Origin of the sequence: Flavobacterium sufflavum (assembly GCF_004016525.1) — a bacterium.
In the GTDB taxonomy this organism is placed as follows: domain Bacteria; phylum Bacteroidota; class Bacteroidia; order Flavobacteriales; family Flavobacteriaceae; genus Flavobacterium; species Flavobacterium sufflavum.
Genome location: NZ_SACJ01000008.1, coordinates 115,344 through 173,014, shown reverse-complemented (window position 1 = coordinate 173,014; position 57,671 = coordinate 115,344). Strand labels below are relative to the sequence as shown.

Annotated in this window: 37 protein-coding genes and 1 tRNA gene (1 of these 38 only partly in view); 15 read left to right on the top strand and 23 right to left on the bottom strand. The window is 32.9% G+C overall.

Annotated elements, in window-relative coordinates; genetic code table 11:
* Window positions 1–181 precede the first annotated feature (181 nt).
* The 9 genes from EOD40_RS13145 to EOD40_RS13105 all read left to right on the top strand — a co-directional run bounded on the left by EOD40_RS13145 (window position 182) and on the right by EOD40_RS13105 (window position 9,099).
* Window positions 182–2,854, top strand: a complete 2,673-nt coding sequence (locus EOD40_RS13145) for a UvrD-helicase domain-containing protein (protein WP_128196254.1) — start codon at window positions 182–184, stop codon at window positions 2,852–2,854.
* Between the two features lie 79 nt (window positions 2,855–2,933).
* Window positions 2,934–3,251 (top strand): hypothetical protein, encoded by a 318-nt coding sequence (locus tag EOD40_RS13140; protein ID WP_128196251.1) that lies wholly within the window; start codon window positions 2,934–2,936, stop codon window positions 3,249–3,251.
* A gap of 112 nt (window positions 3,252–3,363) precedes the next feature.
* Entirely contained in the window at window positions 3,364–3,699 is a 336-nt protein-coding gene (locus EOD40_RS13135) for a hypothetical protein (protein ID WP_128196248.1), read from the top strand.
* Between the two features lie 234 nt (window positions 3,700–3,933).
* On the top strand, window positions 3,934–4,278 hold the full coding sequence (locus EOD40_RS13130; protein WP_128196245.1) for a hypothetical protein: 345 nt from the start codon (window positions 3,934–3,936) through the stop codon (window positions 4,276–4,278).
* Window positions 4,279–4,387: 109 nt separating this feature from the next.
* The gene (locus tag EOD40_RS13125; protein ID WP_128196243.1) at window positions 4,388–5,281 is read left to right on the top strand and encodes an AAA family ATPase; all 894 of its coding nucleotides are present in this window, start codon (window positions 4,388–4,390) and stop codon (window positions 5,279–5,281) included.
* Window positions 5,262–6,257 carry a DUF3871 family protein gene (locus EOD40_RS13120; RefSeq protein ID WP_128196241.1) on the top strand — a complete coding sequence of 332 codons (996 nt, stop codon included), beginning with the start codon at window positions 5,262–5,264 and terminating at the stop codon, window positions 6,255–6,257. Before EOD40_RS13125 ends, EOD40_RS13120 begins: the two co-directional genes overlap by 20 nt.
* A 54-nt stretch (window positions 6,258–6,311) precedes the next feature.
* On the top strand, window positions 6,312–6,560 hold the full coding sequence (locus EOD40_RS13115; RefSeq protein WP_128196239.1) for a hypothetical protein: 249 nt from the start codon (window positions 6,312–6,314) through the stop codon (window positions 6,558–6,560).
* Between the two features lie 430 nt (window positions 6,561–6,990).
* Window positions 6,991–8,427 (top strand): hypothetical protein, encoded by a 1,437-nt coding sequence (locus tag EOD40_RS13110; RefSeq protein ID WP_128196237.1) that lies wholly within the window; start codon window positions 6,991–6,993, stop codon window positions 8,425–8,427.
* 21 nt (window positions 8,428–8,448) lie between these two features.
* On the top strand, window positions 8,449–9,099 hold the full coding sequence (locus EOD40_RS13105) for an NUMOD1 domain-containing DNA-binding protein (protein ID WP_164905482.1): 651 nt from the start codon (window positions 8,449–8,451) through the stop codon (window positions 9,097–9,099).
* Between the two features lie 135 nt (window positions 9,100–9,234).
* Here EOD40_RS13105 and gapS4b read toward each other — a convergent pair whose 3' ends face one another.
* The 7 genes from gapS4b to EOD40_RS13075 all read right to left on the bottom strand — a co-directional run bounded on the left by gapS4b (window position 9,235) and on the right by EOD40_RS13075 (window position 23,605).
* Window positions 9,235–10,335, bottom strand: a complete 1,101-nt coding sequence (gapS4b, locus tag EOD40_RS13100; protein WP_128196233.1) for a GapS4b family protein — start codon at window positions 10,333–10,335, stop codon at window positions 9,235–9,237.
* On the bottom strand, window positions 10,328–11,284 hold the full coding sequence (gapS4a, locus tag EOD40_RS13095; protein WP_128196231.1) for a GapS4a family protein: 957 nt from the start codon (window positions 11,282–11,284) through the stop codon (window positions 10,328–10,330). Before gapS4a ends, gapS4b begins: the two co-directional genes overlap by 8 nt.
* 396 nt (window positions 11,285–11,680) lie before the next feature.
* Window positions 11,681–12,736: an AAA family ATPase gene (locus tag EOD40_RS13090; protein ID WP_128196229.1), complete on the bottom strand. Its 1,056-nt coding sequence runs from the start codon at window positions 12,734–12,736 to the stop codon at window positions 11,681–11,683.
* Window positions 12,737–13,147: 411 nt separating this feature from the next.
* Window positions 13,148–15,148: a RagB/SusD family nutrient uptake outer membrane protein gene (locus tag EOD40_RS13085; RefSeq protein WP_231129630.1), complete on the bottom strand. Its 2,001-nt coding sequence runs from the start codon at window positions 15,146–15,148 to the stop codon at window positions 13,148–13,150.
* A gap of 25 nt (window positions 15,149–15,173) precedes the next feature.
* On the bottom strand, window positions 15,174–18,383 hold the full coding sequence (locus EOD40_RS13080; RefSeq protein ID WP_128196225.1) for a SusC/RagA family TonB-linked outer membrane protein: 3,210 nt from the start codon (window positions 18,381–18,383) through the stop codon (window positions 15,174–15,176).
* A 286-nt stretch (window positions 18,384–18,669) separates the two neighbouring features.
* A complete protein-coding gene (locus tag EOD40_RS17970) occupies window positions 18,670–18,807 on the bottom strand; it encodes a hypothetical protein (RefSeq protein ID WP_164905481.1) in 138 nt (45 codons plus the stop codon).
* A 454-nt stretch (window positions 18,808–19,261) separates the two neighbouring features.
* Window positions 19,262–23,605: a hybrid sensor histidine kinase/response regulator transcription factor gene (locus EOD40_RS13075; protein WP_128196223.1), complete on the bottom strand. Its 4,344-nt coding sequence runs from the start codon at window positions 23,603–23,605 to the stop codon at window positions 19,262–19,264.
* 302 nt (window positions 23,606–23,907) lie between these two features.
* Here EOD40_RS13075 and EOD40_RS13070 point away from each other — a divergent pair, with 302 nt between their 5' ends.
* Window positions 23,908–26,523 carry a beta-glucosidase gene (locus EOD40_RS13070; RefSeq protein ID WP_128196221.1) on the top strand — a complete coding sequence of 872 codons (2,616 nt, stop codon included), beginning with the start codon at window positions 23,908–23,910 and terminating at the stop codon, window positions 26,521–26,523.
* A gap of 91 nt (window positions 26,524–26,614) precedes the next feature.
* Here the strand turns inward: EOD40_RS13070 and EOD40_RS13065 are convergent, their stop codons facing one another.
* The 8 genes from EOD40_RS13065 to EOD40_RS13030 all read right to left on the bottom strand — a co-directional run bounded on the left by EOD40_RS13065 (window position 26,615) and on the right by EOD40_RS13030 (window position 37,369).
* Complete coding sequence (locus EOD40_RS13065) at window positions 26,615–27,601, bottom strand: pectinesterase family protein (RefSeq protein WP_196781447.1); 987 nt, start codon at window positions 27,599–27,601, stop codon at window positions 26,615–26,617.
* Between the two features lie 13 nt (window positions 27,602–27,614).
* Complete coding sequence (locus EOD40_RS13060; RefSeq protein ID WP_128196217.1) at window positions 27,615–28,427, bottom strand: rhamnogalacturonan acetylesterase; 813 nt, start codon at window positions 28,425–28,427, stop codon at window positions 27,615–27,617.
* Window positions 28,428–28,429: 2 nt separating this feature from the next.
* Complete coding sequence (locus EOD40_RS13055) at window positions 28,430–29,419, bottom strand: alpha/beta hydrolase (protein ID WP_128196215.1); 990 nt, start codon at window positions 29,417–29,419, stop codon at window positions 28,430–28,432.
* A 12-nt stretch (window positions 29,420–29,431) separates the two neighbouring features.
* Window positions 29,432–30,394 carry an alpha/beta hydrolase gene (locus EOD40_RS13050; RefSeq protein WP_231129629.1) on the bottom strand — a complete coding sequence of 321 codons (963 nt, stop codon included), beginning with the start codon at window positions 30,392–30,394 and terminating at the stop codon, window positions 29,432–29,434.
* Window positions 30,395–30,547: 153 nt separating this feature from the next.
* Window positions 30,548–32,086: a RagB/SusD family nutrient uptake outer membrane protein gene (locus tag EOD40_RS13045; RefSeq protein WP_128196213.1), complete on the bottom strand. Its 1,539-nt coding sequence runs from the start codon at window positions 32,084–32,086 to the stop codon at window positions 30,548–30,550.
* Between the two features lie 30 nt (window positions 32,087–32,116).
* On the bottom strand, window positions 32,117–35,431 hold the full coding sequence (locus EOD40_RS13040; RefSeq protein WP_196781446.1) for a SusC/RagA family TonB-linked outer membrane protein: 3,315 nt from the start codon (window positions 35,429–35,431) through the stop codon (window positions 32,117–32,119).
* A gap of 99 nt (window positions 35,432–35,530) precedes the next feature.
* Window positions 35,531–36,682, bottom strand: coding sequence for a FecR family protein (locus tag EOD40_RS13035; protein WP_128196211.1), 1,152 nt, complete (start codon window positions 36,680–36,682; stop codon window positions 35,531–35,533).
* 102 nt (window positions 36,683–36,784) lie between these two features.
* A complete protein-coding gene (locus tag EOD40_RS13030) occupies window positions 36,785–37,369 on the bottom strand; it encodes an RNA polymerase sigma factor (protein ID WP_128196209.1) in 585 nt (194 codons plus the stop codon).
* A 269-nt stretch (window positions 37,370–37,638) separates the two neighbouring features.
* On the opposite strand from EOD40_RS13030, the gene EOD40_RS13025 reads away from it, so the two are divergent.
* The 5 genes from EOD40_RS13025 (at window position 37,639) to EOD40_RS13005 (ending at window position 43,437) form a co-directional block, all read left to right on the top strand.
* The gene (locus EOD40_RS13025; protein ID WP_128196208.1) at window positions 37,639–38,658 is read left to right on the top strand and encodes a LacI family DNA-binding transcriptional regulator; all 1,020 of its coding nucleotides are present in this window, start codon (window positions 37,639–37,641) and stop codon (window positions 38,656–38,658) included.
* A 47-nt stretch (window positions 38,659–38,705) separates the two neighbouring features.
* Window positions 38,706–39,695 (top strand): L-glyceraldehyde 3-phosphate reductase, encoded by a 990-nt coding sequence (mgrA, locus tag EOD40_RS13020; RefSeq protein WP_128196206.1) that lies wholly within the window; start codon window positions 38,706–38,708, stop codon window positions 39,693–39,695.
* Between the two features lie 203 nt (window positions 39,696–39,898).
* Window positions 39,899–42,235, top strand: coding sequence for a glycoside hydrolase family 2 TIM barrel-domain containing protein (locus tag EOD40_RS13015; RefSeq protein ID WP_128196204.1), 2,337 nt, complete (start codon window positions 39,899–39,901; stop codon window positions 42,233–42,235).
* Window positions 42,236–42,338: 103 nt separating this feature from the next.
* Window positions 42,339–43,028 (top strand): hypothetical protein, encoded by a 690-nt coding sequence (locus EOD40_RS13010; protein WP_128196202.1) that lies wholly within the window; start codon window positions 42,339–42,341, stop codon window positions 43,026–43,028.
* Window positions 43,029–43,366: 338 nt separating this feature from the next.
* A tRNA-Trp gene (locus tag EOD40_RS13005) sits at window positions 43,367–43,437 on the top strand.
* Window positions 43,438–43,753: 316 nt separating this feature from the next.
* On the opposite strand, the gene EOD40_RS13000 is transcribed toward EOD40_RS13005, so the two are convergent.
* From EOD40_RS13000 to EOD40_RS12965, 8 genes are all read right to left on the bottom strand, one after another.
* Window positions 43,754–44,749, bottom strand: a complete 996-nt coding sequence (locus tag EOD40_RS13000; RefSeq protein ID WP_128196200.1) for an alpha/beta hydrolase — start codon at window positions 44,747–44,749, stop codon at window positions 43,754–43,756.
* 138 nt (window positions 44,750–44,887) lie between these two features.
* On the bottom strand, window positions 44,888–46,357 hold the full coding sequence (locus EOD40_RS12995) for a right-handed parallel beta-helix repeat-containing protein (RefSeq protein ID WP_128196197.1): 1,470 nt from the start codon (window positions 46,355–46,357) through the stop codon (window positions 44,888–44,890).
* Window positions 46,358–46,491: 134 nt separating this feature from the next.
* Window positions 46,492–47,514: a pectinesterase family protein gene (locus EOD40_RS12990; RefSeq protein ID WP_196781445.1), complete on the bottom strand. Its 1,023-nt coding sequence runs from the start codon at window positions 47,512–47,514 to the stop codon at window positions 46,492–46,494.
* A gap of 48 nt (window positions 47,515–47,562) precedes the next feature.
* The gene (pelA, locus tag EOD40_RS12985) at window positions 47,563–49,122 is read right to left on the bottom strand and encodes a pectate lyase (protein WP_128196195.1); all 1,560 of its coding nucleotides are present in this window, start codon (window positions 49,120–49,122) and stop codon (window positions 47,563–47,565) included.
* A 204-nt stretch (window positions 49,123–49,326) separates the two neighbouring features.
* Window positions 49,327–50,940, bottom strand: a complete 1,614-nt coding sequence (locus tag EOD40_RS12980; RefSeq protein ID WP_164905480.1) for a DUF4957 domain-containing protein — start codon at window positions 50,938–50,940, stop codon at window positions 49,327–49,329.
* 28 nt (window positions 50,941–50,968) lie between these two features.
* The gene (locus tag EOD40_RS12975) at window positions 50,969–52,771 is read right to left on the bottom strand and encodes a RagB/SusD family nutrient uptake outer membrane protein (protein ID WP_196781444.1); all 1,803 of its coding nucleotides are present in this window, start codon (window positions 52,769–52,771) and stop codon (window positions 50,969–50,971) included.
* A 51-nt stretch (window positions 52,772–52,822) separates the two neighbouring features.
* Window positions 52,823–56,437 carry a TonB-dependent receptor gene (locus EOD40_RS12970; protein WP_128196192.1) on the bottom strand — a complete coding sequence of 1,205 codons (3,615 nt, stop codon included), beginning with the start codon at window positions 56,435–56,437 and terminating at the stop codon, window positions 52,823–52,825.
* Between the two features lie 166 nt (window positions 56,438–56,603).
* Window positions 56,604–57,671, bottom strand: partial view of a FecR family protein gene (locus EOD40_RS12965; RefSeq protein WP_128196190.1) — the 3' portion only. The gene runs 72 nt beyond the window's last position; the window shows 1,068 of its 1,140 coding nt (coding positions 73–1,140); the start codon falls outside the window, past its right edge; its stop codon occupies window positions 56,604–56,606.

The following is a 57,671-nucleotide window of genomic DNA, read 5'->3' as shown; positions in this document are numbered from 1 at the left end:
AGCCATTACAAGAGATTTAGGTATTGGTTTGATTGAAAAATGGTTTTATAGTTGGAAAACCAGTCATTAATCGAAAATATAGGCTTCCTTAATCCGTTACATAGCCAAGGTTTGTGACCTTGGTGTTCAGATAAGGACGGACATAACAAATCGTAATCAACATTAAAACATAAAATGAAATATGATATTAACTCTATTTATCATTTCTTCTGTAATTATTAGTTTTCTAATTGTTTACAAACAATTAATAGAAAAGAAAAAATATCACAGCACTACTTATCTATCTAACTTACAACATATTTCTTCCTTTTTCAACACAATCCAAAAATTTGATGACTACGTTACTTGGATTCAACGCGACCAAATAAAAACACAGTTTTCTGCTGTTGGGCAATACTTTAAAAACAAATCTAATTTTTACAACAAGGAAGAAAATGTAAAAAAATTTAATGATATTTTTCAGGACTTTGATAACTACATTGTAAACTACAACAACAATTATATCCAAACTCAAAAAGAAAAACTAAACCTATATTTTGACGATATTGAAGGTAAAAAATTAGATGACCAACAAAGAACTGCAATAATAACTGACGAATATTCAAACTTAATAATTGCCGGAGCAGGTTCAGGCAAAACACTAACAATTCTTGGAAAAGTAAAATATCTAATAGAACAGAAAAATGTAAAACCTGAAAACATTTTACTTTTATCATTTACTAAAAAAACGGTCGATGAATTAAATGAACGTCTAAAAGACATTGGACTTAGTACAAGGGCAAATACTTTCCATAAACTTGGTTATGATACGATAAAAAAATACCACACAACTCTTCCATCTGTAACAAACGAAAACACTTTACGAAAAGTAGTCAAAGAGTATCTGGAAAAAGAAATTTTTAACGATGCAGAAGCATTGGAAGCATATATCATATATGTTGCGTGTTATATGAATATCCCAGAAGAACACGAAAGCTTCGATTCGCTTGGTAAGAAATTAGATACTGAAAAAGGTATTGATTTTCACACTTTAAAATCTAAATGCGAACCTGAAGAATTAAATAAAGTGGCAAAAAGATCACTTGACACAATACAAGGTGAAAAAGTAAAAAGTGTTGAAGAACTTACTATAGCAAATTTCTTGTATTTAAACGGTATTGAGTATGAATATGAGAAACCTTATCCTTTTGGGAATACATTGTATCGACCTGATTTTTATCTAAAACATTATGACATTTATTTAGAACATTTTGGCGTTGATGAAAATAATGGTGCAAAATGGCTTACGCCATTTAATGAAAAAAAATATGTAGAGGAAATGGAGTTAAAAAGAGAAACTCACAAAATTAACAATACCAAACTTTTAGAAACATACTCCTACTACAATCGCAACAATATTTTGTTTGATAAACTAAAAGAATTGTTGAAAAACGAAAATGTAATTTTCAAACCAAGAGACACCAAAAGTATTTTCACAAAAGTTACAGACAACGACAAGAATTTTGGAAAAGAAATTACAAAACTTATTGAAACATTTATCAATCTTAGCAAATCAAGACAATTAAACTATGATTCAATTACAAACTTGTTTTTAGACAAAAACAAAGCAAGAAGTGAATTTATGCTTGAAAGACAAGAGGTTTTCTTAAAATTTTCAATTCAAATTCTAAAAAAATACAACTATACACTTAAGGAGTTAAGTGAAATTGATTTCAATGATATGATAAACGAGGCAACTGATCTCATAAGAAAAAACAAACCTCAATACACTTATCAACATATTATCATTGACGAATATCAAGACATCTCTTATTCACGATTTAATTTAATCAAAGAGATTCGAGAATCATCAGGTGCGAGACTAATCTGTGTTGGAGATGATTGGCAATCAATTTACCGTTTTGCTGGTAGTGATATTTCGTTGTTTAGCAATTTTGAAAAATATGTTGGTAAACATGAGCAGTTATTTATTGAACAAACATATCGCAATTCACAATCACTTATTGATATAACTTCTAAATATATTCAAAAGAATAAAAAACAAATCCAAAAGAATCCAAAATCTAAAAAAGAACCTTTGGAAAACCCAATCAAGTTTGTTTATTATTCATCAGATAATGCCGAAGATGTTTTCATAAAAGAAATTCAAACCCTAATAGACAAAAATGACAACAAGTCTATTTTGGTTTTAGGACGTCATAGTTTCGATATAAATGAATTTATCAAACTCACACCAAACAGCAAAATAAAGTATAACGAGCGTAACGATAAATTAGAAATAAAAGGCTTTAATAACATCGATGTCAAATACATAACCGTACACAAATCAAAGGGTTTAGAAGCGGACAATGTAATTGTGTTAAACCTAAAAAATCACTTACTTGGTTTTCCGAACAAAATGACAGATGACCCGATGTTGTCCTTATTACTAAGTGATGATGAAGAATATCGTTTTGCAGAAGAACGAAGATTGTTTTATGTGGCACTAACCAGAACGAAAAACAAAGCTGTATTACTTATTCCGACTGAAGTTTCTTTATTTGCTGAAGAATTAATAATAGACAACAACTTTTTATTTACTGAAAACAATAAAAAAGTAAGTAAAACAAATTGTCCATACTGTCAAACAGGGCATCTTATAATTAGACACAACTCAATTAAAAACAGTCAATTTTTAGGTTGTTCACATTATCCTAGTTGTAAACAAACATTTAATAATCTAGAAATTTTAGAGAACACAATACTTTGTCCAAGTTGCAAAAGTGGTTTTATGACAAAAAGAAGTGGAAAATTTAGCACTTTTTTAGGTTGTACAAATTACCCTAAATGCACAAGCACAATAAATATACAATGATAATACCAAAACATTAATATCCTTCATTATTGCTTTTCCTTAAAATTAGATGGGAGACTAACCTAAAAAAATCAATACTATGGCGGAGATACTAAAAGCAAACTGTAAAATTTGCAATTACAAGACAAGTTTTAAATATGGCGGAGGAAAATTCGATTTCCAAACATATAATCCAGTACCAGTGTATGATAAAACTACGGAAGAATTAACAAGTGTAAATTACATGTTAGAAAAGGATAATCCAGATTACATTTTTTACACAGATGAACAGCTAAAAGGAGACAATGAAGGAAAATATATTTTTCAAAATTTCGATTTGAAGTTGAATCAGGTAAATAACTATTGTCCTAAATGCAAGAATTACAGCTTGGATTTTAGGAGTTATATGTTTTGTTAACAAGCAAATTAACTTCATTAAAAAATAAAGTACTTTACCTCCTTTCCCTAAAAAAACAAAATTCTAACCTTTAAACACATATAATAGTTCACGAAACAATAGGAGCCTACCAATGAAAGGATACACCAAAGAAAACATACTAAACAAACTCATTGAATCTTGCTTAACTTTCGATGCAAAGCTTTTTATGCCCTATTTACAATCTGAAATAGTTATTACTGATGCTACAGATAAAAGAAAATTCTATGGTTTTTTTGAAAAGATGCTGATTACCGCTAAGTCTAATTCAGTTGAGCCAATGAATTTTAAAATTGAAATACCAGATTGGGAGGATGAAGAAGATACGAAACATTATAATTTATACGATAGTGTACACAAGCATTCAAGACTGAGTTTAAGAGTAAGAGAATCTGAGAATTCTATTTACATTGAAACGATGCCATTTTAAATTTTTCTTAATCAATACACTCTACTACTACAAGGTTCAACACTATCAAATTGAGCCTTTTTTTATTTCCAAAATTTTTTTTATTTTTTTTTGGGATTGAATAAATGAACTAACAAACAGGTCAACCCTCACTTGCTTCAAATTTTGGGATATACCCGCCCAGTGATATTTGGATATTTAAAAAAGTACAATCCAAATTATTGCTGATTTTAATTCAATTAAATTATTAATACTATGGTAACAATTATTGATTACAAGGCATTCCAAAAAGAAAACGGAGAAAAATTTTATTCACTTGTTGTTCAAGGTGGAGTTGAAGCTGTTAAGAGTAAAGAAAGTGGCAGAACTTATCTTACTGCAAAAACCACAAATCTTGCGTGTACATTTAACGAAATTACATGTAAGTCATTAATTGGTACTCAACTTCCTGGACAGATTAGAAAAGTAGAAGTTGAACCATACGACTACACTGATCGTGAAACAGGCGAGATTGTAGAAATGACTCATCGTTATGAGTATTTATCCGATGAAGACGCTATCATTAATGATAATGTTATTAAACCACAAGAGGTGTACTAAAACAGCTCAAAAACAGACAATATAATTAAGGAACTTCAGCAATGAGGTTCCTTTTTTTTTATCCAAAGAATTTTAAAAACACCTAATTCAAATTTTAAAAAGTAAAATTATGAAATTACAAAAAGCACAAAGACATCAAGTAAAATTAAGAATTGGATTATCAGGTCCGAGTGGGTTTGGTAAAACCTATTCAGCCTTATTAATGGCGTATGGAATGACCAACGACTGGGGGAAAATTGCTTTGATAGACACAGAGAACAACTCTGCAAGTCTTTATTCCCACTTGGGAAATTTCAATGTATTGCCATTAGGCGAACCTTTTACACCTGAACGCTATATTAAAGCCATTCAAGTATGTGAAGAAGCTGATATTTCTGTGATAATCATTGATAGTATCAGCCACGAGTGGCAATCAAAAGGTGGATGTTTAGAAATACACGAACAATTAGGCGGACGTTTTCAGGATTGGAGTAAAGTTACACCACGGCATAACGCCTTTGTAGATGCCATTATTCTATCTAAATGTCACATCATTACTACTAGTAGAAGAAAGGTAGATTATAGCGTCGATAAAGGTTCTGATGGCAAAACCAAAGTGAGTAAACTAGGAATGAAAGAAGTTACTCGCGAAGGGTATGAGTATGAGCTTACAGTAAATTTTGAATTTTTAAATGACAATCATCTCGTTTCTGCTTCCAAAGACCGTACTGGATTATTTGCAGGAAAACCTGAGTTCATCATCAATTCTGCTACAGGAAAACGCTTAATCGAATGGAGCAATGACGGAATTTCTTTAGATGAAATTAAAAATGAAATCAATTCAAGTACAACTGATGAGAGTTTAAAAACAATTTATGCTCAATATCCACATTTAAGCAAGGAACTTTATCCACTAATTGTTGCACGTAAAGAAGCTTTAGAAAGCCTTAACAATCAAATTATCCCAAACGAACAAATTATCCAAGAATCTAATCCACAAGAAAATGAATTTAGTATTAAATAGTCCAATCCATCAAGTAATTGACGAGGAAGAAATCATAGTATTTCCAAAAAGGAACTTTATCGAGGCAAATACGGTACAAGTAGATTTGGATCATCTCAAATCGGAATGTATTATTCCGGTATTTGCTAAAGACAATGAATCAACTATTAGTCATTATGAATTTATTGAAAGCACTAAAGAAGTTGTCGAAGAAATTTTAGATTATAAAGGTGTTTTAAAGCCTGAAATAAGGGTAAGTCATCAAATTAAGGGTAGAATTCCCTCAGCCGTTGGGAAACCTGCAAAAGAACTTTTAGAGCACGAAAAGACATTGTATTATGAACGTATGGCTTTTGTAATTGAAGTTCCAGAAATCAGTGAAATCATCAATGGCAATAAACTAAATTTGACAATTGGTGGTGTTAGAAGCTACAATCAGGAAAATCTTTTTAGTAAAAAATCGATAGAGAAATTTAAAGTCTTCATAGGTTTCCAAAACACAGTTTGCACAAACTTATGCATTTCTACGGATGGACTAAAACAAGATATTCGTGTATCTTCAGTTTTAGAATTAAAAGCTAAAATCTATGAATTGATAAATAGCTATGATAAAAAGAAACATCTCCAACAAATGAACGAGATGAGTTGTTTTTCCATAACTGAACCAGAATTTGCCCACCTAATTGGAAAAATGAAATTATACTCCTTCTTAGATAAAGAAACTAAAGCCAATCTATTTAATCTAAACATCAATGATAATCAAATTAATTCAATTATTAAAGATTATCATTTAGATCCAAACTTTGCAAGATTTGAAAATGGGAATATAAACTTATGGAGATTGTATAACCTGTTTACAGAAGCAGCTAAGAGCGCTTACATTGATACCAATTTTGAAAAGAATGTAAATGCATACGAGTTTATCAATTACCTCGCAAATTCAATTAAAAACGATAAGAGTAACTGGTTCCTTCATAATTATAATCATAGCATTTAGGCTATTAAACAATACCAATTTGTCCTTTTAAAAAATCAAAATTTAATTAAAAAAATGACAAAAAAAGAGTTGGCTGAGCTGTTAAAATACAGTTCTCCAAGAGAAATCTATGTAATTACGTGGAATAACATCCTGAAAAGACTGTTTTGTCCATTTGAAGTACAGGTTGTACAAGACATTGGCAAGCTTAAAACTGGACAATTTGTATTTGTAGATGAAATTAAAGTCACAATTGAGTTAAAAACCGTTTATATAATTAATAATGAAGCCTACTATTACTATCATTTTGATATTCTAGTATAAATAGGCAAAGGAGTTATACTTTTTTGTTATCCAATCTTTTGAAACTGCCTCTCCTACATCAAAAAGCAATTGAAAATGTTAGCATTGCTAGCGGATGATTGTGCAAAACTTGTACTTTCATCCGTTTTTTCTAAATTAAATTTACTTTCTGTAATTATTTTACGCTTTTACCGAAAATAAGTAGGAAAATATTTGGTAAATCAGATATTTATGCTTATCTTTGTGATTGTTACAATTTTGACTTTTAAGTGTGTCAAAATCTTCTAAAAATTTCAAAAAATCTACAAAAATATCCATCACTTAATATTAACTCTTGGTAGCTTAGTCTGACTAAACAGACTCCTTTGATTATCTGAAATCAAAAAAAATATTAAGCAAGAGTATAAGCATATTGTAATTTAAATCAATTTCAAAATTTAAATTATAAACAATGGAAAGACTTTATTATTCTAGTTCTTATCAATCCTATTATTACCCACCTACCCTCAATTATGTTACTACAAGTTTAGAAGCTAATCAAGCCCAAGAAAACACAGTAAATACAGTGGCTAACAACGTTTTTTATTCTGAAAATTTAGATGAAATTCATGCCACTTATCCGCTATTTTTTCAAAATGCTACGACAATAAATATTCCTAAGAATATAAAACGTCATATTGAAAAGAAGATTCCAAAAAGGTATTTAAACAAAATCGACAAAAACAAAAAGTATGCTGTTGAAAATTGCTTGCTATTCAGTAGTAATTTAACGTCAACTCTTTTTTCTGAAGACAGATGGAAATCGCTATCATCAAAAATATTAGATGAGCAATTCAGAAAAGGTAAGGACAACACATTTATCTATAATCATATTGTTCAAGCTTTAAAATATAAATCGAGTACTACTGATTCAGTAATTCAAACTAAGAAAAATAAGTTAGGCACCGACACATATCAAGAGGGAATAACTTGTAAATCATATTCTTTTACAGATACCTTTTCTAACAATAACTTAGTAAAATACACAATTACAAATCCTGAAATTATTGCTAAAAGAGATAAATTCATTTACAGTCAAATTGCAAAAGCTACTGATAATATAATAGCAACTAATTTACTGAAATTATATCCTAGAATAGATTTACCTAATGAAAGTGAATTAAAAATTGAAGCAAATAGATTGATTAAAGGAAAATACAGAACGAAAAAGGGAAAATTACTAACCAAATTAAACAATCACTCCAAAGATTATTTCAAAGACGCCTCACAAAGAAGTTTTGTTGAGGAAAATATTAAATCATTTAAGTTTTACACGGATATCAGCTATATGATACCCATAATAGGTGATTATAAATCTGGAGGAAGAGTGGTTGATTCATTTTCTTTGATGGCAAGTTGGATTAGAAAACTAATTAAGATTGATAATGAACCAATAGTAGAAGTTGATTTTAAAGCATTGCATCCAAATATTGCAATGTCAATTTATAGCGGTTCAAAAAAATTTCTAACACATCAACAAGTTTCTGAAGATAGTGGAATTGATATTAAAAAAGTAAAAATTGAACACCTTTCATTTTTTAATGAAACACTAGCCGGCATGAAACGAAGTCCATTATACCAATTTTATAAAGAATCAGATCATTTAATGATTAAAAATATTGAGATCGAGAAACATAATAGTAAATTCAAACACAGGGTTACTTCAATGAGAATGTTTGCAAAAGAGGTTGAAATCATGAAAGAAAGTATCGGAAGACTAAATACAATGGGGATCTATGTTGGTTATATTTATGATGCTCTATTCTGTAAGGAAAGTGAAAAGGAAATAGTTAAAAAAATAATGAATGAGGTTGTATTAGAACTTGGAGTTTATACTATCGCAGATTAATAAATAGAAAAGAAGATGAAAATGGAAAACACAAATTATATAATATATAAAGCGCAAAATATAATAACAGGAGAATGTTACATTGGTGCCACAACAAAATCTATTGAAGAAAGAAAACAAGATCATTTACAAAAAGCTAATTCAGGAAGCAGTCAAAAATTTCACGATGCAATTACTACTTCTGGCGCAGGTAACTTTGTCTGGGAACAGCTCGATACAGCCTCAAATCCGAACGAATTAGCTGAAAAGGAAACTAAGTACATTTATGATTTTAAAGCGCAAGAGGAAGGCTATAACAGTGATTGTGGCGGAGGCTTTCAAAAGCTAGTGTATCAATACAATGAAAATGGAATTCTTATTGAAACATATAACAATTTAACCGAAATTAAAGAAACATTAGGAATAGACAAACAGAGAATTTCAAGTGCCTGTTTAAATTCCAAGATGTATGATGGCTTTTTCTGGTCTTATAGACAATTAGAAAAGATAATTCCAAAAACAGATTTCCGATTAAAAGCTGTAAATCAATATTCATTAAATCAAGAATTCATTGAAAATTTTAAATCAGCTTCAGAAGCATCAAGAAAAACTGGAATATCCAAAAGTTGCATTACTAAATGTTGTCGAAATGAACGCAAAAGTTCAGGAGGATATATTTGGAATTATTTATAAAAATCAAGACAGCTCAAAAGGCTGTCTTTATTGATTATTCTTAACAAGAATTATAACTAGATATCGATACCACTATTTAGAATTATTTATGGAACCATAAACATTTTAGCTCTTAACTTTAGTAAAAATTCTAATTCATTCAACCTTTTCGTTTTGATAAATTTCATAATTTTTCAACTTATGACTATTTAGAATAGCATTAATTTTTTTTGTAATTGTTGGTGTAGTAACTTTTTCCTTATCGTGCTTATCAATTGATAAATTTGAAATATTAAGCTGAAACTCCGAAATATTCATATTTTTTTTATCCGGAAACTCAAACTCAATAACACAAGTACCATCACAACCTAATTTATCAAATCTATATTTAAACTTTATTGCCTTCAATTGAACGAATTCATGATTCTCTTTTTGAGTTATAAAAATATGATCTTGAAGTTTTTTACCTTTTAAACTCAAATTATTTACATTATTCAAAAATTCTTTTAATTTTTCAGGTAATACTTTAGAAACACTACTGTCGGGTAGTATATCAATATCTGTAATTTCTTCAAATAGCATTGTGTTTTTGAAGTCCTGTGCAAAAGAATAAAAAAAATTAAACCTATTTACATTATTAAAATTACCAAACAATATTCTACTTATTTCTTTACCTCTTTTGAAATAATTTTTCTCTTTTAGTTTTTCCTCATAATCTTCTATTGCAAAATCAATAACTTTTTCAGAATCTTTTGATGTAAATGTTTTAGTTCCAATAAGCCTATCATCGACTTTTTTTAAATTTAATGAAGCTTTGTGATAAGATTCTCTACTTGACCACCCTTTAACATTAGAAGTAGTTTTAATTGTTACATCAAGATTTATCTCATTATTAGTAATAGTCATGTTTGGAGTACCATACACTTCATAATTAGGAGAATAAGTAAGCTTTTCTAATAGAATTTCTTTTATTTTTAAATCTAGACACAAATCTGCTAAATCTATATCCCCATCTATTGGAATAATTACTGATTTAACTTTTTCTTTTTCTTCTTTTTCAGTGTTTTGCTCATTTAAATAATTGAACTCATCCGGAGAAAGTAAAAGGGACATATATATTGGAAACGAAGCGTTTTTATCAGAATTTTGAGTTATTATACCTTTACTTTTTAATAATCTATTAATGTGAGTCGTTGTTAAAAATGAATTAGACAACAAATCTCTTAACTCTGTACCATTTGGAAGTATGTTATTCATTATTTCTAAAATCTATGTTATGTTTGACTACTTTAATTTGACTACTAAAATTTTCATCAATTCCATTTAATGCTAATACTTTCTCAATAATTTGTTCATGCTCAAATTTATTAAAATTGGGGAATGAAAATATTGTTGAATTTGTTGTTTGTAAAGTATTTAAGTTTTTTGCTAAGTTAATTAAACTCATAAAGTTTTCTTCAGAAAAACTATCTTTAATTAACAAGAATAAATACTTATCCCCCTTATCTTCAATCCTTAATGGGATTATATTTGAATTTAAATATAACAATGGTAATTTACTGCCGTAACCTAAATTACTACTCGACAGATTAAAACCAGTTTTAGGATATATAAAGTCTACTTTTTCAAAAGTTTTTTTAATATGCAAAAGATTATTGTAAAGAAATTCAAAAATATCATTATCAACTACTAAAACTTTATCATAAATTTCGTTTTCAAGAGTTGTCAATTTACTACTTATTCTTGCTCTGATATTCCATTCATCATCTTCCTTTTTACCTTTATTTGAAAGCCAAAAAATAATCCCAATATAATCTGTACTTTTAACTCCCTCAGCTATCTTAGATTGGTTGATTGTAGAACTCAATGGATGCTTTTTAAAACAATTTATAGTGAAAACTAACTCTTTAAAATATTCTTGGAATTTAGTATCAAATGATGTTAGTGTCGGATAATGGTCAATTGTATGTTTAATTGAAATGATTCCAACTTCTAAATTATCATCTTTTAAATTATTTTTACCATAAACAATCGCATCAGCTCCATGTGTGATTCTATTACTAGAAGTAGATATAATATGTTTTTTATTGTAAACACATTCAATTTTTTTATTAGTCTGAATATTAGAATATCCAATAATATCTCTTAAAAATTTTTCAACAATTTCTTCTCCGTGTTCACCACTCCTTTTTGATGTTTCTCCCATTCTTTATGTTAATTTAATTATTCTCTACAATTGCTAATTTCTTCCCAATCAAACTGTACAACTTCTAAACCATTGCATCAATAGATTTATCAAATTTGAAATTTCACTCTAATCTTTTTACTGGCTTTTACATTTTTTATATTTAGTAGTGATATTTCAATAAATTCACTCTCATATTGTTATTCTTTTTAAACTTTTTATTTCTAACTACACTTTAGAATTTAAAAAGTGACTTTTAAAAACTTCTCATTTAGAGGAAAGGATTTCTTTGTTTTGAGATTCTTAATATTTAAAAACTACTGAATTTGAAAAAGCTACATCAACATTGATTTATTTTATAAAACTAATAAATTAATTCCGTTAGTAAGAATTATTTGACCCAGAAAGTGTGGTAAGTTACTTCTTTTTGCTGTTGTCTTTAATTATTTCTCCTACAACTGACTTACTGACCTTAAATTCAGTGTTTTTTAACTCTGCTTCAATCTGCCTTACTGATAAACCTTTACTTTTTAGTTCTAGAACTTTATCAATAATTGCGGCATTGTCTTTTTTAACATTTTGAACTTTACTATTTCTTTCTCCAGTTTCTTTAAAAATTAAATCTTTATTCATTTCTAAAACATAACTTTTAGATTTATGAGAACTATCTAAAAAATTAGCTTTCAATACCCATAAATCTTTATAATTATCTTTATAACTATTCGGTCTGAGTTCTATAACAGACCTCATTTTAGCTTCAAATGCTTGTGAGCCTATTATACTGTCTTTACTTGGGCTATTCTTTTGAGTATTCTTACCAATGTGATGCAAAAACAAAATTAAACAACTGTGTTTCTTAGCAAGTTTATCATATTCATTTAAAAACTGCCTTACTTGGGTATTGGCATTAATCTCTTTGGCAAATACATCTGAAAAAGCATCTATAACAATTAGATCACAAGGCTCTTCTTCTAAACTCAATACCAATATATCTAGCAGGTTTTCAGTATCAAAAATGAATTTTAAATTCTTCAATAGTGAAAAATCCAAATTTTCATCTTGTCCTTTTAAAAATTGAATTTGCTTTCTAATAGCAGCACTTACTGAATTAGAATCATCTTCCGTGCTAACATAAATGACCTTATTGCTTTTACAATTTAATTTACAGCCAATAAAAGTTTCGTTTTTTAAAACGATACTTAAGCTCAACTGTCTAAGAAAAGTTGATTTACCACTATCAGAAGTACCTACTAAAGATGCTAATCCAACTTTTTGAAAAAATGGATCTAGTAATTTTGGTACATCGTCAATTTCTAGATTGTACAATTCAAATGCATCATACATCCCTTTGTAACCATCAATAGTTTTATTGGTAGTGGAAGTATTTGTATTAGTGGCAGAAGTCTTTTCTGAAGATCCAAACAAGCTTTTAAATTCATTACTAATATCATCAGGTAAAGGAATAAATTTCATATAAAAACTTTGATAGTAAAAAATTAAAAACACATAACATACATTATGTCCTATGTAATATATTATATAAGGACAGGACAATATAAAATATTATTATTAATTTTAAACAACAAACAACATGAAAAGGTATACTTTTAGGCATACAAAGATTCTGAAACCTTATAAAGTGCCGTTATTGCTAAGTCCATTATCACAGGTTCGAGTCCTGTTCCCGCTACTAGAAAAGCTTCATAGAAATATGAAGCTTTTTTTATGGCTTGTCTTGCCTTAAAAATATGGTTGATAAATTTTATAAAAAAAAAACCTCAAGAGCATTTATACTCTTGAGGTAAAAAATAAAAACCAAACTAATTATTTTTTTAACCAAACTTATATGTTTAGATCTCTCAAGATCTTAAACAGTCCCAATTTTTATTGTAATGGATCAAAAGTTGAAGTACCTCCTGACCATCCTGAAGTTTGTCCTAAATAAAGTGCAGTATTAAGAGCATTAGCAGGTAATCCAAAGAAATAGTATTGATTATACCAAGTAAACGTCCAAGGTATTGTTGCAGATGCTTCTATATTATCTTTAACAACTACTTTTAAGTAATTAGTATAAAAATAATCTACATACTGATCATAAGTTGTAATACCTGCCGGATAAGTCGCCGGATTTCTATCAGCTACCGGAGCAACTCCGTTTACTGGTAAAAATGGATCTGCATTACCTACATAATTAGCTCCATTCTTTTGTGCAATAAAAAACAAGCCTTGACGTCTCATTCCATGTATAGGAGTTTGATTTAAACGAGTACAAGTTCCAAAGTCATCATTAAAAAGCATCCAACGTCTTAAATCCCAAAAACGTTTACTTTCATAGGCAAGTTCTACTTTTCTCTCGTTAATTGCCGCAGCAAAGTGCTGATCTCTGGTGATTACATTATCTAAACCAAAGGTACCTCCATTACTCTCTATACCAGCTCTCTCTCTAACTTTTGCAATCAAAGCTTTACCTTCTGCTAATTTATTAACCCCAATAGCCGATTCTGCTAAATTCAACAAAACCTCTGCAAAACGCATTTCCATATAATCTGTACCGCTATATTGAAAATTAGTTGCATTACTTGCTTTTGGATTAACCCCTTTTCTCACATATACATTAGTATTAACTGTTCCTAAAGTTTCTGTAAAGCCAGTAGGTAATACTGTAGCATTAGCTGGAGCCGTTTTATGCCAATAATAAGTAAACTGTTTAAAATTAGCATCTTCAGCATAAGCCCATGGTGCTCCATTGTAAACAAATGATTTATAAAATCGAGGATCTCTGTTTTTATAAAAAGTTTGTAAACTATATGGATAGGTTGTTGAAACACCTGGTGCTTTACCATCTTTCATTGGGAAAGCGTCCATAATTTGTTTAGTAGCACCTATAGCCCCTGATCCTCCTAAAGTCTTAGAACGACAAGCTTTTTCCCAACCATTATTTCTCAAGACATTAGAAGAAGTGGTATTATTAAAGCCATAAACAATTACTGCCTCAGGATTACCCGCTTCTGCAAACCACATATTTTCCCATGCAGCACCATTAGCAAAACCTCCTGTATTGTATAACCCAAAACCATTTTGTTCTAACAAAGCTTTTGCCTCAGTATTAGCATCATAAGCACGTTGCCAACGACTAACATCATCGGTACGATTAAATTGTGGACTTGCCCAAGTCAATAATACACGTCCTTTCATTGCAGCTGCTGCACCGCTGGTAATTCTTCCCCATTCTGTAGCATCCCATTTCCCTGGCAATAAATTTTTTGCCATATCTAGATCAGCCACAATCTGTTCGATACAAGCTGAAGTAGAACTTCTGGGCGTCTTAATATCCTGATTACCACCAATAGAACTCTGAGCAGTCAAAACCAATGGAACTCCACCGTAAATCCTTACTAAATCAAAATATTGCCAGGCTCTCCAAAAATACATCTGCCCTTTTAATGGGTTTTTATCGGCTTCAGCCATTCCATACTTGTCAATATTGTCTAAAAACAAATTAATTTGTCTCAATCGGGTATAAACCGTATTGGCAATACTTGAATTGATAGGAGGACCTATATAAGTCAGACAGTTTGCATCGGTATTAGTCCCCGGTTTTGCCCAAAACTTATTCCAGTTTACCTCACCAGGCAATTCGTCCGTAGTTTGACAAAAATCATCACTATTTACTGCTAAATCATATGTAAAAACAGCTGTATTATTAGCTGGTAAAATTGATTTATAGATGTAATCCACATAAGCTTTCCCTAAAATTGGTTCCTGATAAACCTGCTCATTAACCCCTGTTAAATCTTCCTTTTCAGCAAGAAAGTCATCACTACAGCTCCCTAAAAACATTGTTAGTAAGGCTCCCAATACTATATTTATTTTTATATTTTTCATTGTCATTAATTTAATTTGTTCTTAATTAGAAAGCCAGATTAAGTCCCAAAGAATACGTTTTTAAAACTGGATAGATGTCATAAGCTCCATTCGGATTTTTATAATTAAAAGGATTATATAAAATGAATGGATTTAAAGCTGTTAGATTTAATCTACAACTACTAATCCCTAATGCTTTAGCATATTTCTCAGGCATTGCATATCCTAAATTAATATTACGCATTTGGATGCTGGTAGCCGAACGTTGCCAGAATCTAGAGGTAGGCGCCAAATTAAGTGCCTCATTATATGGATTCGGCATGGTACCATTAGGATTTAGTACTGGATCAAAAATATCGTTCCAAATAGAAGGTCTATTATCTATACCATCATTGATAGCTGACTTCATTGACTTTCTGGTTTGGCTATCAACCTCGTTCCAACCACCTTCAAAAGAAGCCGTTACAACTGCTGCCAAAGTAATATTTTTATAACCCAATTTTAAAGTTGTACCCATACCATATTTAGTACCTTGTCTTTTTGCTAATTGAATTTGATCCCATTCATCCACAATTCCATCGGCAGGCGCAAATTCACCAGTAGTAGTATTCATTGGACCACGAATATCAGCATACGACAAGGAACCTGGTCTAAGGTCCGCTGCTTTAACCCCCATAACAGATATAATGTTATATTTAGCTACATAAGCATTAATATCCTCTTGTGATTTTAACATCCCAACATAATCATAACCCCATACTCCCTGATCTGAAGGTCCTGGCTTAACTCCCCAAGGTTTTAGAACTTCAATTGGATTAAAGTCCCCAACAATCATGTTGTCATTTCCCCAACCAAAATTCACATCAAGACCATACTTAAAGTCTTTTCCAATTCTATCGTTCCAACCTAAAGCAAATTCATAGCCGTAATTATCTCTTTTTCCATAATTTTCAGAAGCTACTGATCCTCCAACTGTAAATGGAACATTAGCAGTTTTACTCATCAGGATATCTGTTGCAACATTATAATAACTTTCAGCAGTTAAAGACAATCTATTATTTAAAAATTTTGCATCAACACCAAAGTTAGTTTTCAACTCATCTGACCATGTCGCATCTCTGTTAGGCGTTACCTCCATTTTTAGACCGGTAGTAGCATTACCATTCCCTACGACTATACCTTGTCCAACCTGATAGGTAAAACGTTGTCTCCATTGCCAAGGTCTTGTTCCATCACTACCTAACTTACCTATAGAATATCTAAGTTTTAAGAAATCAATAACACGTGACTTAAAAAAGTTTTCTTTCGAAATAACCCAACCTGCTGATAAAGAGTAAAATTTACCCCAATAGTTTTCAGGTGCAAATCGGGTAGAAGCATCACTTCTGAACAAAAATTCTGCTAAATACTTTTCTCCATAAGAATAATTCATACGTCCAACATAACCTAATGAACCAGATTCAGATCCAGAAGTAGCTCCATCTACAGCTCCAAATGCTGTACTAGACTGACCGTTAGTAGTTAACAATGGATCATCTTTATAAAATTCTTCTTTAGTACTAAAAGCCTCCCCTTTTTCAACAGAAAACAAAGCTGAAACAGAATGTTTTCCAAAATCACGATTATACGATAAATTTAAGTTAGATTGCTGCGATTGATTTCTGGAATTCCCCCAACCAATTCTGTTTCCGTTATTATAAGTATTGGCTTTTGAAATAGCCAGATTTGCTGAAGGATCAAAAATATGTCCATTTGTTCCTGTTCCGACAAATTGGTAAATAGTGAATTTAGTCCCCACATAAGCTGATCTGTTATAAGAAACATTTCGAGCATAAGAGGCTCTGGCTGACAATCCTTTTATAAAAGGTACTTTATATTCAACATTCAAATTAACCGATAGATTATTTCCTCTATTAGAAGAGACATTACCCAAACGATTAATTTCACCAAAGTGATATTGGGATTCATTTGCAGTATTTAACCTTTGAACAGGCAAACCATTAATATACTGTGGTAAAAAAGGAGAGGCATTCAACAATCTTCTATAATCGTTTTCCTCATTAGTACCTCCGTTTCTACTGTTTGTACTAGAATCGTCATTAAAATAACCCGAAATTTGAATTCCAGCTTTAAAATTATCCGAAACATTAAAATTTGCTCCTGATCTAAAGTTCCATTTGTCGTATTTAATATTACTCAAATTCCCTCCTTGAGTATAATAAGAACCTCCTGCAAAAAAAGTAGCATTATCAGTACCTCCTGAAACATTCAGGGTATGTTTTTGATTAGAAGATGCCTTCCATTCATCATCTAACTGATCATAATGCAAAGTCTTAAAATAGTCCAATTCATCTTGTGAAAAGAAATACTGAGCAGAATTAACAGGTCTATTATAGCCATTAGGACCATTCATAATGTTATAATACATAGCATAATCGTAAGCACTTAACATCTTTGTTCTATAACTCTCGTCTTCAATACCATAAGAACCTGTATAAGTAAATTTAGCCGGTCCTTTTTTACCTCTTTTTGTAGTTACAATAACAACTCCATTAGCTGATCTGGAACCGTAAATTGCGGCGGCTGCATCTTTAAGGAATGTTAAACTCTCTACCTCTGAAACATCCAGATTATCAAACTGAGTAGAATCGTTTGAACCATCTCCCGCTACCTGTAACACTCCATCAATTACATACAAAGGATTTGTTGTTCCTCCATCTTTTGACAGCGAAACAGATCTTCGCATATTAATAGAGGCTGGCTTTCCTGGTCTGGAATAACCTCCGGAAATACCTACACCCACTACTCTACCAACCAAAGCCGCAGCCAAGTTATTTGTTGGTAGATCTTCTATTTCGGATGTTTTAATTGTTTGTACTGCTCCGGTAAGATGTGATTTTTTCTGAGCACCATACCCTACCACTACTACTTCAGTCAATGAAGCATTATCTTCTTCCATGGTTACATTAATTGTAGAAGCATCGCCAACTTTCTTTTCAACAGACTTCATTCCAATAAATGAGAATTGCAATATACTTCCTTTTGAGACTTGAATTCTATAGCCTCCATCGACATCAGTCAGAACTCCATTTTTTGTCCCTTTTTCAATAACATTGAGGCCTATAACTCCCAGCCCATCTTTATCTACCACCTTTCCAGTGATAATAACCTTATTGTTTGCATTTTGTGCAAAACCAGTCAAGCTCATCATGCTTAACAGTAATACACTAAATACCATTTTAAATGTTTGTTTCATAAATGTGTTTCTTTTTGGTTTAAAAAATTAATTATTTAGTTGGTTGGTTATTTCTATTAAAAATTGATAAATCGAAAATAAAACCCTGAATCATAGTCTATTATTCAGTTCGCATTACGTTTATTATTAACATTCTTAAAAAATGAAAACGTTTACATTTTGTGATGTTTTTCACTTTTAATGTATAATCAAACTAAACACATAAGATGTAAACGTTTACATTTTTTAAAGTGAATAAGCATTTAATTTATTCACTGGCTAATTATACCAAACATATAAACGTTTATTACCCCCTGGCAATCCCATCCCAGTATTTTAGATTAGCTCTTGCAATTTTTTCTTCATCGGACTTTTGGAGAAAAACCGATAAACACATTGGTGCAAATAACGGTACATCAAACTGCTGTTTAATAGTTGGTTTCATTAAGTGTTTTTTTAGTTAATTAAATGGTTAAGTTAGTCCCTGGAGACTTTTAATTTGGTTCGGCGGTGAAATTAGATATAGAGAAAACTAAATAGGGGTAAAAATTGCTTTTCAATAGGGGGGATTTTGCTAATCCAATTTCTGGCAGTCAAAAGCAATCTAAAACGGTAGATAAATTGATAAATTACAAGGGGTATTTCTCTAAACAGCTGTGAAATAAAATCCTGTAAAACAAATAAAATCATTAATTTACAGATACAAATCCCTTATTTCAGGCTGTTCCCACTGATAATAATTACAGTATTGCACAACTAGCACAAAATGCTAAAAAAATAAGTCTGTTTATACTTTATTTCAGAAAAAAAAGGAACAGTAAGCAAGATTATTTTACAACCTTCCTGCTTACTGTCCCTCAAAAATATATTACTATTATATTAAAACTTAAATTGGTACACTAACGATAAAGACGACGATATTCGGCTGGACTATAATTAAATTTTCCTTTAAAGCATTTCCCAAAATATTTCAAATCGTTAAAGCCTACTTCAAAACAAATTTCCTTTATCAACAAATCTTCCTTTTTAATTCTTTCGGCTGCTATGTTCAATCGCATATCCCTAATAAACACAACAGGAGAAATCCCCGTCAAATCTTTCAGCTTATTGAAGAAACTAGCGCGTGACATACACATTAATTTCCCTAATTCATCGACCGTAAAATCAGCATTAGACAAATTATCTTTAACCAATTGAATTACCTGAAACATGAACTTATGATCCTGATTAGAAATTTGTAAAGGTTCATCAATTGGGATTTCAACAATATTACCACTCGAATAAAAAAGTTGCAGTCGATTACGTTGTTCCAAAATATTCTTTACTCTCGCTTTTAAATAACCTACACTAAATGGCTTGCTCAGGTATTCATCAGCACCATATTGCATTCCCACCAATTTTGATTCAATTGAAGTTTTGGCACTAAGCAAAATTACCGGAATATGACTAGTTGCAATGTTATTTCTAAGCAGTCTAAGCATTTCTATACCATCCATTTGAGGCATCATAATATCGCTAATAATAAAATCGGGAGACAAGCTTGCTGCTTTCAAATGTCCTTCCATACCATTCTCGGCTATATGAATAGTATAATCCCCATCTAATATTGAAACTATAAATTCTCTTAATTCGGAATCATCTTCAACAATCAAACCGACTGCCTTATCTTTTTTTATCTCTTCTAATTCCACCGCAGCGACTTCATTTTCAGTCTCGATAATGGAATCGGATTCATCTTCTTCGAGTTCCTGAAATATAATATTCACCTCTTCGTTAAAATGCTCATATCCTTTTTGAAAACAAATCTGGAAAGAACTTCCTTTTGAAGGTTCACTATCAACAATAATGCTTGCCTTATGTTGATCTACCAAATCCTTTACAATTGAAAGTCCAATTCCTGTACTGGGATTATTTGGATTTTCATTATAATTAGAAAAACGTACAAATAATCGCTTTTGTATAGAAGGATTAATTCCCGGTCCATTGTCCTTAACTTTTAATAGCACTTCTTTTTCTGATTCCTCTACAATTACCTCAACAGTATCCCCTTTTCGACAATATTTAAAAGCATTTGAAATTAGATTCACCAAAATTTTGTCAAGGCTTTCTGTGTCGGCCCATATATTTGAATTCGAAATGCTAGTTTTTAATTCCAATCGTATTTTACTTTGCAAGCTTATTTCCCTGAAATTTTCACAAACCTTAGCAGTAAACTCTCCTAAATTAATTTCCTTAACTTCTAATTTTCTATTTTGAATTCTCCTTAAATCTAAAATTTGATTTACCAAATTCAATAACCTATTCGTATTTCTTTCAATTAACTGAAGTTGTGTTTTTACTGAATTTGGCACATCATTATCTAATAGCATTTTTTCCACAGGAGCAGTAATCATAGTAAGAGGAGTACGAATTTCATGTGAAATATCGGTAAAAAAATCCAGCTTCAACTCAGCCATTTGTTCTTGCATTTGTACATCATTACGCAATTTCAAAATGGTTAAAAAGATATGCTGAACCAGCAACAACAAACTAAAAGCCAACAATGCATAACAGAAATAAGCAAAATTGCTGTTCCATAACGATGGAAGAACATTAATCTTTATTCTTCTCTCATTATTTACCCATAAATTATGATGGTTAGTAGACGAAATTACAAGCTCATATTTTCCTTTACCTAAATTTGTATAATTAATTGATTCTCCTCCTTTAATATAATTCCACTGTTTATCTACGCCTTTTAATTTATACCGATAAATAATTCTTTCATTTTTAATATAATCAAGGGCCGAAAATTGAACCCTGAAGAAATTCTGGTCATGTTCTAAGTTAACTTCTTTAAGTAAATCAGAATTCGCAGGAATCTCAGGATTAATTTCGTGCAAATCCTTATTATTAACTACAAATCCAGTTATTGATAAATAAGGCTTAAATTCAATAGGCTTAATAGTTTCAGGCTTGAAACAAATAACACCATTAGAATAGCCAAAAGCAATTTCACCATTTGACAGGCGGCATTTTGTACCTTCAGAAAATATTTCAGCACCAATAAGCGATTTCAGTTCGGGAAATGTTTCTGCACTGTTTTTTTGGAGATCAAACTTTACAATCTGGTTATCTCCCGTAACCCAAATTTTACCTGATTTATCCTTTTGCATTGATAAAATTCCCTGAATAAGAAAAGAGGTTGTCTCGCTGCAAACGGACTTGATCTTTAATTGACCTTGCTTATCTAAATCAGCTAAAATCAATCCTTTTCCATTGGTTCCCAATGCTATTCGATTATCAGAAGTCACTAGAATATCCAAAATATCATTACCTGAAATCTGTAAAAATTCTTTAAATCGTAATTTATTTGCCGGCATATTATTCCCTGAAAAAGAAAACAATTTATCATAAGAAACAAAGAACATTTTATGTTCTTTATTCTCGACAATTAAGCGAACTTTATTGGCAGACTTTATTGGGTAATTTTTTAATTCGTTCCTATAATTAATAAAACGAAATTCATTATTTGATTGCTGAATAATATTTACCCCACCTCCCCACGTAGCAACATAAATCTTGCCTGTTGATGCTTGAAAAATTTTATAAATATCATCAGAACTGACACTATAACGATCCTTTTCACTATACTTATAATGGTTTACTTTATAATTAAACGGTTTTTCGGTTGGCAACAAACAGAACAATCCATTTCCCCGGGTTCCAATCCATATTCGTCCCTTAGTATCCTGCATCATGTTATAAATATCTGCACCCCATCCAGGACTATTTAGTGACAAAGTCCCATCTGCCCCTAACAAACCTATTTTCTTTTTTTTAGAATCAATTAATGTTATTTTATTGGAACGGCTCGCAACCCAAAGAATACCATTTTTGTCTTCCATCAGGCTTCGGACATTATGCTTTTGATCCTCAGATGAACCTAAGTTTAATGTTGAAAAATTATTGTTGCCAAAAGTTATCATGTCTAAGCCTTGCTTGAAAGAACAAAACCACAAATTTCCCAATACATCGAACATTGCTGAATGCATTAGATCAGACACCTCTTCTCTGGATTCCTTCATAAATTTAGCAATAGAAAACAATCTATCCTGACTTTCATCCCAGTAGGCCAAGGGGCCTCTCTTTGATTGAATCCACACATTTCCTTTTGGATCGGTAAGCAGTAATTCTTTTCGTTCTATACTAGTAGCAGCTGGGTAATTTGACTCAACCTCCATATACTTTAACTTTCTGGTAACGAAATCAAATTTATATAGCCCTGATTTTAAAGCCTGAAACCAAAAATGACGTTTACGGCTCAATCCTATATGATTAATACTACCTTCAGGAAAACCGGCTAATGTTTTACTATTATAAACATCTAATTTCCTGATATTAATATCATAACAATAAAAACTCTTAGCATCTGTAAGAATTAACAATTTACCACCAGTTACAAGTTTAATTCGAGTAACATCCTCTTTTATACCAAGCTGATCATCGAAAAAAGTACTTGACTGTTTCGAATAACGTGTAAGCTTACCCTTAGAACCTCCAAACCAAATCTCATTTTTTGTTTCCACAACACAATTAAATGGATAAGACTCTCCAGAGACTTCAGGTCTATTAAAAAAGAAGTATTCAGGTATAACCTCCCCTTTTTTTAACCTACAAATACCTGTGCCCGTCAAAAACCATGTGGTTCCCATCGAATCTTCAAAAACATCCTTAACTTTTTTACCCAAAAGTTTTCGAAGATTAAAATCAACCCTTTTAATTTTTTTATTGGCCTCAAAAGCAATTAAGAAATTTTTATTTTTAGGAAAAAGCCACACCCTCCCTGAAGGCATCACTTTGTATTCCCTAAAAGAAATAGCTGAAGAATGATACACTCCACCTTCCAGCGGATGATGAAAATTCAACTTATAGGTATCGAAATAATAAACATCGTTTTTTTCAGAACTAATCCAAATGCGGCCATTTTTATCAAACTTAAAATTAGACACACGATTCGACATTAGATCTAATGAGTCACTTTCCAGAACCTTAAAATTTAGAAATGAAGTTCCATCATAACGATATAAGCCATTATAGGTTCCCAACCAAATGAATCCTTTTTTATCCTGTTGAATATCTAAAATAAGCGACTGACTTAAATTTACATTATGTGAAAAATGCGTCAAAACTCCAAATGGCTGAGCCGCGCATAGGACATTTACTAAACAAAAAAATGCAACAATTATGTTCTTTATAAACATTTATATTTTTATTAACTTTTAGAGTACACAAAACTATTAAAATTCTAGCTTAAACCTAAAAACACAACCCTCACTAGACAAATCCCCCCCTTTAAATAGCATTTTGTCCCCATTTCAGAAAGTAAATTTAATTTAATATTCGATCACAAGCTTTACAACATACTTCAAATAGCAATTTATCCCAACCTGCGCTGTATTAATTAAGTAGTTTTGTTTTAAATTGTAATTGATCAGGCAAAATTTTATATTTTACATACAATTACTTAAACCATAATTACTAATTATCTAATGACCAAAAATCAATGAGAAAAAAACATTCCTTAGTGCTACTATTTAGTCTACTGGCACTAAATACCTTTGCTCAAAAAGATTTATCCTACAAAAATACCGACTTACCAATTGCCCAGCGTGTTGATGATTTAGTTTCCAGAATGACTATTGATGAGAAAATAAGTCAGTTAATGGATAGCTCGCCCGCCATAAAACGCCTTGATGTTCCCGAATACAATTGGTGGAACGAAGCCTTACACGGAGTTGCCCGTGCCGGATATGCCACAGTTTTTCCACAATCTATTTCAATTGCATCTTCCTGGGATCGCCAATTAATTTTTGATGTAGCCAATGCCATTTCAGATGAAGCACGCGCTAAACATCATGAATATTTAAGAAGAGGGCAACATGGCATGTACCAGGGATTAACTTTTTGGTCTCCTAACATCAATATTTTTCGTGATCCCCGATGGGGGCGTGGCCACGAAACTTATGGTGAAGATCCCTATCTAACCGGACAATTAGGACTTCAATTTGTTAACGGATTACAAGGCTCCAACGGAAAATACCTAAAAGTAATAGCTACTGCTAAACATTATGCCGTACACTCGGGGCCAGAACCTTCCCGTCATCAATTTAATGCCCTAGCCAGTGATCGCGATTTGTTTGAAACCTACCTGCCTGCCTTTCGAACACTGGTAAAAGAAGGACATGTCTATTCAGTAATGGGCGCCTATAATCGTTTTAGAGGAGAATCGGCTAGCGCCAGTCCTTATTTATTCAATATTTTACGAAAAGATTGGGGATTCAATGGCTATATAGTATCCGATTGCGGAGCTGTAACCGATATTTGGAAATGGCACAAAATTACTCCTGATGCCGCTACCGCATCTACTTTAGCTATTAAAGAGGGATTGGATTTAGAATGCGGAAGTAGCTACAAATCCTTAAAAGAAGCCCTTGAACGCAAATTACTAACTGAAAAAGATATTGATATAGCAGTTAAAAGACTATTCACAGCCCGTTTTAAATTAGGGATGTTTGATGCCGACGAACTGGTACCTTATGCGCAAATCCCTTTCTCAGTAAACAACAATGCCGCTCACAATAATCTGGCTCGTATAGCTTCGCAAAAAAGTATTGTTTTATTAAAAAATCAAAACAATAGTCTTCCGCTTTCTAAAGAGATTAAAACTATTGCCGTAATTGGTCCAAATGCCGACGACATCCAGTCTTTATGGGGTAATTACAGCGGAATTCCAAGTAATCCAATTAGTGTTTTACAAGGAATTAAAAACAAAATAGAACCTAATGCAAAAGTACTTTACGCCCAGGGAACCGACTTGGCAAAAGGAGTACCTGCCATGAAAGTGATTCCGTCTATTTGTTTTGAAAACGAAAACGGTACGCAGGGATTAAAAGGGGAATACTATGCTAATTCTCAATGGGAAGGAGTGCCTCTTTTTACGAGAGTTGACGACAATATCGATTTTCATTGGGATATCAACACTCCCGATCCACGTTTAAAAATGGGCAATTACAGCATTAAATGGACAGGATACATTGTTGCTCCAAAAACTGGGGAATACAATATCTCGGAATGGTCAAAACCTTTTATGACTGTAGAAATTGAAACCGGAAAAATATCAGGAGGAAAAAACAGCCATGCACCGAGAATAAGAAGTCAAAAAGTCAAATTAGAAGCCAGTAAAAAGTATAAAATAGAGGTCAAATACCAGAATTACTATGGTGATGCCATAGCTCAATTATTATGGGCAGAACCACAGGAAAACTTACTTCAAGAGGCCACACAAGTAGCCAATAAAGCAGATGCCATAGTTCTTGTACTAGGCTTAAACGAACGTCTGGAAGGAGAAGAAATGAAAGTAGAAGCTCCTGGATTTGCAGGTGGAGACCGCACCAGCCTGGACTTACCATCCAATCAGGAAGAATTAATGAAAGCCATGGTTGCAACGGGAAAGCCGGTAACATTAGTTTTAATCAACGGAAGCGCACTCTCTATCAATTGGGCTAATGAAAATGTTCCTGCCATTCTAACAGCAGGTTATCCGGGACAGCAGGGAGGTAACGCTATTGCCGATGTTATTTTTGGTGATTACAATCCCGCTGGTCGATTGCCTGTTACTTACTACAAATCGGTAGAACAATTACCTGATTTTGAAAACTACGATATGAAAGGTCGTACCTACCGTTATTTTGATAAAAAACCACTATATCCTTTTGGATTTGGTTTAAGTTATACAAAATTTAATTACTCTAACTTACAATTACCAACCAATATTAATGCTGAAAAAGATTTTGAAGTCTCAGTTGATGTCAGCAATACAGGAGAACGAGACGGAGATGAAGTAGTAGAACTTTACCTTAAAGATGAAAAAGCTTCTACTCCACGCCCAATTTGGCAATTAGAAGGTTTTGAACGCATTAATCTTAAAAAAGGAGAGACAAAAACAGTACGTTTTAAAATTTTTCCAAGACAGCTTTCTTTAATTGACAATAAAGGGCAAAGAGTCATAGAACCCGGCTGGTTTACCATAGCCGTGGGAGGAAAACTTCCTGATGATTCTAAGGACATCCAAACTAACCGATTTAAAATCACAACTAAATCATTAATAAAGGATAAATAGATTCTATATCGTGAATAAAAAAACAAGGCTGCTCCAAAAAAATGGGCAGCCTTGTTTTTTCAAGGATATGACAAACAATCAATTATTATGATTACAACTCATACCATTCTTTTTCTGAAGATTTAGAATTACTGCCTAAAATAGTTTTCAAAGTATATCTTTCTGCTTCTGATTTTTTTAATTGATGCGTCCATAGCGCTCTTTCTTTTGGTTTAAAACCTTCGCCTGTACATTCGTATTCCGCAAAAAAAGCTGTTTTTTCATTATCAGTATTCCCCCAATTATCCCATCCTTCAACAGCGATTTGCTTAGGCAATTCACATCTTATAAATACTGATTTTGCCCATGCCCTCCATGGTCGACCAAGGTATAACTTATCTACTTCTTCATTTACAATCACTTTGCAATCCAAGAAGACAAAACCAAATTCTTTGTCTTTTGGTGTATTTGGAGCTGCAATATAAGAATTAGCTTTGCAAAAAAGCGTACAGTTTTTAAACACTGCTGTTGCTGGTCCAAATAGAAAATCAGTGGTTCCCTCGATATAACAATCTACAAAAAATTGTCTTGAATATTCGCCGCCATGATAGATGGTATCTTGATTTCCTAAAAATTTACAATTCTTAAAAACAGCTTTATCAGCATCGACATATAAGGCTACCGCCTGCCCTACGCGACCGGCAGAATTGGCAAACGTAATATTCTCAGCCTTGAATCTATTTCCAGATATTTTAGCTGTGTAAGAATCAAAAGTTCCCATTTTACCCCTCCCCGAATAGTCATTATAGGTTATGATAGTTTTATCTACACTTTCCCCGATAAAAATAACATCGGTATTATTAGCCGACAATTCAATCTTTTCGTTGTAAACTCCATTTTTAATATACAAAGTAATCGGTGCCAAAGGAAATTTTCGCATGGCATCTATGGCATCCTGAATGTATTTATAATCGCCACTGCCGTCTTTAGCAACAACAAATTGATATTTGTATTTTTCAGGATTTGCTGTTTGTGCAAAAAACAATTGGGTAACGAATAGAAAAAACAAAATGTATTTTAGTCTGATTGTATTTTTCATGAAATAATAGAGTTTAATTTTTAATAGTTGCATTTAATTCTTTCATCCCTTCAAAAACCAATCTGGCCACTTCTATTGCTCCTTTGGTTTGAAAATGGGTATTGTCTTTTTGTCCGTCTGGATAAGCTTCATATTTACCTGCCGGGAAGTTCATAAAATAATTTTCAGCCGAAAAAGTTTCTCCTTTTTTAGTAAAAAAATCCATTGATTTTTTATTCAAATCGATGAACATCACGTTCAACTCTTTCGCAACATCTTTCGCAGCCTGATCGTACAGTCCGTGAACGTTTTGCAGTTTTCCATCTTTCCATGGATAGTTTCTGGCCACTGGTGTTAAGATAATTGGAATAGCTCCTTTAGATCTCGTTTGACTTACAAACAATCTCAAAAACTCCTTATACCCTTCGATAGTAACATATCTTTCCGTCATGTTTTCAGCTCCATCATTATGCCCAAATTGCATCAGAACCAAATCATCTTTTTTAAGATTTTCATATACTGCGCGCCATCTCCCTTCCTGGAAAAAAGCTCGTGTACTGCGCCCTCCTCTGGCCCGGTCATCAACTAAAGCACTATGTGTTTTTATTAGTTTATTTACTTTCTGCAAACTATCTTTCACTAAAAATTGCTGAAAAACCTGTCCCCATCCTGTAACAGGATATCGGGTTTTCATATAATCTTTGCCTGGTTCATAATTATTGGCATAATCTGCCATAGTTGAATCACCAATTAAATAGACTGTAACATGGCTTTTCCTAACACTAAAAGCCATAATTGTAAGACTAGCTATCACACAAATGGCTGGAACTATAAATTTTATCTTCATACTTATTTATTAAAAACTTTAATTAAAAAATCATTGATATAATTCGCTGTCGGATCAATCCAGGGATTAAACAACCAGAATGTATGGAGCTGGATATCAAATTTATGAACTTCGGTATATATTCCCCAATCTTTCATCATCCCGATTAACTCATCCTGACCGGCGTGAAATCTTGGAAAACCACTATTAACAAACAAAATTGGACAAGATTTTTCATTAGCCCAAAAGATAGGAGAAGCATCTTTCCAAATTTCCGGTTTTTCATAAAAAGTGCCTCCTAACCATTGTACATCTGGTGAATCAGGACCTCGTTTTAGATTAAGAGACAAAGGTGCCATAAAATCTACAACTCCGTCCAAATCTACGATGGCTTGTATATCACTCGAAAAACCTAAGTTTCCCTGATTTCCTTCCTTGGCTTCAACTCCATTTGTAAGTCCGACTAATAAGGCCAATTGTCCACCTGCGGAACAACCTGAAATTGCGATTTTGTTGGGATCTATTCCGTATTTATCCGCATTGGCACGTACCCATCGTACTGCCGATTTTATATTAAAAACAGCTGCCGGATATTTTGCTTCCTGCAACAATTGGTATTCCACACAAACCGTTACAATTCCTTTGGCTGCCAATTTTTGAGCCAGCGGTACTTGCAATGCTTTATCTCCCGCTCTCCATCCTCCGCCATGAACCATAATTAAGGCTGGATATTTTCCTTTTTTCTTTGGCGAAAAAACATCAAGATGTAAATCTCGGTCTCCAAATGGAGTATTTTTTAATGTGGTATAAACCAAGTTCCGACTTTCATTTACATTTTCCGGCAAAGAATCTTTGGCGGGTTTTATCTGTGGAAAGTTTTTCAGGTATTTTTTATATTCATTTTTTACCGTAAAAGAAGTGTCTTTTGGAATCTTAATGGCTGTTTGTTGTGCTTTTGCATAAAAAGAAACAAAAAGAACCACCCAAAATACATTTTGAAAAAACTGCTTCATAGCATTGAAATATTATTTATTAAAAACTTTAGTTAAAAAATTGTCTATATATTGAATTGTGGGACTAAACCAAGGCTCATACAAACAAAATGAATGCGGCGCTCCTTCGAATTCTTTTACTTCCGAATAGATTCCGTTTTTATCCAAAACTTTAATGTAATCTTCGCGACCAGCATGCATCCACGGCACAGCACTATTGATAAAAAGTGTTGATGGCGTTTGAGCACTTACATAACTCAACGGCGATGCGGCTTCCCACAACTTTAGATTTTCTGCTTTTGAATAACCAAACCAATAAGTTCCAGCCGAAATTCCCTTACTATCGTCTCCCTCACGACCATCTGGATGTACAAAAGATAAGGTTCCATCAATATCCACTACTGCATTGGCATTCGATTTTGCATTTAAATTACATGAAGTTCCTTCAAATAAAGGCATATTTCCCGTTGTCCCCATAAAAGAAGCCATTTCGCCTCCGGCAGAAAAACCTAAAACAGCAATTTGATTAGCATCAAAATTATAAGCTACTGCATTTTCCCGAACCCAACGAATAACTGCTTTAATATCATAAATAGCTGCCGGAAAAAGTGCTTCGGTAGAAAGACGATACTCTGGTGTAAAACACACATACCCCAAACTGGCTAATTTTTGAGCCATTGGATAATGCTGTTCTCTACTTCCGGTACGCCAGCCGCCACCATGAATAATGATGATTGCTGTTCGTTTCGAATTTGTTTTATCCCTATTGTAAAAAGCATCCAAATTCAATTTGCGTTTTCCTATTTCGCAATAACTAATATCACGTTTTTCTTTAACTGAATTAAAATGAAACTCTGTAACAATCATAATTGACGGATGCGTTTTTACATCATATTTATAAGCATTTTTAGTAGAATAAGATGAATCTCTAATTCCAGTTACTCCTTTATAGGATTGACCATAAACTTTGCTTACAAATACTATTGAAACAAACATTAAAACATATTTAAATCTAAACAATACATTGGTAAAAGACTTCATATCCATATTGATTGCACACAAAATTAAATTAAGAAAAAAACCCATGTATTTTAGAAAAATCTAGGAACACATGGGTTTAACCAACTATTTATTAACCAAATTTATTATTTAATTCAAAGGATATCCTGGATTCTGTTCTAGTTTTGGATTTGCAGTTCTCTGTTCCTGTGGAATAGGATATATTCCTCTAAAAGTAGCCGTTTGAGTTGTTTTGAATGCCCATGTTCCTGTGAAATAAGTACCAAAACGAATCATATCTCTTCTGCGATGACCTTCCCAAATCAATTCTCTGGCCCTTTCGTCTTCAATGTTTTTCAAAGTTAAACTTGATAAAAGAGAAGCATTACTTCTACCCCTTACTGTATTCACCAAATTCAATGGAGTATCAGCGATTGTTGTAGTACCTCCTCTAAATAAAGCTTCAGCCTTTATCAATAAAATATCAGCATAACGTATTAAAACCAAATCATTATCAGCATTAAAACCAGACCAGGATGTTCCGATAGGAGTGTATTTTAGCACTTTATAACCTTCATTATCCTCGGCACTGATTAAACTCTGAACTGCAATTATATTTAATTGGGTTCCATTTGGATATTTTAAAGGCGTAACACCATCTAAATAATATTGTGGTCCATACTCAATTAACGACTTACGAACATCCTGATTTTGATATCTGTCAAGAGCTTCCTGATACGTACTGTATCCATTTGCCGGTGTAAAAGGCAAGTTGTACTTTAATTTATCTAATCCATTTTGGGCATATAAGATAAACTGATTATTACCTGCATTCTGTGATGGTGAAATTGAAAAAGAAGAAATTATTTCTTTTGAATTTTGCTCATTTGTTGACTTGAAATTATCAACTACAGCAGTCTCCAAAGAATATTTATTTGTACTGATAATTTTATCACACATGGCAACAGCTTCAGTCCATTTAGGAGTTCCTGTATATACCTGGGCATTCAAATACATGGTTGCCAAAGCGCCATAAATAGCTTCTTTTGTAAACCTTGGATAATAACTTGCTTTGTTTACAGTTGTTATTGAAGGCAAATCTTCTATAGCGGCTAACATTTCTGCCTCGACAAAATTAAATATTTCTGCTCTGGGAGTAGTCCCAGGCAAATTATTAGGGTCTATTCTTGCCACTGTAACTAATGGTACATTACCCCAAAAATCCATAGCATAAAAATAACCATAAGCACGTAATGCTCTTACCTCGGCTATCAAGCCTTTTAAATTTGCGCTATTTGGTGATGCCTGTAAACTTTCTAAAACCGCATTAGCAGTACCTATTTCCTGAAAAATATTTTTCCAGGCTCTTCCACAAGTAGCATTTGTAGGAGCTACGACATGTTTTATTATATCAATATTATTTTGATCAAACCATCCACCGCTGGCTCTTCCAGGCACGATAAACTCATCGGTACCAAATTCAGCAATACGCCAAGGATCACCAATATGAACTACTTGTGATAAAGATTGATATACTCCTACAACAGAAGAAAGCGCTTCTGCTTCGTTATTATAATAAGTTTCAGGGGATAAACTTCCAAACGATTCTTCATCCAAATTAGTACACCCTGGCAAGCAAAGTGAGACAATGAATGAACACAATATTAATTTGATGTTATATATTTTCATGATAATACTATTTATTAATTGAAATTATGCTTAAAATGACACACTTAATCCAATGCTCACTGTTTTAGCTTTAGGATAAGCCAAATAATCCACTCCTATAGGAGCAACTCCGGTACCTGAAACATCTGAATTAACCTCAGGATCTAAACCAGAATATTTTGTAAACAACAATAAATTTTGTCCAGTAATAAATAATCTTGCGTTAGAGATTGAAGGCACATTTTTAAGGTCTAAATCATAGCCTAAAGTAACATTGTCTAATCTCACAAAAGAACCATCTTCAATCCATCTTGAAGAATATTGTTTTGGCTGACTTCTTAAAACACCACTTGTAACTGCTTCCTTGAATACATTTCGACCAGGAAGATTACTTAAATAACCTAAGTTATTAGCTGTCAAATTATAAACATCATTACCAACAGATCCTCTAAAATTAAATCCTAAAGAGAATCTTTTATAGCTCAATGAGTTTGTAATACCAAATGTAAAATCAGGCTGTGCTGAGCCAATAACTTTCATTTCCGGATCAATTATCTCAACACCATTTTCAATCCCTTTAAATTCTCTTCCATAAAAAGTCCCCACAGGTAATCCTGGTTTTATAAGCTGAGCATAAATACCAGCCGTTAAACCTTGTCCTTGCAATGGTGCCACTTGAATATTATCTCCTTTGTATAAGCTGTTAGAAAGACTTAATACTTTATTTCTATTTCTAGTATAGTTAATAGAAGTACTCCAGGTAAAATCAACTTTTTTAATGATATCGGCAGAAATTTCTAACTCAATACCTTTATTCTGAACGCTTCCAACGTTTGCCAATTGTGTACTTACGGCAGTAGGCGAAGGCACTGGAATACGCAACAAAAGATCCGTAGTTTTTTTAACGTAATAATCAACACTTCCGCGAATTCTACCATTCAATAACGAATAATCAATACCAGTATTAAACTGAGCTGTTTGCTCCCATTTTAAATCAGGATTAGCATATTGCAATGGTAAAACAGTAGTGATTCTTTGTCCTCCTACAATATATCCGGCAGAAGTAGCTCCAAGTCTTGTAATTGAATTTAAATTTCCAATTTCTTGATTTCCTGTCACACCATAACTGGTTCTGATTTTTAAATCAGAAATGGTTTTTGACTTAAAAAATTCCATATTAGAAACTCTCCAGGCTAAAGATCCGGAAGGGAATACTCCCCATTGATTTCCTGAACCAAATCTACTTGAACCATCTTTTCTAATAGTTGCGGTAGCAAGAATTTTATCGTCAAAGTTATAATTCACTCTACCATACATCGAAATCAATGTATTACTTCCTTTAAAAGAAGTTACCCCTTGATTAGTACTGGCAGCTTGTAAACTATACCATCTGAATTCATCTGATAAAAATCCTGATACAGCATTACGAATTCCTTCATTTACAAAATATTGGTATGAATAACCCGCAATAGCATCTACACTGTGTTTTCCAAATGAGTTATTATATCTCAAAATAGTTTCCAATAACTTGCTGAAATCCTCTAATTTCTGAACACTGGCATATCCTCCCATTCCTTCTCCCAGTGGATTAGATTTTTTAATATAGGAATTTCTATTGATGGCTTGGTTTGTATATCCTAAATTCACATTTACACTTAAAGGATTAAAAATCTTGTAAGTGGTTGATAAATTCCCCAGAAAACGATTATTGGTAACCTCATCTAAAACATCATTAGAAAAAGAAACCGGATTAATTCTATAAGGAGGAACGTGATTGTAGTTTCCATTAGCATCATAAATTGGATAAGTAGGGTTAAAAACATAGGACTCATAGTTAATACTTGTTCCTGCCTCACTTCCTACAGTGTTTGATACCGGTGAATTATTGGAGAATGTTTGTCCATAATTCACTCTAAAATCAAATGTAAGTTTATCATTAAGTGCTGTGTGGTTAACATTAATTCTTGCATTCGCTCTTTGTAATTTTGAACCAATTAAAACACCTTCTTGATCACCATATCCTAATGAAGCTCTATATGCAGTTTTGTCTGAGCCTCCTGAAAAAGATAAATTGTAATCCTGTGTTTTTGCAGTTCTATAAATTTCGTCTTGCCAATTTGTGTTTCCGCCTAAATCAGAAAAAGTCAAATTCAAATCAGTATTTACTTTTCTATATTCATCAGCAGACAATACATCTAATTTTTTTGAAACTGTCGAAATTCCTCCAGTAACATCAAGACTCACTTTTAAATTACCTGATTTTCCTTTTTTAGTGGTAATAACAATTACACCATTTGCTCCTCTTGATCCATAAATAGCTGTTGAAGAAGCATCTTTCAAAACAGTTACCGACTCAATATCATTTGGATTAATGGTCATCAAAGGATTCGTTGGTTCCTGATCAAAAAAGTCAGTTCCATTTCCTCTGATATTTGCAGAACTCACTCCCGCTGTAGTAGAAATTGGCACACCATCAATAACATACAAAGGATCATTTGTTCCTGTTAACGAAGTTCCTCCACGAATGATTACTGTATTAGAACCTCCTGGTTTACCACTATTCTGAGCAATTACAACCCCAGCCATTTTTCCTTGAATGGCTTGCTGTGCACTCAATTGTGGTCCTTTATTAAAATTTTCTGATTTTACTGAAGAGACAGAACCTGTCAAGTCTTTTTGCTTACTTGAACCATAACCTACTACTACAACTTCTTCTAATTTTGCGGTTTCTGGTAGAAGTTGGAAATTGATTACTGACTGATTATTAAACTTAATTTCTTTGGTTCCATATCCAATAAATGACACAACCAAAACACTCTCATTTGATGGTACTTTTATTAAATACTTCCCATCAAGATCAGTCTGTGTCGCAATTTGAGTTCCCTTAACAAGAATACTGGCTCCCGGAATAGGCTGATTATTCTCATCGGTTACTTTACCCGACACCTTTATTTCCTGGATAACTTTTTCTTCAATGGGCTTTTCTTTCGCTTCAATACTCAGCGCCTCTTTAATGATAATATTCTTATCCGCTGTTATTTCGAAATTCAAATTACGAGATTTAAAAATCGGAGTTAATAATTTCGAAATTTCAATGGTACCTTTTTTCAATTGCACCTTTGGAGTATCTTTAAAAAAGTCGTTAGGGTAAATAAAACTGTAATTGGTTTGCTTTTGAATTATTTTAAAAACTTCTTTGACCGAAACCAATTGATTTTCATCAATAGATATTTTTGCCTGCGAAAAGGAGGTTTCAGTATTGAAACTGAAAACGGTTGTACAAAATAGAATTAAAAATGTTTTCATCATAATCAATAGAAGCCGTTTTTGAAATTCAAAACGACAATTAATAGAATTAATTTTCATAGTTTTGTGGTTGTTAGTTGAACAATTGTTTAATTAATGTATAGGGAGGGAAGTAGTTAGGCAACCGCAAATTATCTAAACTACTGCCCCTCTTTCTTTTTATTTCAGTATCAAAATTTTATTTTTAAATTCATATTTCTTTATAATTCCGGAGTTTTTAATAGACCTTAAAATTTCATCAATATTTCTATCTTTTATTAAAACTCCATTAAATTGCTCTTTTTTGATGGATTCGTTTTCAAAAACAACCTGGATATCATACCATCTCGACAGCACTTTCATAATTTCATCAAGTGGTTTATCTTCAAAGCTGAAAACACCATCTTTCCAACATATTTCGCTATAGACATCTACCTTGGCTATTTTCACTTTATTTGTCTTAAGGTCAAAATTTGCGCGTTGATTTGGAATTAGATTTTGCTTCACATTAGCAAATTGCATTTCAACTTTCCCCTCCACTAAAGTGGTAGAGATACTCGAATCGTCTTTGTATGCTTTTATATTAAATTCGGTACCCACAACGTGAATCTCCTGTTTCTGTTGGAATACTGTAAAACCCGCCCCATTATGGGCTGTACTTGGAGACACATCAAAGTAAGCTTCACCATAAACTAATTCAACACTTCTGGTTTTTCCTTCTGCAAAATTTACCGGAAATTTCAATTTGGTTTCTGAGTTTAACCAAACTTTTGTACCATCAGAAAGAGTGATGGCAAACTGCCCACCTCGTGGAATAGTCAAATAATTATAAACTACTTTTTTTGACGAAGAATTAGATTTATTATACAGTAACTCTTTGCCTGTACTATTTACATTTTTGTTATTATAAACTTTCCCTTTTTCTAAAACAACAGTAGAACCATCTTCTAAAGTTAGCATTGCTTTATCGGTGCCTACTTCAATTTTGTTAGGAACAGCAGCAACAACAACATTTGGTTTTTGCTGATTAAAAATAGCCGTAAATGTTATGAATAGTACTACTGAAGCTGCTACAGCATATTTAAAGAAAGGCTTTTTGTATAACGGAATTACTTTAGTTTCTTTATTTTTATCGAAATCCAATTCCAATCGGATTTTTTCATAAATCCTTTCTTGTACATCTTCTTTGGATCCCAAATGAGCAGGCCAATTTTCTATTTCCTGATTATTTGAAAAAAAATTTAATAGTTTATCTAACTCACTTTTAGTTATAGAACCGTCTATAAGTTTAGTAACTAAGTCTGAAAAATATTGTTGGGGATTTAAACTCATCTGTTCGTTTTTTGTATGCTTATATAACTAAGTCTCCAAAAAAACGATTCACACCTGCTCTATTAGTAAAAATTTTTACTTTTTTTTATGTATATCAAATTTTTACTTTAAAAAAAGTGCGATAAACTCAATACTCACCGCCACTCCAAGCGATTCTTTTAAAACTTTCAAAGCTTTAGAAATATGACCTTCAACGGTGCGTTGTGAAATATTTAACTGCTCAGCAATCTCTTTATTTGACAACATATTTTCTCTACTCAACTTATAAACTTCTCTACACTTATCAGGTAAGGAATCAACAATAGCATCTAAATGATAAATTAATTCCTGATGCATTAATTTGGTTTCAGGATTAGAAGTTTCAATTTTATTTTCAAAATTATCAAACAACTCATCCTTTAGCATTTTTTTATTTTTACTAAAATGGTCATACACTTTGTAAACAGTGCTGGTGTACAAATAACTCTTCAAAGAGGCTTTTATCTGCAACTTCGCCCTTCTTTGCCATAATGAAATAAATACTTCCTGAACAATATCTTCACACACTGACTTATCTTTAACAAGATTATAAGCAGCCATATACATGATTTCCCAATATTCTTTATAAATAATCGTCAAAGCTTCTTCTTCGTTTTCCTGAAGACGCTTAACAAGATCTATGTCATTGTATTTATTTACAAATGCCATTTAAAATATTCTTTAAGGGTTAGTGGGTCAAATCTAAAAATAAATAATTGATTTTCGAATATCTTAAAATTTTAACATAATATTTTATCAAACACAGAGAATAATCCCTACAAACATTGAAGATTTTATAGTTTTAAAAATTATGAAATTAATATTCTCTGCAAAAAACCCAATAAAAACCTCCAATTTATTTTACTCCCGAAAATTTAACTACCTCCTGTCTCACTAATTCAAAATAATATTTTACTTTCGTAAACGATTACGGAAAAATGAAAACAAAAGTTACCATTAGCGATATTGCCAAAGAATTAGGAATTGCTCCTGCGACGGTTTCCCGTGCTTTAACGGATCATCCTGAAATAAGTGCCAGCACCAAGAAAAAGGTCAAAGCCGTTGCCGAACGCATGGACTACAGGCCTAACAAAATGGCCTCTTCGCTACGTTCCGGAAAAACAAAACTCATTGGAGTCTTAATCCCAACAGCCGAACATTTATTTTTCGGCTCAGTTATTCACGGTATCTCCAATTTGGCCAGTCAGCATGGTTATGATGTTTTGATTTATCAATCGAACGAATCGGAAGAATTTGAGAAAAAAGGAATCGATACTTTTATAGGAGCCAGAGTTGACGGAATCCTGGCATCCATTTCTAAAAACACCACTGATTTTTCTCATTTCCAATCGGTTAAAGAAAAAAATATTCCGATTGCTTTTTTTGACCGAACCAATGACGATTTAGAAATATCCTCTGTTTGTATTGATGATTATTTAGGTGCGTTTATGGCGACGGAATCCCTAATAAAATCAGGATACAAAAGGATTTCACATATTTCCGGACCGCAACACATCAAAGCTTTTACAGAAAGAATTCGAGGCTACAAAGCGGCTTTGGAACAATACAACATTCCTTTCGACAATAATTTAATTTACAACGGAGACATCAGCATTGAAGCAGGAAGAAAAGGGGTTCAATATTTTTTAAATTTAGAAAATAAAGCCGAAGCAATTTTCGCTGTAGAAGACTTTACTGCTCTGGGCGCTTTAAAAGAATTAAAAGAAAGAGAAATTCAAGTTCCAAATGAATTTGGAGTCATTGGTTTTTGCAATGATTTATTCGGGGAACACATTACTCCTTCTCTATCAACTGTCGATCAAAAAACAGTACAAATGGGCGAAGAAGCCTTCAACCTTATCTATGAATTGATTTCGAAAAAAGGAGAAAAAACAAACTATCAAAAACGAATATTGACTCCAACATTAATAACAAGAGAGTCTTCGAAAAAGAACTAAAAAAATTTAACAATCACCGTAAACGATTACGTAAAACTGTAAAAAAAATGACATACCAACCAGCAGCAAACCGATACGAAAATATGGAATACCGCCGATGCGGAAACTCAGGATTGAAATTATCAGCATTTTCATTAGGCCTTTGGCACAACTTCGGAGAGAACAGCGATTTTGAAAACAGCAGAAACCTGATAAAAACGGCTTTTGACAATGGAATCACCCATTTTGATTTAGCTAATAATTACGGTCCGCCTCCAGGATCAGCAGAAACTTGTTTAGGAAAAATCTTAAAAAAAGATTTCAAAGACTACAGGGATGAGATGATTATTTCGTCTAAGGCTGGTTATACCATGTGGGACGGTCCTTATGGAGATTGGGGTTCGAAGAAATATTTGATTTCCAGTTTAGACCAGAGTTTAAAAAGAATGGACTTGGAATATGTAGATATTTTTTACCACCACAGACCCGATCCTGAAACACCTTTAGAGGAAACCATGGCTGCTTTGAATTTAATCGTTCAACAAGGAAAAGCTTTGTATGTAGGTATTTCAAACTATCGCCCAGCGGAAGCTGAAAAAGCGTTTAAAATATTAAAAGAAATGGGAACGCCTTGCCTGATTCATCAGCCGAAATATTCAATGTTTGAGCGTTGGGTAGAAGACGGACTTTTGGATTTACTGGGAAAAGAACAAGTAGGTTGCATTCCGTTTTCTCCATTGGCACAAGGATTATTGACCGATAAATATTTAAACGGAATCCCAGCCGATTCAAGAGTAGCTACCAGCGGACAATTCCTAAAAGCCGATCATATAACTCCTGAAAGACTTGAAAAAATTATAGCACTTAACAACATTGCCAAAGAAAGAGGTCAAAAATTAGCCCAAATGGCTTTGGCCTGGATTTTGAGGGATGAGCGAATCACTTCGGTATTAATTGGTTCCAGCAAACCCGAACAAATTGCAGATTCAATTAAAGCCTTGGAAAACACCAATTTCAGCACAGAAGAATTGAAAAAAATCAATTTAATTTTAAAATAACATGACTGTCCGCTAAGCGGACTAAATAAAAAATAGGCCACAGATGTTACTGATTGAACAGATAAAAACGGATTTTTCATAACTCTTTGTAAATCATAATCTGCGATAATCCGTTAGAATCAGTCACATCTGTGTGCCATTCTCTATAATCGGCATAAGAAACGGATAGTCATATAAAACAAATCAACTTAAACCCAACCAAAATGAAGAATCAAAAAAACATAAAAGCTTACAGTCTTTTATTCTTTTTAGCATTTGCAACGACCGTTTTCGCTCAAGGGCGAAAAACCATCAACTTTGACGCCAACTGGCAATTTACAAAGGGAGAAATAGCCGGTGCTGAAAAACCAATTTTCAACGACAAAAGCTGGAGAACGCTGAATGTTCCCCACGACTGGAGTATTGAAGGTCCTTATGACCGTGAAAATCCAACAGCACGTGGCGGTGGTTATTTGCCTGCCGGAATTGGTTGGTATCGCAAAACCTTTAAAGTAGACGCTACCGATGCTAACAAATTATTTTATATCGAATTTGATGGTGTCATGGCTAATAGTGATGTTTGGATCAACGGAAAACATTTAGGAAAACGTCCTTATGGCTACATCAGTTTCAGTTATGATTTGACGCCTTATCTGAACTTTGGAAAAGACAAAACCAATACCATTGCAGTTAGAGCTGACAACACTATCCAACCCGCTTCACGCTATTATACAGGTGCGGGAATTTATCGACACGTACGTTTAATTGCAGTAAATAAAACACATTTCAAACATTGGGGAACACAAATTACAACGCCTAATGCGACTCCCCAAAAAGCCACAGTGAACGTAAAAACCGAAGTAGAAAACAACGCTGCAGCAGGAACTTACAAATTACAAATTGAGGTTGTTGACAATACCGGAAAAGTAGTAAAATCCAGCGAAAGCAAGGAAAATATTGCAGCGAATAAAACAACTGAATTATCAAAAGAGATTGAAATTCTGAATCCTAAGTTATGGGATATTGAAGTACCGAATTTATATACTGTAAATACAAAACTGTACTCAGGAACTACACTGGTTGACAATCAATCTATTACTATTGGTATAAAAAATGCCGAGTTTAGAGCAGAAACCGGTTTTTGGTTGAACAATAAAAATTACAAAATAAAAGGAGTTTGCCTTCATCACGATGGTGGAGCGGTTGGAGCTGCAGTTCCGCTTGGCGTTTGGAAAGAACGTTTGCAAAAATTAAAAGAAGTGGGGGTAAACGGAATTCGTACTTCGCACAATCCTGTAGCTCCCGAATTTCTTGATTTGTGTGATCAGATGGGATTTGTTGTTATGGACGAAACTTTCGATACCTGGATGGCAGCCAAACACAATGGTGAAAAAGGATATAATTTATATTTCAAAGAATGGTGGGAACAAGACACCAAAGACATGATTTTAAGAGACCGAAATCATCCATCAATCGTGATTTATAGTATTGGAAACGAAATCCACGACGATTTGAGCTATCCTGAAGGTTACAAAAAATACAAGATGCAGGAAGATGTGGTAAAAAAATATGACAATACCAGACCAGTAACCATGGCGCTTTTTAGACCCGGAAACTCTAAAGTTTACCTTAGTGGTTTTGCAGAACAAATGGACGTTGTAGGTCAGAATTACCGTGAAAATGAATTGATTGCAGCTCATGAAGCACATCCAAGCTGGAAAGTTATTGGTACCGAAAATACCCATGTCATTAACCAATGGCTGGCTTTAAGAGACAAGCCGTACATGGCAGGACAATTTTTATGGACAGGTTACGATTATCTGGGTGAAGCCGATTGGCCAGAAACGACGAACAATCAAGGTTTGTTTGACAGAGCCGGGAATTGGAAACAACAATCTTTGCAAAGAGACAGCTGGTGGTCAGCAAAACCTGTAGTGCATATTGTTAGAAAATCAGATAATGCGGGTGCTGGTTTTTGGGTTTCTGATTGGACCCCGAGCGACTTTGACACTTATGATAATGCCAAAGTAAATGTGTACAGTAACTGCGAGGAAGTAGAACTTTTCCTGAACGATAAATCATTAGGTTCTTTGAAAAAACCAGCTGACGATTCGCCAAGAGAATGGAATGTAACTTTTGAAGAAGGAACGATAAAAGCTATTGGAAAAAACAACGGAAAAGTGGTAACTCAGGAAGAACATACTTCTGCCGGAAAACCTGCTAAAATTATTTTAACGCAAAGCAAAGGCACAGTTGCTAACAACTGGGACGACGTTACTTTTATTACCGCAACTATTGTGGACGAAAAAGGAATTAGATGCGCCTATGCGGATAATCTAATCCAGTTCTCTATTACCGATTCTGGTAAAATTATTGCCGTTGACAATGGAAACATCATCAACCACGATGGTTACCAAGGTCAGGCAACAAGAGCCTATCAAGGAAAAGCCATTGCAATTATTAAAGCCGCAAAAGACAGCGGTAACATTTCAATAAAAGCAGATGTTGATGGTTTAACACAAGGAGCAACAACAATTACTATTGTTTCTGAAAAGAAATAATTAAATTAAAAACCAAAAATAACAAAGCCGCAAGAAGAAATTCCTGCGGCTTTTTTTGTAAAAAAAAGTGTATGTTTGGAGAAACTAAAATTACTATCAATAAATGATAAATTTATACAAAACAATCAAGGAAAATTTAGCTTTAATTGCGGTTATACCTACATTAATAGGTGGATTGTCTCAAGTATTCTTTTTAGCTAAATTATCACCAAATTTAATTAAGTTCTTTTCTGTAACGCAGTTGATTTCTGATGGACTTTTTGTTTTATTGTTTTTAATATTAAGTGTATTTACTGTTTTACCATTAGCGATTACTAATAATTTATACTTTCCAACAAATGAAGAAAAGAAAATTGAGAATTTTAATATTAATTGGTTATATATAATAATTGCATTTTTAACGTTTATGATTATTATATTAGTAAATAATCAAATATTTAATATTAAAACAATAGTGCATTTTATTATATATTTATTATCAATCTATATTATTTACACCCCTTTTTATTATTTCACTAAAGATTATTTCAGAAAACAATTAGGTAAATATTTTTTAATAAACGTTTTTTTCATTATAAACTTCTTTTTTTGTCTAAAATCATTTTATGTATTCAATAGCAATTATAATAATATACAAAATTTTAAAAATTTAGTTTCAGAAATTGAAAAAAAAGAATGTTACCAAAAAACACCTTCAATTCTATATTTTAATGATAAGTTTGTATTTATAGAAGTTGAATCTAAAGGAAAAAAGAACATCGTAATAAAAAAGACTGAAGATTTATTTGAATAAAAAAAGCTAGTTTTTATCAAAAGAAACGAAATGAAACTCCGCCCTCTTGGGCGTTTTTTTTTTAGAAATAGAAAAGCAACTTAGTTTAGACTGCAATGCCAAAAAAAAATTAAACACTATTTGGAAGCATTGCAAAGACGTGTCTTTTTATATTAAAGAACATCAATCAATTTAAATCTATTTATTTTGAAAACATCTGTAGCACAGATAAATAAACATTTAATAAAAACACATTAGAAAAAGAAACTAAAATTTCACTACAATAGTTCCATTCCTGATTAGTTTTTTCTTCAAATAAACCTATATTTGCGCCCTCAAGGCAGTTCGCTGCTTATTCTACGGGCGTAGTTCAAGGGTAGAATAGCGGTCTCCAAAACCGTTGATGGGGGTTCGAATCCCTCCGCCCGTGCAAACACAAAATCTCAAAATAACAAAGCCGCAAGAAGAAATTCTTGCGGCTTTTTTTGCCTTATTTTATTATGCGAAAAAACACTACTAATGACATTTTTTACTAAATGAAAAAAATTAGATTATCAATTTTCTTTTTTGCTTGATCAAAAAAGAAACAAAAAAATCAAGTCTTGCGCTTCCTCGTCGGTCAAATTAGTTTTCGAATGCTAAAAGAAAAGAACTCGCTAACGCTCAAACAGCTTTTCTTTTTACGCATTCTTCAAACATTTGACACTCGACTGCGGAAGCTAAGGACAAGAATTAAAACTTACTTTTTATTTCTTAAAAACTTTTTTCAAAAAACCATCGATATATTGAATCGTTGGATCAAACCAAGGATTGAAAAGACAAAAAGAATGTGGCGAATTTTCGAATTCATGCACTTCCGAATAGATTCCGTTTGCATCCAAAACCTTCCTGTAATCATCACGCCCGGCGTGCATTCGGGCTACCGAACTATTGATAAATAAGGTTGGCGGTGTACTGGCACTTACATAACTCAAAGGCGAAGCCGCTTCCCACAATTTAGGATTTTCTTTTTTAGAATAGCCAAACCAATAGGTTCCTGCAGAAATATTCTTGCTGTCATCGCCTTCACCTCCTTCAGGATGTACAAAAGACAAAGTACCATCTATATCCACAACTGCATTCACTTGGGATTGCGAATTTGAATTGGTCATCACACCTTCAAAAAGCGGCATATTCCCGGTTGTTCCCATAAATGCCGCCATTTCTCCACCAGCAGAAAATCCAAGTGAGACAATCTGATTTGGATCTACATTATACTTTGCTGCATTTTTCCGAACCCAACGTATAGCAGCTTTCACATCATAAATGGCTGCAGGAAAAAGTGCTTCGGTAGAAAGTCTGTACTCAGGAGTAAAACAGACATAGCCCAAACTCGCTAACTTTTGAGCCATCGGATGATGCTGTTGTCTGTTGCCTGAACGCCAACCACCACCGTGAATGATAATGATGGCTGTTTGTTTTTTCTTGGCATTTTTATCAAAAAAAACATCCAATTTCATTTTTCGTTTACCATAGCTACAATAAACAACATCATTTTTTTGCTTTACAAAATCAAAATGCATTTCGGGAACCATCCTACAATTAGGGTAATATTTCAATGTCTTTTTAAAAGCACTCGCTGTTGCATAAGAAGTATCTCTTACATTGGTTATCCCTTTTAAATATTGGGCATTTAATGACGAAACAAATCCTATAAAACAACAAATAAATAGTATTTTAAAATTGATAATATTATTTTGCATATATCTAGTTCTTACAATGATTAATTTAATTCCTTTAAAAGGATCTTTATTAAAAAAGAAAATTACAACTAAAATGAATATAAAAAAAGCATTAATAAACAATCGCTTATTAATGCTTTTACTCAAAAACAAATTAAATTACTTCAACTCAAATGCACCTAAATCAGGAGCAACTCCTAAATATGGAATCCCATCAATTGCAATTCCTTTATCAATTAAGTCACTAGTTGCTGCAAGTTTCATAAAAGTAACATCCGGCAAACTACCATCAGCTTTACGGGCTTGAATTAATTGGCTTATATCAACACTTTCAAAATCAGTAGCATCGGTTACTAAACTATTTTGCCAACCATTATTAGTAACATCTAAAACATCTGCTTTAACGCTACCATAAGCTCCAATTGCACATGAATTTTTAACAGTAAGTTTTGCTAATGGGTTTGTACTACTAAAATTATAATTGTTTCCATTACTGTATGCTGAACAATTGTAAATAGCCACGTTCCCACGATTACTGTTATGGTCAAAACCATCGGCTACATTTCCGGCGGCAATACAATTTTTATAAATTCCGTTATGCTTTAACAATTTATCATCACTTCCTCCTGTTTTAAATCCATTACCATCACCAGCCCCTTTGCTTCCATTTTTCATATAACCGTTTTTAATAGTCCAGCAGTTAGTATAAGTTGTTGTAACATCATCGGCACCACGAAGGTATCCATCCCAGCCATCATCAAGATTTTGCCATGCTCTACACCCAATAAATTTATTCCCTGTACCAACATTTAATTTACAGGCAAAACCATCGGCATTTTCTAAGGTAGAATCTGCATTGAAATAAGAATCACAATTTAAAATCGTGTTGTTTGAAGCCCCGTTATCCAATTGTAATCCTGAATCTGAACATTCAGAAAATGAACAAAATTCTATCGTATTATTACTCCCTTTAATCTCCATACCGTTGTCTCCTGCCTTATAAACATCGATGGCTTTAATACGAATATAATTTCCTGCGACTACAATCCCCTGATTAGAAGAACCTTCTCCCATTGCAGAAAAATCAAGTTTCGCACGAGTACCATCCGTTTGACCTAAGATAGTAATTTCATTGCCCGAAGTCCCCGAAGCAGTTAAGTTAATTCTAGTATTCATAACATAGGTTCCCCCATTAAGAAAAACAGTTTCTCCAGCCTTAACTTTAGACAAAGCGGCAAGCAATTCGGTCGCAGTTGAAACAGTATAAGTATATGTTGGTACCGAAGCAAAAGAAGAAACGACTATCGTTTTTGTGGCTTTGATTGTATTTTTATCCGATGCTGTAGCCGTAATAGTTACCGTTCCGTTTTTAAGAGCCGTAACTAAACCTGTTGAAGAAACTGTAGCTATACTGGTATCTGAAGACAACCACGTTATTGTTTTTGATGTAGCGTCCGACGGTGAAACAGTAGCTGTCAACTGCGAAGTTGTGCCAATACTAATATCTGAGCCAGATAATACAACTGAAGACACATACACAACATTATTATCATTATTAGAAGCCTTCAACTCATCTTTAGAACAAGAAAAAAGAGCGAAGAAAAAGAATATGTTTAAAATATATTTCATTTTTTTAGTTTAAATATGTAAAAATCAGCACCAAATATGAGTGCTATTTATTCGTTAAAATTTTTCATTTTTTTTTTAATTTCCATCATAAAACATAACTACAATTCAATTAATAACAATCAAATTTTTTAAAATTATAATGTTGGAATCCAACCTTTGAATATAGCATTAATGGTATAATCAGTTGTAAATTGTTCCAGAGTCAATAAATGAGACCAACTCACACGGGAAGCAGTGTTTCCTCCAGCACCAGTCGATGAATATTCACCATAAAAAGTGGTGGTCTCTGCTTCTGGCTTACTCCAATTATGCCAACCTTCTGCTTTTATATGTGCTGCCATTTCGCATTTAACAAATACAGTACGTGCATAATTCCCCCAAGGCCTACCCAAATAATACGATTTACTTGCCGCATTCGTAATCAATTTACAATTCAGGAATACAAAACCATACGGATTTGCTTGAGGAGTATTAGCAGCCGTTATATAAGAACCTCCCGTTTTTGCAAAAATTTCGCATTGATCAAAAATAGCGGTCGAAGCTCCAAAAATAAAATCGGTAGCCCCTTCTATATAACAGTTTTTATAGTATTGTCTACTGGTACTTGCGCGTGGATACAGCGTGTCTTGAAAGCCCAGAAATTTACAATTATCAAAAATAACCTTATCGCCATCAACCCTAACAGCTACCGCCTGACCAACATTTCCTGATGAATTTTCGAAAGTAATATTTTTAGCTTTAAAATTATTCCCGGCAACAATAAAACTGGCTGAACCAGAAGTACCAATTTCTAGTCCTGCACTATTTTTTTTAGAAGCATAATCGTCATAAGTAAAGATGACATTCTCCTTGCTTTCTCCTATTAAAGTGATATTGTTTTTATTTTGAGCTAATTCTAATTTCTCCTTATAGACACCATTTTTAATGTAAATTTTTGTTTCGATTGTTTTCAAGAAAACAACCGAATTGATTGCTGCTTGTACTGTTGTAAAATCCCCTGTCCCTTTTGAATCTACAATAATATCATAAGATTTGACTTCTCCTTTGGGTGTTTCTCCTGCTGGTGTTTCTTTTGGAGTATCTGTTGTAGAACAACTTATAAAAAAAACAGAAGCCATTAAAAAATTTAAAATCATTACTTTATTTTTATTTATCATTAGTACTCTTTTTTTATTTATAATTAAAATCGAACAATCCTCCTTTACCTATAATCCATTTTTAGATTTCCAAGCTGTGTATTCAGTAGCAATCAAAGTTGCAGGCCAATTTCCATACCATGAGTAGCCCACTCTTCTTTCGTTATCAATTTCGGCCAGGGTCGCTTTTGGAATTCCGTCACGTCCACAAAACATCGGTAAATTGTTTGTTAAATCATAAAATCTTGCCCATATTACATTTCCAGAAGAAGAAATTACTATCACGTCCTCTCCCGAAGGCTGAGAAGAGTCCGTAATTTTTTTTGTAGCAATATCAAAAAGTTTAGCCCCACTAAACCAGTCAACTGCATCTTTTACAGCTTGTTTTACAGCGGCCGATGGTTGTTCAACAAGCATTAAAACGCGTACAATCCCCACCGATTCCGAACCACTAAAAGAAGGTAACTCATAAGCTCTGGCTAATGCCGGTTGCAAAGTCACCTCGTCATGTTGTGCACACCAAACTGTTTTTTTGCCTTTATAAGTAATCTGTGTTTGTAATATAATATCAATTCCTTTTTTGAACGCTGTAGTTGCCTTGTCTTTATAAGCTGGATTTACAAGTTCTAAATTATTTTTACCTTTAATAATATCCCACATCAAATTCATCACATTAGCAATAGCATTATCATTATAGGTTATTTGATGTCTGTAACCACTTTTATCAGGATAATACTGTGGCCAACCGCCATTGGCATATTGTGCTAAAAATAGCCAATCAATCGCTTTTTCTGCAGCAGCCAAATAATTAGGATTATTAGTCGTTTTATAATCAGCTATCAACCATCTCAATTCAGTAACAACATGTCCATTGTCTATTGTAGTATCTGTACTCCCTTTTGAAGCCAATGCAGCAGCTTTCTGTTCTGCTGTTTGTGCCAGATTGTAATCATTTAAATCAGGGACAGCTTTTCCCCAGCCTCCATTATTCCTTTGCCATAACAATATACTTTCGGCTCTTACGGTTGTAGCATAAACTGTTGTAACTCCAGAAATAGTAATTTGGATTTGGGCACTTTTTCCACTTCCATCATTACTGGTAGCTGTTACTGTTACTGTACCATTAAGTCTGGGTGTTAATAAACCATCTGCACTAATAGTAGCTATAGCCTGGCTTGAAATCGTCCAATTCAATGTTTTATTTGCTGCATTTGCTGGCAGGATTTGCGTCGTTAATTGTAGTGGCTGACCATTTGTGATATTTGCTGCTGTAATAACAATACTTTGTATCAAAACCGTAGAACCAGTGATTCCTGAAACGGTATAAGTCTTATCTCCGTAACTTCCTGAACCGTCTTTAGCTGTAGCGGTTACTTTTACAGTTCCGTTTTTTATTCCTGTTAAAAGTCCTGTTTCGGTAACAACGGCTATTGTAGGATCGGAGACGCTCCATGTTAGTTCTTTATTAGTTGCATCAGCAGGGAGTACAACCGCTGTTAGTTGTTTTGGCGTACTAGTAAGTGTATTGTCCCCATTAATAACGATTGTTTTTACTTGTGTTTGCCCTAAATCGTCTTTTGAACAGGAAACAAACAAAGTCAAGCAAATTAAAATTATCATTTTTTTCATTTCGAATAATTTTTTAATTGGGTTAATAAAAATATGTTGTTGAAAAATCTATTTATCTACATTATTTAATCGTATTGCCCGGTATTTACAGTAGAAACTAAGTGATATATACATTACTAAGTATTTCAATTTGGGGCATACACAAAGAGGCATGCAAAAAATGAATTATGCATGCCTCAATAAAAAACTAACAAACTAACTGTGTTATAATCTCCAGCGAGGATCTCCAGAGTCTTTTAATCCTCCGAAGCCAGAATCTTTAAATGAAAAATCACCATTCGGAATGTCTTTCCAAAGGTCTTCTACTTTTTTAGCATAAGTAAAACTAGGGAAGTTTGGAATTGTTTTTGCCCCGGTAACATATTTAAAATCAGCAGTAGAATAAGAATTAACGACGATAAAATTTGAAGTTGCTAAACCTGAATATCCTGCAATCGCATAATCAGTTCCTCCTGCTGTTGTATCCCAACCACGTCCCATTATGGTATTTTTGATTGTAATCCCGTTGGTTACTTCATTTGTCCATGCAAAAATTGCTCGTGTTTTTGCTACAAAATCATTTAAAGTACAGTCTTCGATTGAAACACTTTTTGTAGCAGTTGTACTTTTACTTGCCAAAAATACATTAGTGCGATAAATTGTTGAATTTTTCAATAAAACATCACCAGCCGTCCAGGTAGCAACATCAATATTAAAAACGCCATAACCTCCAATATTGTTTACAATTGAATTATTGATGGTATATTTCCCTATTGTTCCTGTACTTGCCTGGAATCGAGCTATTCCTCTAAAATTATTTATCTTACAATTGTTAAATGCTATTTCGCCAATATTTCCATTTTGAGCCACATTGAAAACATACTTAGATGATGCAGCAACATCTGTAGAGGTTAATGTTAATCCCTCAAAAACAATAGAAGCAACAGTACTATTTGCTACCAAATTAAAATTAGCTACCAAATTTAATGTAGCCCCTGCCGGATTGAATGAATAACCACTTTTAATTTTCAATGACTTATTAAAAGAATAAGTAGAATTAATATTATAGGTATTATTACCATCTAATAAGATAGTACTTCCATCAACAGCTGTTGTCAAAGTTGTACTTAATATTGCCGGATCATTAATCCCCCGAAGATCAATATCATTTGATCCTAAAACCAAAGGAGGTTTTGTTGCATAAACTTCCCATCCTCTAGCTTCAGCATTACTATATATTGCTATTTGATATTTAGTACCTGGAGTCAAACCATAAATAATTTTTTCTCCTGCCAATCTTTCAGCATCTGAAACCGTATAGCTAGCTAAAGGTGTTTGTAATAACTCATCTGCAAAAGCAAATACTTTTACCCCAGTTACAGCTGCGCCAGCTGTAGTCCAATGTACTTTTGCACCAGTATCAATAACATCTGAACTCGCAGGAATAGCCATAATAGATGGGAAACGCTGAGTTTTAATTTCTCCCAAATCAGATATTTTACTATCATATTGCGCATCTGCAGCATAAGCAGTTGCCCGTACCTGATATAAAGCATTCCAAACCAGTCCGCTAAAAATCACATTATTTTCAGGGCCTTCAAAGGTTCTAACAATGGTTTTGAAAGTATCCCGACTGATCTCTACCTTGTAAGCAATTGCCTCTTTCATTTTACCCATATTAACAATAATCGTATTATCAACTGAGCTTAGTTCTTTACTCAAAACAGGTCTAAAAAGTCTGGTTTGCACGAGTCCTTCATTCTCACTACAAGAAACAAAGAATAAAACACCTACTATCAGTATTAATGCTTTATATATATTTAAATTAACATTTTTCATTTGAGTGTTTTTTAATTGATTAAACAACTTAAAAATTAAATCCGTAACCATCATTTTTCAATAAACCTAAACTATTTGTTACGGCCACACTAGGAATTGGCATGATGTATCTAACTGGTGCCTTTGTATAATTAGCCCAGTTAGTTGTAATCCATGTTTGATAAGCAGATGGATCAGCTGCATTTGGAGTTCTATGTAAACCAATTAACCAACTAAATCTAGTCCAGCTAGCATCAGGAGCAGCCAATAGCTTAGTATCAGGATTTAAAATCACCAACTTCCCTGAAGTATCATACTTCCAATATAAATAATCCGGTAAGGTGCCAAGCCCATAAAAAGCATCATCAGCTAATTTTTTCAATCCTGTAATTGTCTCATTTATTTTTGTATCATATAAATTCCAACGAATTAATTCATATTTACGAATCATCTCTCCACCAAATTCCCAAGCTCTTTCATCTACTATAGCCTTAAAGAAAGCTTGCTTACTAGAAGCAGCAGCAATATACTGATCTACTTTTATGGCCCAGTCAGCCTCATCAAAAGCTCTTTGTCTTACTCTTTTAAATGCTTCTTTTGCTGCTGGTGTTGGTCCATTATTCAATTCGTTATCAGCCTCTGCGAACATTAATAAAACATCTGCATAACGCATCATTGGCCAGTTAATTCCTGTTCCTTTATCAGTAGATGGACCAGGAGGAGGATTTAAAAACTCTCTACTCCATTTTCCTTGCGAAATAGAGCCTACAGCAACCATTTGCTGTTTAAAATCTTTATCTCTAAAATACAATCCACAAGTAACATCTCTTCTAATATCTTTTTTATCAAAAGAATAATAATAGGTTGGAGGTACACTCATATAATTACTTCCTGCCCCATAAGGGTGTGAACCAGAATCTACTCTAATACCAATGTTCCATCCTACATCTCCTTCTCCTATGGCAAATGGAACCTCAAATAACATATCACTATTACTTGCAACAATAAACTTAGATTGATTTAGGAAAACTTGTCTAAAATCCTTAGGCAATGCTCTGTCTTTTAAATCTATTAACTTTTTAGAATAATCACGAGCAATAGCATAATAATCTAAATAATCCGATTTTCTCTCCATAGTCATATCTGGCTTCAGGAAATAACCTCCTCTTTGCAAAGCTAGTCTCGAAATCATTCCTAATGTATATTCTCTATTAACCTGCTCAATACCAAAAGGTAGCTCATCAGCCCATTTCATACCAGCTTCAGCATTAATTAAATCCTGAATAAGTGACGAAAGAATCACATTTCTATCTTCTTTCGGTAAATTAAATTCTACTCCTGGCTTAGGTGCCTTAGTTGAAAAAGGTACATCACCAAAATGATAAATCAACATGCTATACCAATAGGCTCTCAACGTATAAGCCTCTCCTAAAAACTGTTTCATATCATTTTGTATCGCCGCATCTGTTGAATTCAAAGCAGCGCTACTTGAAATCCCTTCTATAACTATATTAGCATCTCTAATAGCTCTATATGCAACTTCCCAAACAATTTTCAAATCCCCATTGTTTGGTTGTGCTTCTAAACGCCAAATCTCATAACGTGCCGTACTTCCTGTTCCTGAATTCTGCTCAATATCGGTATTTCCTGTCATGTTATTAGACAATCTGGATCTAAATGCATCTTCACTAAAATGTGCATAAATTGCATTTGTCGCTTTTCTGGCATCATCAACATTAGAAAACACATATTGGGTATCGAATGTGGATAACGAATCCGGATCTAAGAAATCGGAACATCCATTCATAAAGAATGCAAGTACCATAATTAATAAGCTTTTTATAATCTTCATAATAATATTTTTTATGTTTTTTTAATTGTTATCAATTGTACTTTACTTAGATTAAAAAGTAGCATTCACTCCAAAAGTAAATGTTCTACTTTTTGGATAAGAAGAGTAATCTAATCCCGGAGCTAAAACAGCAGTTGTACTACTTCTTGATGAATTTACATCTGGATCATAGCCAGAATATTTAGTCCATAAAGCCAAATTAGTTCCTGTAACAAAGAAACGTAAACTAGATACTGGCGATTTTTTGAAATCTTTTAGAGGTACACTATAACCAATAGTCACATTGTTTAATCTCAAATAAGATCCATCTTCAATTGCCCAGTCACTAACAACAGCTGTAGCCCCTCCAAAAGAGTTATTACCACTCCAAATTGTTTTTCCTTGGTTCATCTCAGCTAATTGTCCCAAATCAGTTACAATACCTCCTGGAGTTCCTGTATAAGAACCATCCATATCGATATAAGTAAATCTATTAGAAGAATTCATTGTATTCAGCATATTACCATAAGAGGTACGGTACAATTGATTGTAATCAATTTTACCTGTATTATAAACATCATTACCTAATGACCAGTTAAAAAATGCTGTAAAATCAAAACCTTTAACATTTCCTGTCAAACCAAATCCTCCTTGTGCTTTTGGTAATGCATTTCCAATTACCTTTCTATCATTAGTATTAATTACACCATCACCATTTAAATCTTTCAATTTCATATATCCTGGTTTAATACTAGATACTCCTAATATTCCTTTATTATCAGGAATTCCTGCTTTTAAAACATAACTACGGGTGGTTGCATTATAACTATCAAAATCATCTACAGTATACATACCATCATTTACATAACCATAAATTAAACCGATAGATTTACCAACTTGTAAATAATAATCGTCTCTATCTTTCAAATCAGTACTAGCCCAGTTAGATTGAAAAAAGCGCTCTGTTGTCCCATCCAACTCCACTATTTTTGTCTTATTGATTCCAAAATTGAAATTAAGATTCAATGAAAAATCCTTTTTATTAATTAAACTTGCATTCATCGCCAATTCAATTCCTTCATTTTGGGTACTTCCTATATTAGCCCACTGAGAGCTAAATCCTGATGTTTGTGAAATTGCTGACTGCAATAATAAATCTTTAGTCGTATTTCTATATAAATCTACACTACCATTAATTACAGAATTGAAAAGTCTAAAATCTAAACCTAAATTTCTATTAATAGTTGTCTCCCAAATCAAATCAGGATTAAACAATGTACTTCCCGCTACACCATAATATACATTGTAAGCATTTGTACCTAAACCCGGACCATTATTAGTTTCTGCTTGAAACAAAAACTTAGTGGAATTTGCAGGAATTCTATCATTACCCGTTTCCCCATAACTCACTCTCAATTTTAACTCATCCACTATTTTAGAATTTTTCAAGAATGGTTCGCTAGAAATTTTCCAACCTGCAGCAAATGCTGGAAAAATACCTATATTATTTTTCCCTGAAAATTTACTCGATGCATCACGACGAATGGTTGCTGTAAACAAGTACTTGTCTTTATAAGAATAATTAGCCCTACCAAAAAGTGAAGACCAGTTTTCATCTGTATAATTTTCAGTTTTATGTTCAACAACTGTCCCTAAAGCCATCGCTGCAAACATTTCTTCTGGAGTTATTGAAGCTCTGAAATTCTCTACTCTAACAGATTGTGCTTTACCTCCTCTTGACAAAACTTCCTGACCTACCAATATTCCTAATTGATGTTCCCCAATATTTTTAAAATCATAATTCACAGTATTCGACACTCTATATGACAATCCTTCTGAATCATCTTTTGTACCTAAGGGTAAACTATTCCCTTCCTGTTGTGATGTACCTGTTAATGGTCCAAAAAACCTAAGATTTTCTCCATACGTTTTACTTGAAGTAAAAACAGTTTTAGCTGTTAAATTATCTAAAATATCCCAAGTTAATCCTCCGTTAATTACATAACTCTTAGTTATTCTTTTTCTCCAATCTTGCTTTGCCAATTCTACCGGATTTATCAAATTCAACACAAAAGCCTGATAATCATCTTCATTGTCTACATTTGCAATATCAAATTCTAATTCATCTGCAATACCGTTAGTTGGTCTTGAAGTAACTAAATTCTTAACTCTTACCTGAGCACCACCTGAAGTTCCTGCTCCATCAACCTCTAAATTGGTAATTCTAGCAGATGCATCAAGTTTTAATTTTTTAGTAATCTCGTGATTTATTTTAAAATTAATAACATCACGATTTAAACCAGAACCTATCATTAAACCCTCATCATTATTATTAGTATAACTTAAAGACAATTTGGTTGTTTCAGTTCCTCCCGAAACACTAATATTATTGTAATACGAAATCGTAGATTTCCCTAAAACATCTTCCTGCCAATCATTAGCTTTTTTGTATTTGTACAATTCTAAATCATCAAATTTTCCATAAAATTTTTCAAAATTTCTAACATCAGCATCCGATTTCATACGGGCAGTTTCATATTGCATAGTCACATACTCATAAGGAGACAAAACATCCATTTTTCTATCAGTAGGCAATTTTAAAAATTGTGTATAATGATTAAAAGTTACTGTTGTTTTTCCTGCTTTTGGTTTTTTTGTCGTAATAATTACTACCCCATTTGCTCCTTGAGCACCATAAATAGCTGTAGTTGCAGCATCTTTCAAAATGTCGATACTCAATATATCCCCAGGAGGAATATCATTAATATTACTTACAATAAATCCATCAACAACATACAAAGGAGAATTATCCTGAGTAATTGATCCTCCTCCTCTAACACGAATCATAATATCTGCCCCTGGAGCACCATCCACGGATTGCACACTAACTCCTGCAAGTCTACCTGCCATAGCTTCAGCTACATTGGTAACTGGAATTTTAGACAATTCCTTTGCCCCTATAGAAGCAACAGAACCTAATAAATTCTCTTTTTTAATAGTTCCATAACCAAATGAAACCACCTTCACCTCATCTAATGATTCCAAATTTTCCTCAAGAACAATAGTTATAGAGCTTCTGCCTCCTACTTTTACTTCTTTGTTTTTAAAACCAACATAACTTACTTGTAAAACCGCATTTGAATTAGAAAGACGCAAAGTGAATTTCCCATCTATATCAGTTCCTGCAACATTTTTTGTCCCTTTTTCTAAAACATTAACCCCTGGCAATGGCATCCCTTGAGCATCTTTTACCACTCCTGTAATCTTATCATCCTGCTCAATGACTGATTTCACTACAGTATTGATTGCTATTTGGTTCGTTTGCTCTTTTTTCTTAAATAATAGTATCTGACGATCATTTATAGTATAAGTAATATCTGTTCCTTTGAAAACTTTATCCAGAATCTCAATTATTTTCTTTTTCTCAACATTAACAGAAACCTTTCTGTCTAAATCAATCAAATTGCTCTCAAATAAAAATCGATATTCCGAAACAGACTCGATTTTATTGAACAACTGCTCAACAGAAGTATTGTTTACATTTAGTGTCAACTTTGTATTTTGCGAATAAGTACTGGCTTGGATTCTCACCAAAGACAGTATCAATAATAGCGTGGTTAGTTTCATCTTTAGGCTAATTTTAGGCAAATACGGACTAAGCCATTTCCCTTTAATTATTTTTTTCATAATTTTGGTTTGATTTTAAATGATTTAATTTCGATACGTCGTTTGAAACACATTACTAAATCGGGAAATACTGGTACTATTTTCCGATTTTTTTTCATGTATTTCTTCCTTTAAAAAAATTACACTCTCATCTCATGAATTAGTTTTTGGTTAGTTAGTAAATTAGTTAGTTTATTTTTATCAACTTCCCTTCTTTCTTAAAAGTGAAGTCTTGAATTTTACTCATTGTTTCTAATACCACCTCAATACTTTCAATATTCTTATTAAAACTGGCATTGAATTTTTTAGCTAAAAGATCTTTTCTATTATTCTCAATAGTTACATTATAAGAGCGTTCTAACTTTATTATAATATCTTTAAAAGCTGTTTTTCTAAAAACAAGTTCCCCATTCATCCATTCTGTATAAAATCGAGTATCTACTTTTTCAACAGTTATTGCTCTTTTTTGATTATTCCAAGTTCCTTTTTCACCTGGAACGAGCATTGCTTTCTCATTTGGTGTAGCCGCACTAGACAAACTAACCGATCCCTCAACCAATACAGTATTGATATCGACCTCTTCTTTATACGAACTCACATTAAATTTTGTTCCTAAAACTCTAACATCTACACCTCTAGTTTTAACAATAAAAGGATGTGCTTTATCTTTAGTAACATCAAAAAAAGCTTCTCCTTCTAACACCACTTCTCTATTATGTCCTTTGATAAATTGAACCGGATATTTTAAAGAAGAACCTGCATTCATATTGACAACTGTACCGTCCGACAAAGTGACTACAAAGGTTTTTCCGTAAGGAATTTTAATCTCATTATAAACTAACTTATCTATCACTCGAGATGAACTATAACTAATTTGATTTTCCTTTTGAGAAGCGACTACTTCTCCATTTTTCTTTATAATTTGTTGATCTCCATTAGGACTTAAAATCTGAACATCTCCATTTTCTAAAACCAATTGAATGGCATCGGCAGGAATAACAGTTTTAGTTTGTGAATCCGTTTTATATTGAAAAACATATACCAAACTCAACAAGCCCACAAAAACTGCTGCATATTGAAAAATATTTTTCCAATTGATTACAATGGGATTCTTTTTAACATTTATTCTTTCTTTTAATTCATCCCAATTTTTTTCAGCATCTATTGATTCTACATACAATAATGCCTCTTCGAGCAATCCATTATTATGAAGCTCTTTTATTAATTCTTGCTCTTCTTGAGACAACAATTTTAT

What these genes read in the sequence shown, in the direction of transcription:
- EOD40_RS13090 (WP_128196229.1), bottom strand. Translation starts at nt 12,736, where the DNA reads ATGAAATTTATTCCTTTACCTGATGATATTAGTAATGAATTTAAAAGC.
- EOD40_RS13110 (WP_128196237.1), top strand. Translation starts at nt 6,991, where the DNA reads ATGGAAAGACTTTATTATTCTAGTTCTTATCAATCCTATTATTACCCA.
- EOD40_RS13145 (WP_128196254.1), top strand. Translation starts at nt 182, where the DNA reads ATGATATTAACTCTATTTATCATTTCTTCTGTAATTATTAGTTTTCTA.
- EOD40_RS13075 (WP_128196223.1), bottom strand. Translation starts at nt 23,605, where the DNA reads ATGTTTATAAAGAACATAATTGTTGCATTTTTTTGTTTAGTAAATGTC.
- EOD40_RS13040 (WP_196781446.1), bottom strand. Translation starts at nt 35,431, where the DNA reads ATGAAAATTAATTCTATTAATTGTCGTTTTGAATTTCAAAAACGGCTT.
- EOD40_RS13025 (WP_128196208.1), top strand. Translation starts at nt 37,639, where the DNA reads ATGAAAACAAAAGTTACCATTAGCGATATTGCCAAAGAATTAGGAATT.
- EOD40_RS13080 (WP_128196225.1), bottom strand. Translation starts at nt 18,383, where the DNA reads ATGAAACAAACATTTAAAATGGTATTTAGTGTATTACTGTTAAGCATG.
- EOD40_RS12990 (WP_196781445.1), bottom strand. Translation starts at nt 47,514, where the DNA reads ATGATAAATAAAAATAAAGTAATGATTTTAAATTTTTTAATGGCTTCT.
- EOD40_RS12980 (WP_164905480.1), bottom strand. Translation starts at nt 50,940, where the DNA reads ATGAAAAATGTTAATTTAAATATATATAAAGCATTAATACTGATAGTA.
- EOD40_RS13060 (WP_128196217.1), bottom strand. Translation starts at nt 28,427, where the DNA reads ATGAAGATAAAATTTATAGTTCCAGCCATTTGTGTGATAGCTAGTCTT.
- EOD40_RS12970 (WP_128196192.1), bottom strand. Translation starts at nt 56,437, where the DNA reads ATGAAAAAAATAATTAAAGGGAAATGGCTTAGTCCGTATTTGCCTAAA.
- gapS4a (WP_128196231.1), bottom strand. Translation starts at nt 11,284, where the DNA reads ATGGGAGAAACATCAAAAAGGAGTGGTGAACACGGAGAAGAAATTGTT.
- pelA (WP_128196195.1), bottom strand. Translation starts at nt 49,122, where the DNA reads ATGAAAAAAATGATAATTTTAATTTGCTTGACTTTGTTTGTTTCCTGT.
- EOD40_RS13015 (WP_128196204.1), top strand. Translation starts at nt 39,899, where the DNA reads ATGAAGAATCAAAAAAACATAAAAGCTTACAGTCTTTTATTCTTTTTA.
- EOD40_RS13000 (WP_128196200.1), bottom strand. Translation starts at nt 44,749, where the DNA reads ATGCAAAATAATATTATCAATTTTAAAATACTATTTATTTGTTGTTTT.
- EOD40_RS13035 (WP_128196211.1), bottom strand. Translation starts at nt 36,682, where the DNA reads ATGAGTTTAAATCCCCAACAATATTTTTCAGACTTAGTTACTAAACTT.
- EOD40_RS13065 (WP_196781447.1), bottom strand. Translation starts at nt 27,601, where the DNA reads ATGAAAAATACAATCAGACTAAAATACATTTTGTTTTTTCTATTCGTT.
- EOD40_RS12975 (WP_196781444.1), bottom strand. Translation starts at nt 52,771, where the DNA reads ATGAAGATTATAAAAAGCTTATTAATTATGGTACTTGCATTCTTTATG.
- EOD40_RS13070 (WP_128196221.1), top strand. Translation starts at nt 23,908, where the DNA reads ATGAGAAAAAAACATTCCTTAGTGCTACTATTTAGTCTACTGGCACTA.
- EOD40_RS13045 (WP_128196213.1), bottom strand. Translation starts at nt 32,086, where the DNA reads ATGAAAATATATAACATCAAATTAATATTGTGTTCATTCATTGTCTCA.
- EOD40_RS13105 (WP_164905482.1), top strand. Translation starts at nt 8,449, where the DNA reads ATGGAAAACACAAATTATATAATATATAAAGCGCAAAATATAATAACA.
- EOD40_RS13085 (WP_231129630.1), bottom strand. Translation starts at nt 15,148, where the DNA reads ATGAAAAATATAAAAATAAATATAGTATTGGGAGCCTTACTAACAATG.
- EOD40_RS13125 (WP_128196243.1), top strand. Translation starts at nt 4,388, where the DNA reads ATGAAATTACAAAAAGCACAAAGACATCAAGTAAAATTAAGAATTGGA.
- EOD40_RS13140 (WP_128196251.1), top strand. Translation starts at nt 2,934, where the DNA reads ATGGCGGAGATACTAAAAGCAAACTGTAAAATTTGCAATTACAAGACA.
- EOD40_RS13050 (WP_231129629.1), bottom strand. Translation starts at nt 30,394, where the DNA reads ATGTTTGTTTCAATAGTATTTGTAAGCAAAGTTTATGGTCAATCCTAT.
- EOD40_RS13055 (WP_128196215.1), bottom strand. Translation starts at nt 29,419, where the DNA reads ATGAAGCAGTTTTTTCAAAATGTATTTTGGGTGGTTCTTTTTGTTTCT.
- EOD40_RS17970 (WP_164905481.1), bottom strand. Translation starts at nt 18,807, where the DNA reads ATGAAACCAACTATTAAACAGCAGTTTGATGTACCGTTATTTGCACCA.
- EOD40_RS12995 (WP_128196197.1), bottom strand. Translation starts at nt 46,357, where the DNA reads ATGAAATATATTTTAAACATATTCTTTTTCTTCGCTCTTTTTTCTTGT.
- EOD40_RS13010 (WP_128196202.1), top strand. Translation starts at nt 42,339, where the DNA reads ATGATAAATTTATACAAAACAATCAAGGAAAATTTAGCTTTAATTGCG.
- EOD40_RS13130 (WP_128196245.1), top strand. Translation starts at nt 3,934, where the DNA reads ATGGTAACAATTATTGATTACAAGGCATTCCAAAAAGAAAACGGAGAA.
- EOD40_RS13120 (WP_128196241.1), top strand. Translation starts at nt 5,262, where the DNA reads ATGAATTTAGTATTAAATAGTCCAATCCATCAAGTAATTGACGAGGAA.
- EOD40_RS13115 (WP_128196239.1), top strand. Translation starts at nt 6,312, where the DNA reads ATGACAAAAAAAGAGTTGGCTGAGCTGTTAAAATACAGTTCTCCAAGA.
- EOD40_RS13135 (WP_128196248.1), top strand. Translation starts at nt 3,364, where the DNA reads ATGAAAGGATACACCAAAGAAAACATACTAAACAAACTCATTGAATCT.
- gapS4b (WP_128196233.1), bottom strand. Translation starts at nt 10,335, where the DNA reads ATGAATAACATACTTCCAAATGGTACAGAGTTAAGAGATTTGTTGTCT.
- mgrA (WP_128196206.1), top strand. Translation starts at nt 38,706, where the DNA reads ATGACATACCAACCAGCAGCAAACCGATACGAAAATATGGAATACCGC.
- EOD40_RS13030 (WP_128196209.1), bottom strand. Translation starts at nt 37,369, where the DNA reads ATGGCATTTGTAAATAAATACAATGACATAGATCTTGTTAAGCGTCTT.